Here is a 57,671-nt window from a genome sequence, read left to right on the forward strand (position 1 = left end):
CCGAAAACAGATTTAGTCGAAAAATACTTATTTTTACCCATCGTTATTTGAATTTTGCAACTCTAAATTACGATGTTTTTTAAGAAGCCATTAATTTGGCTTCTTTTTTATCGGACAACAATGAATAAAATTATAAATAGTATCAAATAATTTTAATTTTATCGATTAAGTACTTGTAAATCTTAAATAAATTGGAATGTCTTAACAATTAAAAAAAGAAGCGTAATTATCTAAAATATTCAATATAAATAACTTACACTTCTTTTTTTTATAATAGTTATTTTATAACCTGAACTCGGTGATAAATTAATTGATTTAGAGTTTTTTTTTGTATTTCTCCTGCAATTTTTTTTTTTTTTAACCTGTAGGTGTTTTGGCTAAATAAATTATATTTACAAGGCCGAAAAAGACCTTTCAGGATTAGCGAAGTGTTGTAATTACTTAGAAATCAAAAACTTTAAAACCTAAATATTAATCGAACTCAGGTTTATATTATTCATAAACACGAACATAATCAATATAGAATTTTTGAGGTAAAACGGTATCATCAACAGCCGGTCCTCCAAAATTTCCGCCAATGGCTAAATTAATAATGATATAAAATGGTTTATTGAAAGGCCATGTGTCATCATTTTTTATTTCGGGCTGAAATGTATAAACCAAACTTTCATCGACAAAAAAATCAATTTTATCTTTATTCCACTCAATTGCATAAACATGATAACCTTCTTCTATATTGGGGAACTCTGTTCTTTTAGTATTAATTGTATTTCCATGGCTGTCCTGAGTATGCAAGGTTGTATAAACCATATGCGGATCCCTGCCAACGTATTCCAGAATATCTATTTCGCCTGTTTTGGGCCATTTTACCTCATCAATATTAGCTCCTAACATCCAAAATGCGGGCCATAAACCATGACCAACAGGCAGTTTGGCTCTCGCTTCGACACGCCCGTACAAAAACTCTTTTTTTCCTTTAGTAGTGATTTTTGCAGAAGTATATTTTTCTCCTTCTTTTCGGGCTTCAATAACCAAATTGCCTTTTGCTATTTCATGATTCGTTTGGGTATAAATTTGCCTCTCATTATTCCCCCAGCCACAAAGACTTGGACAACCATCTCCGAGTTCGAAATTCCAAACAGATTCATTTATCTTCTTATTAAAATTTTCTTCCCAGACCAGCTTTCTTTTTACTTGTTGGGCCATGCTAAAACTAGTTATTATGAAAAGCAATATTACTTTTTTCATGTCTATATTTTTAAATTATAAATTAAGAAGGCCAGCAAAACTAAACTGACCTTCCAATTTTATTCTTACTAATTAGTTTATTTATTGATAAACCCTTACGTAATCGATCTCCATTGAAGATTGTGTAAAAGCAGGATCAATGTTTCCTCCCAGATTTCCTCCCATTGCAACATTTAATATCAAAAAGAAATCACTGTTAAATGGTAATGAAGCTGAATTAGCAACTGAATGTATGAGTGTCTCATCTGTATATATTTTTATGGATGCAGGACTCCAAACTGCTTTATATACATGAAATTCAGTTGAAACATTTGCTATTGTTTTACTGCCTGAGTCAGCATTTCCTCCAGAACGCCCAGGGTAATGTAACGTACCAAGCACAACATTCTGATTGTTTCCTACATGTTCCATGATATCAATTTCTCCACAGGCCGGCCATGGTTTTGTAGAGTAGTTTTGTCCTAACATCCAGATAGCTGGCCAGGTTCCTGCTCCTGTTGGGAGCTTAGCCCTAACTTCTACTTTTCCGTAAGTAAACTTGAATTTACTGTCGCTTACTAATCTTGCTGATGAGTAAGCTGCACCTCCTGAAGCTTCTTTTTTTGCCGTAATTTTAAGGCTTCCTCCCTGAACAATAACATTTGTTGCAGAATTGGTATAATTTTGTTTTTCATTATTACCCCAGCCATTATCTCCTGTCCCTAAATTATAACCCCATTTTGTAGTATCAGGAGCCCCATCCGTATTAAATTCATCCGACCAGACTAAATTGGTATAATCTACATTTGTATCCGTAACCTGCGTAGGTTTTGTGGTGGTAAAAATGTGATACCATGCCAAGCCAGTGTTTCCTCCCATAACAGCCCTAACAACCATTCTGTTTGCTGTAATAGACAAAATCTCGTATGAGCTCTGACCAATATAATACCCCATAAAACCTCCATCAGAAAAGTTTAACATAGTACCTCTTGTTTGTGTAGCATGGTTAGGATTCTTAGTTACCACAGACTCTGAAGGACTTAAGGATACCGTTTTTACTCCGCCTGTATTGTAGGCCAGACAAGCATCATCAGGTGAACTTCCTCCTGCAACACTTGCAAAGGAAGCATTAAAGAAGGTTGAACCTCCATTATCCAACTCGTATTTCAATTGTTCTCCATCCAGAGAAAAAGTTAATACATTCTCATATAAGCAACTACTGGCTGGTGAACCAGCTTTTTCAAATGCCCCTGCCTGATAATAATTGGAATAATAATTTTTAGTTGCATCCCCATCATTTTGCCCCACTCCTAAATGTCCTGGCTCAGAAGCTGACCAATACCATTTTTTAGATGTTCCTCCGGTCAGAAAATTAACTGCATCCGGGTCACTAAAGTTACTTAAAACCTCTACTTCAATTGTCGTATTGGTAGCAACACCGCCTTTTCCGTAAGCAACAGCGATAACAGTATATTTATTTATGCCTGTTTTGGTAAATCGTTTATCAAAATGCCCTCCTGGAGAATTTTCGGAAGTCCCATCACTAAATACATATTTATATGAAATAACATTCTCTCCGATTGCTACAAGTTTAACCATTCCTGATCCGTCCCCATAAGGTTCTGCAGCTGTTTTTCCAACAATTTCAGCTTTTATCTGGATATTTGTTGGAGCGGTTATATCTCCAAATGCGTAATCATCTTTCTGACAACCCGTCATCAGGAGAATCGCAAATAAGGATACTATTTTTATGATTATTTTTTTACTCATGATTTCTTTATTTAATTGGATTGTTTTATGTCATCAAAGTAGTAGACAGAACCTGTTCCGATTTGTCCAAAGTCCGGAAACAAAATTACTCTGTCGTATTTATTTGCTGTGCTGAAATTTGGTGCCGTAGTAAGATCAAACGTTAATACCTGCCATGCATTTGCCGTTGTGGTTGTTGCATGCGCCTCGAAAAATACTGTTGGATTTCCGTTTCCGTCTTTTGGCGATGTCGAAACTTCCATTTTGTATAAAATATCAGCACCTACTTTCGGCGACCATACATTTACTTTTACTGTCGTACCCTTAGTAAAATCAATTGTGTTTTCTAAATTTAAACTCGCACCAGCCCAAACCTGAGCTCCGGATGTTTTTTCAATTTTTACTACTTTGTTGGATATGTTTGCTCCGGTTTTATCAGGATTTGTTACGATTGAAGCAGGAATGGGGCCGAAACCTGCATCACCAAAACCGCCCCAGGCATAAGTTAATGTCGCTGATTCAAAATCAAGAGGTAATTGTATCGATTGAGCGGCTGTTTTATAAAAATAAATATTATCAATAAATACTGTTCCTCCAGCCCAAGGTGTCCCAACCAATTTTAACTGGAAAATTTTATCAACTGACAATCCCTGACTTGTAAATGCCGAAACCGGAATATCGATACTTGTCCACTGATTTGCCGTCAGTTCTTTTGTTACTGGTTTTTCAGAAGGTCCAATATTAATCAATGAAGTTTCGATTTTCTGCAGATCTGCTGTCCAGACATCCATATGTAGATACTCCATACCGGAAACGTCTATTGATGTCCCATCTGCCAATGCAATTCCCTGATAACTTAATTTAATATAATTCAGCATTTTATCTCCATTTAAATCAAACTCAGTCCAACTGCTGCCTTGTCCTGCCTGACCCCAATCCGGGAAATAATTAATTCCCGCAACATTGGTATATTTAGCACCATAAATAGCAATAACATCTCCCGCCTGTCTGTTTGGTGGAACCGGAGCAGCTGTTGTTGGATTAAGAACCAATTTGGCAGTAACTTCTGTGGAATATTCAGTAGTTTTAATAGCAGCGCTTTTTGAAACCACACGAATTGTATAGACTCCGGCTTCTTTATATGTATACGATACAGATTCTCCATTGTTTGCCGAAATTGGATCCGGCATTCCTGTTTCTCCAAAATATACATCATAAAACAAAGCATAATCAGCAGAGGCTGTAACTGTTATTTTTTTAGAAACTGATAAATCATTCGTTACAACAACAACTAAATTCTCCGGAGCTTTAAAAGAAACTACTACCTGTTGATCAACCTGAGTGGTTTCTCCATTTAATCCCATCGCTATAATTTTAGCGGTATAAACACCCTCTTTATAAACATGCGATACAGTACCTCCGGAAGAGAAATAATCTGACTGGGTACTTCCGTCACCAAAATCAACTTTATATTGCGTCACTCCTTCGCCTTTTGGCAAAAAAGTAACCTTACCTGAATTATCCTGTGTTACTGTGGTCAAAGCGGATATATTTTCCGGTGTAGGTAAACCATCCAAATCAATATCTCCGTTATCGTTTGCACATCCCATCAAGGTTGTCAAAACGAAAAAACTTATAATAAAATGTATTTTTTTCATAATTGATGTTATTTAATATATCCTGGATTTTGTTGCCAGTTTCCGTTTGAAAACTGAATCTCTTCAATTGGAATAGGAAATAATTCGTTTTTGTTTGCCTGAAAGCCTGGTATTGTTCCCACTGCCTTTCCGGTTCTTACTAAATCAAAGAAACGATGTCCTTCACCAAACAACTCGAGTCTTCTTTCTGCCAGAATAAAATCGGTCAATGCAGCTCCAGATGCCGAAATATTGTGATTGTTATCTCCAAAAGCACGTTTTCTAACTTCATTTAAATAAGTTCTGGCTTTACCATCGTCTATGCCTCCACGGTTGTAAGCTTCAGCAGCCATTAAAAGAACATCTGCATAACGGATTGCCCTGTAATTATTTGGATTGGTTAAATTCAAATCTCCGGCGGCGTTGGCACTTCTCTTTCTTGGCAAATATTTTCTGTTAAAAAATCCTGTATCTTCATTTCCTTTACCGTATTTAACACCTGTATTAGCTGCTGCCCAGGCTGCTATATCTAATATGGCAACATCTTTACGTTTATCACCCACTTCAAAAGCGTCGGCACTTTCCTGAGTTGGAATATTAAAACTAAAACCAGGCGAAAACAAAGGACCTTCATAACCACGTATTCCACTGAAACCAACAGCTACATTCCCTTCACTACATTGGAGGCATCCAAATCCAGCTCCTTCAACATCTGTATATTGGACTTCAAAAACAGATTCGGCTCCATTTTCTCCTTCCATTTCGAATATTGCATTGTAATCTGTTATCAGAGAATATGGAGAAGTACTGATTAAACTTTCTAGAGTTGTTGCTGCCTGAGCAAATTTATTTTGGTATAAATAAGCTTTACCTAGTAATGCCTGAGCGGCTCCTTTTGTCACTCTTCCCTTTTGAGCTGTGGTTGAAGACAAATTAGCTATTGCGTATGTTAAATCGGCCTCTATTGAAGCATAAACTTCTGCTACTGATGAACGCGGTATTTTAGTTTCATCCCCCAGTTTAAACCTTGCATCCCCCTTCATTGGTATACCACCAAACCATTTTACTAATTCAAATTGGTAATATGCTCTAAGAAAACGGGTTTCTGCAAGGAGTTGTGCCTTTCCTTCAAAGTCAATTTTATCTTTAAATTCAAGAATATAATTAGTTCTTTGTACTCCGGCGAACATCCAATTCCATATGTCATGTAAATTACTATTTACCGATGTATGAATCATATCATCTACCTGTTGAAAACCAACTACATCAGTAGGGCTCTCACCTCCTGCTAAAGTATTATCAGATGCAATTTCTCCTAATAAGACATTTACATACGTAGATTGCAGTATATCATAAGCCGCTACTAATGCCTGATCGTAATCTCCTTTTGAGTTAAAATAGTTTTCTGAATCTATAGAATACTGTGGTGTAGTTTCTACAAAATCATCTGAACACGAAATAAAAACGGTTGAAAACAGTATTCCTGCGAAAAGAAATAAGTGTGTATATTTTTTCATTTTGATAACAATTAAAAGTTAAGATTTAATCCCAGAAGATACGTTCTTGGTATTGGATAAAACCCGTAATCAATTCCTCCGGCAATAGGGTCTCCGGTAGAAGCTCCAGGATCAAAACCTTTATATTTGGTAAAAGTGTAAAGGTTATTAGCTCCAACGTAGAGTCTTAGTTTTGTAATTCCTGCCTTTTGAATTACTTTAGGATCTAATGTATAACCAATTTGTACGTTTTGTATTCTCCAATAAGAAGCATCCTCTACGTAATAATCAGAAAATATGCTATTTGCTGTAGCTCCTGTTGTCACTCTAGGTGTTGAATTAGAAGTTCCTTCACCTGTCCATCTGTCTAATATATAATCTAAATGATTCACATCAGAAAGGTTTCTTTCATAATTTCTTATCAAGTCATTACCCAAAGACGCATAAGTATAAACTCCTAAATCTAAATTTTTATAATTCATCTGGAAATTAAATCCCATAGTAGCATTAGGAATCTGATCCCCAATATTCGTTCTGTCTTTACTATCCAAAACACCGTCTCCATTAATATCTACAAATCTCAAATCACCGGGAACCGCTTTTGCACCTAAAGCCAGTTGAGAAGGATGAGCATCAACTTCAGCCTGGTTTTGAAAAATACCATCTGTTTTATATCCGTAAAAATATCCAATTGGTTTTCCTTCTTCCATCCTTGTTGGTGCTTGCTGACCTACAGAAAACGAACCTCTTTCTATATAATGTGTTTCATTTTTCACCTCGAGCACTTCATTTTTAAGGAAAGTAACGTTATAGCCCACGCTCATTGAAAAAGCATCTGTGAATTTTTCTTTGTAATCTACCGCAAATTCAAGACCTGAATTTCTAACTGTACCTGCATTTATTGTTGGAGCACCAGCACCAGGGGCTCCGATACCTCCGATACCTGTAACAGCAATACCCGGAATTAATAAATCTTTTCTGGTATCGATAAAATAATCCGCTACAACCGAAATTTTATTATCCAATAATTTCATATCAACACCGACGTCAAATTTCTTGGCCTCCTCCCATTTTACGTTTGGGTTTGCTAATACGCCCTCAGCCCTGCCGCTAACTAATTCATTATCGAAAACATACGTTGCCTCTCCGGAAAGCTGGCTTAAATAGCGGTAATCCCCAATCTGATCATTTCCTAAAGTACCGTAGCTCGCCCTGAATTTCAGGAAGTTAATTATTTTCGGTTCTCCAAAGAAATTTTCATCTGAAACCACCCAACCTCCTGTAAAAGAAGGAAAATATGCTATTTTGTTATCCGGACCAAATTTTGTAGAAGCATCACGTCTTATCATTGCAGATAATAAATATTTTCCTTTATAATCGTATTGTAACCTTCCAAAGTAAGACAACCTTCTCTGGTCATAATTGTACGAACTGTTAGTTAAAACCTTTGAGATAGTTGTTATCAGGCTAAGATCAGCAAATTCCCAGGAGTTATAGGGTACATCATAGCCTGTTGCAAAAAGTCCGTTACCCCAGGTTTTATAAACTGTAGTACCTACTGTTCCTGACATGTTGTGATTTTCCCCAATTTTTTTTGTGTAAGTACCATAAAGGTCAAATGAATAATCGTTGTCATTTACAGCTCCCTGTGTTACAGAACTTTGCTTTACATCAAATACTTTATCACCGTAACTTACCTGTTTTGCAAAATTTTTCGATTCGCTGTTTGAAGTATTAAAACCAATATTACCGGAAAGTACAAAACCTTTGAAAATTTTATAATCTACCCCAAAATTTCCGTTGATTTTTTTATAATTGTATGTATTATAAGTATTGGCAATTTGGGCTAATGGATTAATAATTTCATTTCCTAAACCTTCACGCGGTATTACAGTAAAGTTTCCGTCTGCATCATATGGGTTAATTGTAGCAGGAATATTTAATGCATTGAACAGAACAGAACCAAGTCCGTTTTCATTCAATGTTTTTCTTGTGAAATAAGTATAAATAACATTACTTTTGAACTTTAATTTATCAGTCACGTCTGCACCAACAGCAACTCTGGCAGTATTTCTTAAAAAACCTGATTTATCACCCCCAACAATTCCTTCCTGATCAAGATGTGATCCGCTAACGGAATAATTAATTTTCTCCGAGCCTCCGGAAATTGATAAATCGTGATTGATAATTGGAACACCATTCCCAAAAATCTCATCCTGCCAGTCAGTACCTTTTCCAAAACCAGTTACATTTGGATATTTTATTCCCTGTCCTGCATTAGCATAACTTTCATTTAACAAAAGAACATATTCTGTAGCATTTAGAGTTGGAAGTTTTCTTGAGGTTTCCTGAAACCCTGCGTAAGTGTTATACGTAAGTTTTGCTTTTGAATTTCTTTTCCCCATTTTAGTGGTAATCAAAATAACTCCATTAGCGCCAATGGTACCATATATTGCAGCCTGAGCATCCTTTAAAACCGTAATAGTTTCGATATCATTAGGATTAAGCAAACTCAAATCCCCAACATAACCATCAATAATCGCAGTTGGTTTGTTTTCTCCATTAGTAGCAATACCCCGTATGCGAATATCTAAACCAGCACCTGGAGCTCCTGACTGACTGGTGACATTAACTCCGGAAACAGTACCCTGTAAAGCTTGTTCTACTTTTACAGGCTTTAAAGCTTCAATAGTTTTGCTATCGACCAAACCTACCGCACCAGTTAATTCTCTTTTTTTCTGGCTTCCATAACCTATTACAACAACTTCATCTAATGACTTTGCATCATCGATCATCTTAACAGTAATCTTGTTATCCGAAACTGAAACTTCCTGAGTTTGAAAACCGATGTAACTTAAAACAATTACAGTTCCTTTCGAGAGACCTGATAGTTTAAAAGATCCGTCAAAATCTGTTGTTGTACTTTGTGACGAATTTTTAACTTTAACATTTACTCCAGGCAGCGACATCGACGAGCCATCGAGCACTGTACCATTTACATCAAATGTCTGCGAAAACGCAAAAGAGGTAAACAGCAGCAATGCCGTTAATAATAATTTTGGTTTCATAATTAGTTAGTTTTTATTTATTATAAAAGTATTTCATCTTTTTAATAATAAAATAAAAACAACCTCAACAAAAAACATACATCGCAAAAAAAACAACACTTAAATAAATATACCTTAAAAAGACCACTATTTTAAAACAAATTAAAAATGTTAATTTCATTAATAAATAAGTGTTAAATCCACAATAAAAGATTCATGTTGTGGTAATGTATAGTTATTTTCATACGTATTTCTGCGTCCTATACAGATAGAATATATTCTGTTAAACCGATTTCGTGCTGTAGCTCCATTTTTTTGCGCAATCGATATCTTTTTATTTCAACACTTCGTACTGAAATATTGAACAAGGGTGCAATTTCTTTTGAAGAAAGATTTAATCGCAGGTACGCACAAAGCCGTAAATCATTTGGAGTTAGTAATGGGTGAATTAGTTTCATCCTTTTTAGGAAGTCTTTATCTGCATTATCAAAAGCTTCTTTAAAAACTTTCCAGGAATCTTCCTCGGTAATATTATCATTTATCGTTCTGATAACTGACTTGATATTTTTATTACCATCCTGTGAAGTCTTTTTCAAATCTTCTTTAATAAAAGCTAAAAGTTCATTTTTACTATTTAATGTCATGGTCGAGACAGCCAATTCCCTATTTTTATTATCGACATCCTGCGACAATTGCTCGTTTCGGAGTTTCATTAATTGCTGTTCGTTTTCAAGTTCTTTAATCTCTAACAAAAGATTGTTCTCTTCAATTAATTTCTCTTTTTGCTTTTGATAAAAATTCCGATACCCTTTATTGATAAAATACCCAATCACAACCAGCATCAATAAATAAATAAGATAAGCGACATTAGTTAAATACCATGGTCTTAAAACATCAAAAGTATAAGTCGCTGTATTTTGCAAAAGTGTATTGGCATATTTTGCACGAACTTTAAATGTATATTTTCCTGCCGGTAAATTTTTAAAATTCACTGAAGATTTTGTACTCCATTCACTCCACTCTTCCTGAAAGCCTTCTAAGAGATACTGATATTCTGAATTGATATACTTATTGTATTCCGGAACAGTATAATATAAGGTAATATTGTTTTCATTGGACTTAAAACTTCCTTCGCCATTTAAAACAACATTTTTTAAAGCCTGGTTCTGCTTATTGATTAAAATTTCAGAAATCGAAACGGTATAGTTTTTAAAACTTACATCATCAATATTAAGTGTATAATAACCATCTGTAGTGCCGATTAAATAAGTCGATTTTGAAATCTGGGTTATATTTTCAAAACCCAGCATCGAATTAGTTAAAGATGAAGGAATTGGGATGACATTTTGCTTTAATTGATTACTTAACTTACTGGCAGAAAAATAATGGATATAATTTTTAGAAAATAACCAGATTTTATTCGACTGGTCAACAATTAATTTACCCGAAGTATATTCATCCTGTTCAAAAATAGAACTTAGCAACTTATCCTTTTCAAATTGTTTTGTAGCAGGATTTAATTTGAAAATACCGTCTTTATGAGCATAATATATAGCATTGTTAAATTTTGTCAGACTTGCATTTTTTCCTTTTTCAGGAAAAGAATAAGCATGAAATTGTTTTGCCTCTGAAAAAGAATTATCAAGTTTAAACCTAAAAATCCCTTTGTATTCATGACTTACATACACTTCTAGATTTGGAGTAATTTCAAAATAACGCGACGAATAATTAAAGCCCTGAATTTTATTTTTAAACTGCCACTGATTATTAATTTTCTCTAAAACCGAAATCCCGTAGTAATTTCCCTGAAGCACAATGTTTTTATTGCTTAGTAAAGACTCAAACTTCCACGTTCCGGAACTCCTGAAGATATTTTTGGCTGATGCATTTTCAATAATAAAAGTTCCCGAGTCGTGACCGCAGAAAAGTGTTTTTTCATATTCAAATAAGGACCAGACCTGACCTTTTGTTCCTTTTATAAACTGAAATTCACCCTTACTGTGATAATTTTTACAAAATAATCCCTGATTTGTTCCCACATACAGCATTCCATTATGTGTAATTGAAGCATAAACAGTTCCTAAAATACCTGTATCATCTGTAAAATTATGCACCGGCGTTTGTAAATTGATGCAATTAATTCCATTATCAAGGCCTACCCAAACATTCTGGTCTTTATCCTCAAATAAAGACAAAGCAGTATTATTGCTTAATCCCTTACTTTGTGAAATATGATAATTTAGTTTTCCTGTATCCGATAAAATAAAAATTCCGTTAGAAACGGTACCTAAAGCATAGCTCCCATCATGAAGTTTCTGGCTGCTATAAACAAAACTTGATTTGATCTGTGAATCCACTTCTGTTGCAACAGGAGTTAAAACACTTCCAACGAGTTTATAGAATCCGTCTAGTTGTGTGTGAATCAGAAGGCTGTCATCAAGTGCAAAGATATTTACAATTATATTTTTTTTAAGAATGGAGCTATTTGAAATCAATTTTCCTTTTCCTGCTTCTAATTCAAATAATCCTTCATTCATGGTTTGGTAATAAATCGAATTTTTCGTACCAAAGGATTTTACGACACCATTTTTAGGTGCAATAATTTTGAAACTTTTTGTTTTGGTATCATAAATATAGATTCGGTTCAAAGACTGAAATAAAATCCAATGGTCATATTTTAAAATGTTCCAAAACTGTTCGTCGTCCAGAATTTTGTTTTTGATTGTATCGCTAAGCGAAAAATATTTCAATTTCCCATTTGCTTGCCTGGTCCAGTAACCAAAATTCATATAGCAACCTGTATAAACTTTATTATCAATTACTTTTACAGATCGCATGATAGTTTCGTTTGGTGTTGGATACAATTTCCAATTGGTTCCGTTATATTCTAAAAGCCCTTCATTATTAGCAAAATAGACTATATTCTGATCATCCTGCGAAATCATCCAGCTCTGATTTCCTGCCCCATAAACAGTTGATGGATATTTTACAATTGGAGGTAATTCCTGAGAGAACAAGGAAAAACCAATCAAAAAATACAGTATAGAAAGTTTAGTTTTCAAATTTATATGATTTAAATTGTTACAATAACAGTTCTAAAATAGCTCATTTTAAATCAAACCAGCAATTTTTTTTATAAAATATATCATTACTAAAAACTTGTACTCTACTAATTTTTCTGTTAGAATTTGGAACAATCTCATTAACAAAACTCAATTCAAAATTGATTACTTTTGTAGAAATTGACTTTTTTTATGCAAATCGATCTTTCTACACTCGACCCAAAACATACTATTATCATTAAAGGAGCACAGGTACATAATTTAAAAAATGTAGATGTTGCTATTCCGCGAAACAAACTTGTAGTCATTACAGGGCTATCAGGATCAGGAAAGTCAAGTTTGGCATTTGACACTTTATATGCCGAAGGGCAGCGTCGTTATGTTGAAAGTTTATCCTCGTACGCACGTCAATTCTTAGGGCGTTTAGACAAACCAAAAGTTGAGTACATTAAAGGAATTGCTCCTGCTATTGCTATTGAGCAAAAAGTAAACACAACAAACGCTCGCTCAACTGTTGGAACTTCAACTGAAATTTACGATTACATCAAACTTTTGTTTGCCAGAATTGGCCGTACTTATTCCCCTATTTCTGGCAAGGAAGTCAAAAAAAATACCGTAACAGATGTAATTTCAGATGTAAAAACATTAGCAACTGACAGCAAGTGGCTTTTATCATCCCCTATACATTTGGAAGAAGGAAGACAGCTTGAAGATAAACTTAAGATTCTTTTGCAGCAGGGATTTGCCCGTATTTTGGCTGATAACGAAATGATTCGTCTGGATGAATTTACCCCTACAGATGTCCATAAATTAGACAATAAAGACATTTTACTGGTCATTGACCGAATTGTCGTTAAAGAGGAAGAGGAATTCTATAATCGCCTTGCAGATGCAGTGCAAACTGCTTTTTTTGAAGGAAAGGGTATTTGTTACCTTCAGGAGTTAGGCAAAGATAAAAGATTCACTTATTCTAATAATTTTGAATTAGACGGAATTACTTTTTTAGAACCCAATGTCCATTTATTTAGTTTCAATAACCCTTACGGTGCCTGTCCGGTATGCGAAGGCTACGGAAACATTATTGGTATTGACGCTGATTTAGTCATCCCAAATACTTCACTATCTGTCTATGAAAGTGCAATCTATCCCTGGAGAGGTGAAAGCATGAGCTGGTATAAAGACGAATTGGTAAAACATGCTTATAAATTTGATTTTCCAATTCACAAACCCTATTTCGAACTCACAGAAGATCAGAAAGATTTAATTTGGAAAGGAAATCAGTATTTTCAGGGATTAAATGATTTCTTTAAAGAACTTGAAGAAAAAAATTACAAAATACAAAATCGGGTAATGTTATCCCGGTACCGTGGAAAAACAAAATGTCACGCTTGTCGCGGAAAACGCCTGCGTGAAGAAGCTTCGTATGTAAAAATAAACGGCAAAACAGTTTCTGATTTAGTTGATTTGCCCATTAAACATTTAGTTACTTTTTTCAAAAATATCGATTTAAATGTTTATGAACAGCAGATTGCCAAACGACTGATGGTTGAAATTAATAACCGTCTCTCGTTTTTGACAGAAGTAGGTTTGGACTACCTAACCTTAAACAGAAACTCAGCCACACTTTCCGGAGGTGAATCCCAAAGAATTAATCTTGCCACTTCACTAGGAAGCAGTTTAGTAGGATCGATGTATATTCTCGATGAGCCAAGTATTGGTCTGCATCCCAAAGATTCTGAACGATTGATAAAAGTTTTACTTTCACTTCGTGATTTAGGCAATACGGTTATTGTAGTCGAACACGATGAAGATATTATGAAAGCCGCTGATATGATTATTGATATTGGCCCTGAAGCAGGAACTTTTGGGGGAAATCTGGTTGCGCAGGGAACTTATGATGAAATTCTAAAATCTGACTCTTTAACTGCTAAATATTTAAATGGTGATTTAGAGATTTCGGTTCCAAAAAAGAGACGAAAATTTAAAAATCACATTGCTATCATAGGTGCACGGGAAAACAATTTAAAAAACATAAATGTTACTTTTCCATTGGATGTTTTAACGGTGATCACCGGTGTTTCAGGAAGTGGAAAAAGTACATTAATAAAAAAGATATTATTTCCGGCTATGCAGAAAAAGCTGGAAAGCGCTGCAGAAAAAGCGGGTCAGTTTAGTGACATAACGGGTTCCTTTTCACAAATAAAACACATTGAATATGTTGACCAGAACCCTATTGGAAGAAGTTCGAGATCCAATCCTGTTACCTACATTAAAGCCTATGATGATATCCGTGATTTGTATGCCAAAGAAAAACTTTCTAAAATAAGAGGTTATCAGGCAAAACATTTCTCTTTTAATGTGGATGGTGGGCGATGTGAAACCTGTAAAGGAGAAGGAGCTATAAATGTCGAAATGGTTTTTATGGCCGATGTTTCTTTACCATGTGAAACCTGTGGAGGAAAACGATTCAAAAAAGAAATTCTGGAAGTTAATTTCGACGAGAAAAACATCAACGATATTCTGACAATGACCATTGATGATGCTATTTCTTTTTTTGAAAAAAACAAACAAACAAAAATTACTCAAAAACTGCAACCGCTTCAGGATGTTGGATTAGGATATGTACAGTTGGGACAATCTTCTTCTACATTATCGGGTGGAGAAGCACAACGTATTAAACTGGCATCTTTTTTAGTAAAAGGTGCTACAAAAGACAAAGCTTTGTTTGTTTTTGACGAACCTACAACAGGATTACATTTTCATGACATCAAGAAATTACTGGCATCATTTGATGCCCTGATCGAAAAAGGACATTCGATCATTGTGATTGAGCATAATCTGGATCTTATAAAATGTGCCGACTGGATTATTGATTTAGGGCCTGAAGGAGGTGAAAATGGCGGTCATTTATTGGCATCAGGAACTCCGGAAGAAATTATCAAAGTAAAAGAATCCGTAACAGGTATTTATTTAAAGGACAAACTAAAATAAACAAATCAGCCACGAATTACTTCTTTTCATATGATAAATAAAGAAATAACTCGTGGCTATTTTTTTTTAAAATTATTTAATTGCTATGCAACTAAACATCTTTCTTCAAAAGGAACACCATCTTCATCTATAGCAACTAAAATCTTTTTTTGTTTAGAAGCTTCTATTGTAAGATACAACCAAGCAACAGACCATAAACCTAATGTTAAACAAAAAATTATAAAATTGAATCCATGATCTACAGCTTTCCCTCCTTTTGAAAGTACAGCAAAAAGCATTTTGTCATTTCGCTCTTCAAGTACAAATCCGTTATGAACTTTTTTTGAAATCATATTAGAAAATACCTGCAAACTTTCTTCCCGGCTGAATTGATTGTTTTTCATAATAATTAGCTAAAAATTTTACTTAAATTCTTTAACATTAATTTTAACAAAAATACATGAACCTAATGCCTTTAACAATACCCACTTTTAGTGATTTATCACAGATTTTTCAATACAAAAGAAGATTTGTTATTAATATGAGAACATAAAGTTAGTTTTTATATTATAAAATACAAAATAAACAAATGTTAATTCCAACACAACAACTACTTAATCAACACATTGCAGTTGTAAATTAACATTACATTCTAAATCTTAACTTACCTAAAAAACCATCAATAACTTTATTTATATCAGGCGAAATATTGAATTTATAATTGAGGTAAAGATATAAAATCGTTACAAGAGTTGATTTTAATGCGATTCCAACTAAGGGATAGACCTGAAATTCCCAAAAATAAAAAACGAAAAACAAGGCCGTTGTAACTCCCAAAGAATATAAATTCTGTTTTGTAAAAGGATACAAATGAAGTTTCTTAACCACAAAAAGCAATTTAGCCAAACTATAAAACGTAATAGATAACAAAGTAGCAAATGCCGATCCCATAATACCATAAAGAGGTATGAAAATAACATTTAAAATAAACGTCAGCCCTACTAGCCCTAAACCCAGAAATAAGACGGTTTTGTAATACTTAGTATTAAAAATTATAGCATTATTATTTCCTAAAATCAAATCAAAATACTTTGACAAACCAATCATAAAAACAACCGGAACTCCTCCCCTATATTCTTTAGGAACGATTTCATATAATTGATTAATATTTACAAAAATGCATAACATCACAAAGCCGCCAACAATTTGCAGGTTAATAGACGTTTTTTTATACAAATCGTTTAGTTCGTCATGTTTGTTTTCATGCATTAATTTGGCCGTAATCGGGTACACAATCTGGTGCATCGCACGGCTGGGAACAGAAATAACCAAGGCAATATAAGTAGCAACTGAATAGTAAGCAATATTCTCAATTTCCATATATTGGTTCAGCATTATTTTATCCCCATCTAAAAGTAAATTAGCAACACTTCCTGAAAGAATGATATAAAAAGTATATTCCATTACACTCTTTACGTTTTCAGGTATTGTGATTTGAAAATTAGGCCTTTTGATATAAAAAGCATAAAACATGGTAACTAAAAACGCAACTAAATAAATCCCTGCGGTTAGATAAACAAACTCAACCAGCGTAATCCAATGAAAATACAAACCGATCAAGGCAACAGAGGAAAACAACCTTAACCCTACTTCTTTTATGAAATTTCCAAAAACCGAATGCATGTGTACTCTTGCCCAGGCATAAAAAATCTCAAAATAAGCCATACATATTCCGGTAAACGGAATTAGAAGCATAAATTCTTTTACAACCGGATTCTTCTTTGACACAAAGACAGTAATATCATCAAAGAAAAAGAGTCCGATTATTCCCAAAGGAAAACACATTAATACAGGAAACAATGCCGTAAATGACAAAAATTGTTCTCTTTCTTCTTCTGTTTTATATTGAGAATAAAATTTGACTAACGTATTCTGCATTCCAATAGCGAACAGAGGCATGATGACATTGGCCGCAGATAAAATATAATTTGTTAATGCATAATAGGTAGCCCCTAAAAAAACGGGATATAAATAAAGTGTATTTATGGCTCCAATACCGAAACCTATGTAAGTAATAATAGTATTTTTAAAAGACTGGTTTAAAACAATACCCATGTTTGGATTTATGAATTTAGATTTCTGTACGTTATGATTGCTTAATCAATTGCACCAATTGTTTGGTAAGACTTTTTCTTGAAAATTGTTGTAAACCAACACCATTAGCTTGTAATTTCCCTTCTAAGAATTGATTATAAAAGCCCAAAATTACACTTTTTAGCTTCGCTTTTTCAGAATAATCAAAAAATACTCCTGTATTGGTTTCTTTTATAATGTCAGCAAAATCAGAACCTTGTGGACCAATAGCGATTATAGGCCTTTCTGATACCATATATTCAAATAATTTGCCTGGAATAATACTTTTGGTTTCTTCAGAATTAATTTCAATTAAAAGTAAAACCTGTGATTTTTTTTGATGAGCAATTGCTTCATGATGCGAAACATATCCAAGAAGATTCAGATAAGCATTCAGATTAAATTCTCTAATAGAATCGAGTACTTCCTGACTTACTGCTCCAATTAATTTAATTTCTAAATGCAGTCTAAAATCAGGAATTTCATTTAGTAATTCTACAAGACACTCCCATAAAAATTTTGGATTTCGGTCAGATAAAAAGGAACCAATATGAGCCAGGGTAAATTTAGCATCCAAAACCTGATTCCCTACACTTTCAATATCATAACCGTTTGTAATAACCGAAATAGGTTTATCAGTTATGGCCTGAAATTCTGTCTTAGTCGTTTTACTGGTTACAATAATCCTATCTGCTGCATTAAGAACTTTATGTTCTAATTTTTTGTGCTTTTTAGATGCATAACCCGACAAACGTAATGCTTTATGATAGCCAATAGTAGTCCAGGGATCACGAAAATCAGCAAACCATTTTACCTTCAATTTATCTTTTAGTTCTAAACCTATTAAATGCAAACTATGCGGTGGTCCAGATGTTACAATAATATCAATGTTATTTTCTTTAATATACTTTTCAAGAAAAGAAACAGAAGGTTTTACCCAAAAAACCCGGGCATCCGGAATAAAAAGATTTCCTCTGATCCAAAGAAAAGTCTTATCCAAAAAAGTTTGTTTTTTTTGATGTGGAACAATTCCAGAACTGATTTTCTTAGTTTTATTTTTTGAAAAAACAGAGGCCAGTTGATAAGGCTCCCAAATTTTATTTTTAAGAACAATTACTTTATCAGAAATATCCCTCACCAAGCCTTCGTCAACAATAGGATAAGTAGGGTTTTCGGGAACGTAAACAATCGGCTGAATATCAAATTCAGGCAAATACTTTACAAATTTCAACCAGCGCTGTACACCGGGACCTCCGGCTGGTGGAAAATAATAGGTAATAATCAAGAGTTTTTTTTGTTCCAAGGAAAAATTGATTTGATTTAAATTTATTGATATAAATCTTTACCGAAAATATACAAATGATTTAGTTTATAAATTTACTTTCAACTGTGGTTCTTCTTTCTTTCAAAATAAATTCCTCCAATCAAAAGCAATAACATTCCAATAGAACTTACTAGTGCAATGGTGCTTCCGGTTTTAACAACCTCAGGTTCGAATTTAAATTCTATAGTATGTTTTCCGCCTGGAACTTCCATTGCTCTTAAAACATAATCAACAGGAAAATGATCTGTCAATTGACCATCAACATAGGCATTCCAGCCATTTTTGTAATACATTTCAGAGAAAACTGCCAAACCATTTTTTCCGTTATCAGACTGGTATTTAATATAATTTGGCTTGTATTGTAAAACTTTAATGGTTCCTGTTGTATCCCATTGTTTTTTTAAACGGGCACTTTTGAATTTTGCTTCGTAATCATGAACATTAAAAACCGCAACTTTTTTAGTATCAATATGACCTAACGCTTTCATTACATCATCCGGCTTATTTACAAGTTTTACAGTGCTTACAAACCATGCATTTCCATTAGCATCAGGATTTGCTACCGGAATCTCATTCCCTTCTTTGTCTGTTTGGATTACATACTTAACATTTAACATATTAAGAACTTCAACATTACCTTTTTGAATCTGATAATCCATTAACTGTTGCATTCTTCTTGGTCTTACGGCACTGTAACCACCAATTGTTTTGTGAAAATATGAAGATCTTCCCTGCAATTGTCCCTGAACATCAAAAACACGATAAATCGATTTATCTTCCAAAATCTTAGTATCAATTGGTGTTTCCTGAAAAGGAGCCGCAATTTGAACAGGACTGACAAAGTCTTTAGATGACACATATCTTTTATCGACAAAAAACAAATCAAAAATCATTAAAAGACCAACGATAAGTAAAGCTGTATTTTGAGCCAACTTATTTTTGATGAACATCCATAAAACTCCAAATATTACTACAATAAAAAAGCCTGACCTTAACAAATCCGCTGAATACAAACTCTTTCTGTCTTCTTTCAAAGCATCAACAAAATCTGGTCCGTAAGCTTGCAGATAACTTTGATCACTCATTCCTGTAAAATGAAAGAAGCTTTTTGCAAATAATAAAATCACTAAAACGCCTATACCAAAAACGACTGTCTGTAATAAAGCCTTTTGCTGTAATTTTGGTTGTTCTTTTGCTTTAAAGAAAGACTGTAATCCCATTACTGCCAAAACAGGAAAACAGAGTTCTAATATTACCTGAATAGAAGAAACAGCCCTGAATTTATCGTACATCGGAATGTATTCGATGAAGAAATCAGTTAAAAAAGAGAAATTTTTACCCCATGATAACATCAAAGTAAATAGTGCACCCGATAGGAATGCATATTTGATTTTTCTTTCGTCAATAAACAAAGCTAAAACAGCCAAAAAGAAAACCACCACCCCAATGTATGCTGGTGCAGAAACGATAGGCTGATCTCCCCAATAGGTAGGCATTCCGGAAACAAATTCCTTTGCCTGATCAGATGGAACTCCCTGTTCGATCATAAAAGAGTACATCCGGGCATCCGTACCTACATTTTCATGGCTTGAACCTCCAAAAAGCCTAGGCGCAATTAAATTGAAACTTTCTGCAATTCCATAACTATATTCTGTAATATAGTCTGTTGCCATAGACGCAGTAGTCTGATTTCTTGAGCCGTCCGGATTAAAAGTAAGCTCACTTTTATTTCGAATACTATATTTAGCATATTCACTGGTTGCGAGTAAATTTGTTGCATTTGCTCCAATGGCAAAAATTCCGGCAACAACGAGAACTCCAACTGCAAATGCAAGTTCTTTATATTGTTTTTCTTTTATAAAATTAAAGGTAAAATAACCTGAAAGAATTAATAAGAAAATCAACAAATAATAAGTCATCTGAAAGTGGTTCGCATTCACTTCAAGCGCAACTGCAAACATTGTGAGCAGACCACCCCAAATATATTTTTTTTGAAAAACCAATATAAAACCGGCAATTACCAATGGCATATATGCAATTGCATGGGCTTTTGCATTATGTCCAACTCCCAGAATAATAATTAAATAGGTTGAAAATCCAAACGCAATTGCTCCAATAAAGGCTTTTAAAGGATCCGTCTTTAAAACTAATAATAATCCGTAAAAACCTAAAAAATATAAAAATAAGTAATCAGCAGGGCGTGGTAAAAAACGCAGAAGATCATCCAGTTTTCCCACAAAATCATTCGGATAATTAGCTCCTAACTGGTAGGTCGGCATTCCCCCAAAAGCAGAGTTTGTCCAATAAGGCTCTGTATTTTCAGCTGCCCGAAAGTCATTTTGCTCTTTTGCCATTCCGGTATATTGGGCAATATCTGACTGAAAAATTTGTTTTCCCTGCAGAACAGGGTAAAAATAAATTAATGAAACAAGAATAAAGCCCAGAATTACAAGGGCATGCGGATAGAACTTATTTACTATTTTCAATTTTGGGTAGTTTGGTTAAATGATGAATCCTGATAATTTCAGGGTACAAACTTAATCTATTTCTTCGTAATCAACATAATCGCCTACTTTTTTGGTTTCGCGAGGCTTTTTTACATTAGTGGTATTGATGATAATCTCATCATTATTATTATTTTGGGTTCTTTGCCATGAATTATCCTGACTATATTGCTGTTGTCTCTGAAAATTCTCACCTGCTTTCTCAACCGCTTTTTTTACCAGTACAGGCAAAAAGATTTTAGCTAAAAATTTAAAAATATAATAAAAAGCTATTACCCACATGATGGTTTTAAGTAACCCTGAAAATGATGCTTCTTGCATAATCGTATAATTTTTTTCAAAATTAATAAAACCATAGTTCAAAATTAAAATTTGAATCTTAAATAAATAATAAAATATAGTACATTTGAAAACGTTATTACTTTTTAAACAAAAAATACATATATGTTAAAAATTAAAAACTTTTTAATAGCTTGCCTATTTTTATTTCCACAATATTTTTTTGCTCAGCATACAGATCTTATAAATTCAAACCGGCCAGGTGAAACTATGTCAGCTTTCTCTGTTGGAAAATCTGTAATACAAGCTGAAGTTGGTTTTTATGGAATAAATGAAAACCACAACACGCAAGATTATGAAGCTACAGGTTTTGGTACTGATTTTACACTTCGTTGGGGTCTTTTTCACGAACAACTTGAATTTATAGCAGATATTGAATATCAAAATGAAAAATTTACAACTCCAGCCACCACTTTTAGAAAAAGCAACTTCAGGCAAACGGTTTTAGGCGCAAAATACTTGATTTATGATCCATTTAAACGTTATAATAAAGACATCAATATTTATAGCTATAATGCCAATAAAAAATTCAGCTGGCGCCAATTAATACCCGCAGTTTCAATCTTTGCCGGCGCAAATTTTGTATTCAAAGACAACCCATACGCTTATAATACCAATACCCTCAATTATTATTCAGATGGTTTCAAGATCGCTCCTAAAATAATGTTGATTACTCAAAACCATTTTGGCGATGGAAGATGGGTACTGGTAACAAATATTCTCGCAGATTATATCTCATCAGACAATCCCGGATATGGATATATCCTAACCCTGACAAGAGGTTTTAATAGCAAATGGTCAGGTTTCCTTGAAAATCAGGGGTATAAAAGCGATTTATACAGTGATGCAATTGTAAGAGGTGGTGCTGCTTATTTATTATCAAGAAATGTTCAAATTGATGCTTCGGTTAGTAAAAATTTAAAAAACTCACCTTCAATACTTTATGGCGGAATTGGTTTTTCAATACGCTACGATGATAATCACAAAAACAAACTGGTAAATTATGGTAAAGCAATAAAGAAAAAAAGCAAAAAAAATAAAAATAAAGACAAAAATAAGATAAAAGAGCCAACAGAAGAAGAAATAATAGATTATCAGGAAAAAGAACGTGAAAGAAAAGCTAAATATGAATAAGCTTTTAAATTTCTTATACCTAAATCACTTCTCTCCCTTTTTTAAATTTTAAATACAAACACGTTAATGATTACAATTAAAGAAGCTAAAACAAAAAAGGAATTAACAGAATATATTAAATTCCCTTTTTCTTTATATAAGGACAATCCGTATTGGGTTCCTCCAATTATTGCGGATGAGTTAGAGTCATTTGATAAAACAAAAAATCCAGCTTTTGAAAATGCTGAGGCTTATTTCTATATGGCTTATAAAAACAATGAAGTTGTTGGAAGAATTACAGCCATCATAAACTGGTCAGAAGTAAACAACCAGCATAAAAGAAAGGTTCGTTTTGGCTGGTTTGATGTTATTGATGATATCGAAGTTACCAAAGCTTTATTAGAAAAGGTATATGAATTAGGAAAAAAAAACAATCTGGAGCATATAGAAGGCCCTATGGGATTCTCAAATTTAGATAAAGTTGGAGTCTTGACTGACGGTTTTGATCAGGTAGGAACTATGATTACATGGTATAATAATGAATACTATGTTACCCATTTTGAGCAATTGGGTTTTCAAGTAGAAAAACAATATATCGAAAGTATTTTTCCGTTTTCAAATGTAAAACCAGAATTCTTCTTAAAAGCACAGGAACTTATCAAAAAAAGATATGGTCTAAGATCCTTAACTTTTACAAAAACAAAAGACATTATGCCGCATGTTGACAAAATGTTTGATTTATTTAATGAATCTTATGAAAAATTAGCTTCATTTGTAGCCATATCCGATGTCCAAAAAGAATATTTCAAGAAGAAATACATCAGTTTTATCAATCCTGAATATATCAAGTTTGTTGTTGACAAAGACGATAATTTAATTGCTTTCAGCATTGTAATGCCTAGTTTTACAGAAGCTTTACAAAAAATCAAAGGAAAGCTTTTCCCTTTCGGATTCCTTCATTTATTAAAAGCAAAAAAACACAGCAAAGATGTCGTTTTTTATCTAATCGGAGTTCACCCGGACTATCAAAACAAAGGTGTTACAGCAATTATATTTGATGAATATTATAAGACTTTCTCAGAAAAAGGTATTCAGAATTGCATCAGAACTCCTGAACTTTTAGAAAACAATGCCATTCATTTGCTATGGAAAAACTTTGATCCAAAAATTCATTGTCAAAGAAAAACATACCGAAAAGATTTATCAGAATGGTTATATAAACAATCTTAAATTACTAAGTATAACATCAAAAAAAGCTCGAAATTAGACAATTTCGAGCTTTTTTAATTCTGGTAAAGAAAATTACTTCTTTTTATTTTGAGCTTTTTTAGCAGCTTCCTGCTGTTCCATTACTTCCTGAAGACGCTGTTGAAATTTACTTTGCTTTTTAGGCTCTTTCAATTTATTCTCCTGAATCTGAGCGTGAATTTTTTCACTATCTACAATATAGTTTTTAATAACAAACATAATCCCGATTGTTATCAGGTTCGAAATAAAGTTATACAAACTCAATCCTGCACCGTAACTATTAAAGAAAATTAACATCATTAATGGTGAAACGTAAATCATGATTTTCATCATTTTTGCCATATCGGGCATACCCTCCTGTTGTGGTGCAGCCATTTGCTGATCTCCTGAAGTCATTTTCATGTAGAAGAAAATCGCAATTGCTGCCAAAATTGGGAACAAACTGATGTGATCTCCATACAATGGAATATTGAACGGTAGTTTTATAACGGAATCAAAAGAGGACAAATCATCTGCCCAAAGGAAACTTTTCTGTCTCAACTCAAATGCCGCTGGAAAAAACTGAAACGAAGCATACATAAACGGAAGCTGAATCAATGCCGGAATACATCCTGCCATTGGGTTTACTCCTGCTTTGTTGTACAATTTCATTGTTTCCTGTTGCTTCTTCATTGGGTCTTTTTTGAATTTTTCTCCCAACTCTGTAATTTCAGGACGTAAAACTTTCATTTTAGCCTGAGACAGGAATGATTTATATGTAATTGGCGACATAGCCAATTTGATGATAATTGTGAAAATAATAATTGCAATCCCTAAAGATAATCCAACTGATGAACTTAAAAATCCGAATAAAGGAATGAAAATCCATTTGTTGATCCATCCAAAAATTCCCCAACCAAGCGGAATAATTTTTTCGAAGTTTTTATCGTAAGATTTTAATGTTTTATAGTCTGCAGGCCCCATATACAAACTCATTTTGTAATCGATCTCTCCATTTGAAAATGCTAAAGGTAAATTGGCTCTAAACTGCTTTGTAAAAATTGTATCGCTTTTTTCGTCTTTAACTAAATCGTCCGACTGTAATTTTGAAGTTTCAAAAGGTTTTTCTGTAGATAAAATAGTAGCGAAGAAGTGTTGTTTAAAAGCTACAAAACTCACTTTATTAGGAGTTTCTTCTTTTCCTTGACCACGTGAAGCTACATTATTATATTTTGAATCTTCGTATTTGTAATCAATTTGCGCATAACGATTCTCATAAGAAACGCTTTTCTCGTTTCTGTATGTTTTTAAATCCCATTGTAAATCTAATGGTTTAGAAGGGTTCAAAACTTTATTCAATCCTTGAGAACGAATATCAAAACCAACTAAATAATCGTTTGGCTTAAGGATGTATTTATATTCTAAAAATTCATTAGCTCCGGCTTTCAAACGCATAGACAAAACCTGATCTGCACCGATTTTTTCTAAAGTCGGCTCAAAATACAAATCTTTAGAATTCAAAGTTCTGTTATCTTTGGTAAGAAGCTGTAAATTTAAACTTGAGTTATTGTTTTTTATCAATTCAACTAATTCACCTGAACCCTTTTTTAATCTTTCGAATTCTTTTAGGGTAGCTTCAACAATATAACCACCTTTATTGGCAATTTTAAGTTTTATCTTTTCGTTCTCGATTGTTGTAAAAACTTCTTTTGCTGAAGGAAGCGTTGCAGAATAAGCAAATCCTCCTAAAGTTTTTTGCAATTTCGCCAATTCTAATGTATCTCCAGGAGTTACCGTTGCAACTGGTAATGATGTTGTTTTGGCTTTATCCGCTTTTGCCTGTGCTTCTTGTTTAGCAACTAACTCTTTCTTGGCTTTTTCAGCAGCAATTTCTTTTTCAGAAGGCTGATTTTGGTACATAATCCAAATCAAAATTCCGAATATTAATACAAAACCAATGATTGAATTAAGGTCTAATTTTTTTTCTTCCATATATTATTTTAAAAAAGTTATTCGTTAAAGGCTATTAGTTATGAGTTAAACTCAAAAGTTACACCCTTTCAGAATATTAATATTATTTTTTATGTGCAATTACAGCTGCTCCGACAAAGTTTACAAAAATTGGATGCGGATTGGCAACAGTACTTTTATATTCGGGATGGTATTGTACACCAATAAAAAACGGATGGTTTTCCAATTCTACAATTTCTACCAATCCTGTATCAGGGTTTACCCCGGAAGCAATCAAACCAGCTTTTTGCAGTTCATCCTTATACTTATTATTGTATTCATAACGATGACGGTGTCGCTCTGAAATTGTTTTTTGACCGTAAATTTTATGTGCTAAAGTATTTGGCTTAATATCGCATTTCCAGGCTCCCAAACGCATAGTTCCGCCTTTATCAGTGATCGTTTTTTGCTCTTCCATCAAATTCACAACAGGATGATTTGTTTTTTCATTCATCTCTGTAGAATTTGCTTCAGCGTAACCTAAAATATTTCTTGAATATTCGATAACTGACATTTGCATTCCCAAACAAATTCCGAAAAACGGAATATTATTTTCACGTGCATAACGAACAGCTTCAATTTTGCCTTCAATACCTCTTTCTCCAAATCCCGGAGCAACCAAAACGCCGTCAAGAACTCCTAATTTTTCGGCAACATTATCAATATTAATGTGTTCTGAGTGAATAGAAATTACGTTCACTTTGGTTTCGTTGGCAGCACCTGCATGAATAAACGCCTCTAAAATAGATTTGTAACAATCCTGCATTTCTACATATTTACCAATCAAACCGATATTTACAGTTTGCTTTGGATTTTTTAATCTGCGTAAAAAAGTATTCCATGTTTTAAGATCCGGAGATGCTTTTTTAGGCAGATCTAATTTTTTTAAGGCTACAACATCTAATCCTTCTTCAAGCATTAAATTTGGAACTTCATATATGGTCGAAGCATCGATAGACTGAATAACTGCCTCTTTTTTTACATTACAAAACAAGGCTAATTTGTTGCGCAATTCCTGAGATAATTCATGCTCAGTTCTGCATACCAAAATATCTGCTTTGATACCGCTTTCCATCAACGTTTTTACGGAGTGCTGTGTCGGTTTTGTTTTTAATTCCCCGGCAGCAGCCAAAAAAGGAACTAGAGTTAAATGAATAACAATTCCGTTGTTTTCTCCTAATTCCCAAACCAACTGACGAACAGATTCAATATAGGGAAGAGATTCAATATCTCCGACAGTTCCTCCAATTTCAGTAATAACGATATCATAATCACCTGATTTACCAAGCAATTGCATTCTGTCTTTGATTTCGTTTGTTATATGAGGAACAACCTGAACTGTTTTTCCTAAAAATTCCCCTCTTCTTTCTTTTTCAATAACAGAAAGGTAAACCCTTCCTGTCGTAACGTTATTTGCCTGAGATGTTGGAACATTAAGAAAACGTTCGTAGTGTCCCAAATCTAAGTCGGTTTCTGCTCCGTCATCTGTAACATAACATTCTCCATGTTCATAAGGGTTTAATGTACCCGGATCCACATTAATATACGGATCAAATTTTTGAATAGTTGTACGATACCCTCTTCCTTGTAACAATTTTGCTAAAGATGCCGCGATAATCCCTTTTCCTAATGAAGAAGTCACACCGCCTGTAACAAAAATATATTTTGTTTGATTCATTCTGTTGTAGTTTGTATTGTAGTTGTGTAAAAAACTTGGCAAAAGTACAAATTTAATTAGACAATTTATCAATTAGAGAATGAGATAATTTGCAAATTTTCAAACAGAATCAATACCTGTTTCAGTAATTGATAATTTTAACTTTTAATCTGCTGTTTTTTTAAATATTTTTGTTAATTGGGTTTTGGATACTGCTTTTTAATATTTCGGATTAACTCTTCCAATCCATTTAATTTTAATTCATAAATAAGCTGTAATTGCTGCCCTAATTCTCCTTTTGGAAAACCCTTATTATGATACCAGACCACATAATATTCTGGTAAATCTATTAAAAACCAACCTTCATACTTCCCGAAGGGCATTTTGGTATGGGCTAATTTTATGAGTTGTTTTTTGTCTTGTTCCATTTTTTAAAAGAAAAAAGAAGCAGGAAAAGAATAATCATTTTCTTTTCCTGCTTCTTTAGATTCTATACTTTTATTTTATTTCCAGTTGAATGTTATTTGTTTTTTGATGTCCGTGTTTAAACTCAGGAACACCGGGCAAGTCATGGCTGCACGTTCTAAGATTGTTTTATTTTTTTCATCAGCATTGCTTTTCATCTCAAAAACAATTTCAATTGCTCCAATTCTTCGCGGCTCAGCGTTCATAATTTTAGTCACCTCAGCTGTCGAATCAACTAAGTCCACATTCAAATCCCGGGCTTTGATTCCCATAATCGTAAACATACAGCTTGCAAGTGCATTTGCGACTGTATCTGTTGGAGAAAATGCTTCCCCTTTTCCGTTATTATCCAATGGTGCATCCGAGATAAGCTCGCTTCCTGACTGCACATGTATTGATTTTGTTCTTAAATCGCCTAAATAGGTTACTTTTGATGTCATTAATTTGCTACTTTTAAAGTTAAGTCTGAATCGTAATATAAAATGTAAACACCTTTATTTGCGTGCCCTCCATCTTCTCTTTTATAATATTGAAATTTATTATCAACGTGTTCAGTTGTCATCAAATCTGCTGTTTCCTGATACGTTTTTCCCTGAACCAGACGCATCATGGTATCAAAAGTAACGTCAAAACCCCGGGTAGCATAAGTATTTGGATTCACTTTATTTTTCAGGTTATACTCTTTTTCAAAAATTAATACAGATGACTCATCACTTTGACGGGTAACCGAAGGATACATCAATTTTAATTTTATCAGGTTTTCAAAATTAATTTCATCTGTATCCAAAGTACTGTTTGGTTCCAAAATCACCAATTGGATCTGACAAGTTTTCTGAGCATCAACTAACGCTTTTATAGTAGCTTTGATCATTGCCGTATTACCTGTTTCCATTACAACGTAATTCATTTTTCCCGGGAACAATAAACTTTTTAAATTCGCAGCATCTATACCTCCTGTTTCGGTGAGAGAAGTAAAAGCTACTCCTTTTTGATTTTGCTTGATATAACTGATTACAGATTCTTTTTTCTTGTCAACAACGGCAACTATATTACCATTTTTAGAACGCATATAATCAAAAACAGTATTCCTTATAATATCGCTGGACGGAACTGACTGATACAAATTATCAATTGGGGTAGCGGAATCTTTTGATAGTGGCGAAATCACCGGAACATTGTACAGTCGTAATAAATTTGCTGCAGCCTCTGCATTATTTTGATAGAATGGACCAATAACCGCATCTGCATTCTGCAACTTATTTTGAGCAATTAAGCCCGAAACATTCGAGGAATTTTTCGTTTCCTGTGAGTCATAAATCGAAACATCTATCGGTAATTTTAAAACTTTTGCTGAATCAATAGCCATCATTGCGCCTGAATAAAAATCCAGTGTCATATTCAAAAATTTGTCGCTTTTAATTCGGCTGGCAGAACTTAGTGTGTCATTTTGCATTTTTACCAAATTGAAAGGCAACAGTAAAACCAGTTTTTTACGCTCGTTCTGATCTCTTTTTTTAGTTAACTCAACCACTTGGGGATCTACAGAAACAGTCTCAGATTTTACCTTTTCAAGAATTTTTATACCAGTTGAAGTTTCAGTTGAAGTTTCAATTGACTTTTCAACCTCTTTTTCAATTGGCTGTGATTGCATTATAATTGGAGCAGGTGCTAAATATCCAGACGGAACTTTTAAAACCATTCCTTCTTTTACACCTTCAGAAAGCGCCGGATTCAATTCTGTTAATTCTTCCTGAGTGATATGAAAAGTTCTTCCTAAACTATAAAAAGTCTCTTTTGGTTTAACCTGATACTCCATATAAGTGGTCACTTTATTTGAAGTTTCAACAGGCTTTTTCGTATCGGCAGACTTCTCATTATTTGTAATTGTCGTTGATGCTTCTGTTTTTGGAGCCGTCCCTTTTATTGTTAATCTGTATCCAACTGGCAAATTCGATACAATTTCAGGATTACGTTTTTCTAAATCTTCAATTGTAGTGTTGTATTTTTTTGCTATTGAAAACTTAGTTTCTTTAGCTACTACATCATGATAAACATATTTTTCGTTCACCAATTTATTAGATAAAGATTTTTTTGCTGAATTTCCTTTTGGAATGATCAATTTTTGCCCAATTTGAACACCGTTTTTTTCCAGAAACGGATTTGCAGCTTTCAGTGCTTCGTCTGAAATACCATATTTTTTTTCAATACTGTAAAAAGTTTCTTTTGGCTGTACTTCGTGTATAACTTCTTTAGTGTTTCCTGTCTTTTTTGCAGATGTTTCGTTTTTTTGGGCAGTCGCTGATTTACTCGGGATCAATAAAACTGTATTTGGCTTTAAAGAGGTTCTAGCATCCGGGTTTAACCCATAAATATCATAAGGAGTAACCTTAAATTTTTGTGCAATCTGATTGATTGTTTCTCCGGCTAAAACAGTATATTTCACCACTTTCCCCTGAGAAAAAGCAGAACACGTCATAAAAAAAGAAATAGAAAACAGGGTGAAAAAATATTTCATAATAGATATTAAAAACAATTATTTTTTTTTAATGCGAACAAGATACTAATTTCTGCTTAAAACAAAGATCAGTCCGAAAGTTAATTCTTTACTAATATTATCGGAGGTCAATCTCTGCTTTAGCAATAATAACATTTTTATATAACTCATCTTCTTCCTTTTTCTTGCATTGATACAAGACTTCTTCCATAGTATCATAACTATCAGAATATACATAATACGAAAGACTGTTTATATTAAAAAAGAAACTAGCATTAAAATCACCAGAATCAATTAGCTTCATAATTAACTGATCTCTCGGGATCGCCTCTGTAAATGTGCCTAAAACCAAATAAAAACCATTTGAAACTTCTTTAAGATTGTCAAAAACTTCAATTTTTATATCTTTTTCATTTTTAAACGGATTCTCCTTCAGTTCCTGCTTCATTTGTTCTAATGATACTGCGGAGGTTTGGAAAGTTTCAGATTTATTTTTGAGGGCTTCATCCTGATACTTTTTTAATTTAATCAAAGCCAGTTTGTCATCAAAATTTCGGGCTTCCATGCTGTAGTAAGCAGCTTTACTAATATGTCTTTTAACTTCAATTTTTTTCTGATTGTCCAAAGAATCAATTTTAGCAATTAATAACTGATTCTGGGTATCTCCTTGCTCCTGTTGGATTCTATAACGTTTGATTTCTTCTAAAGAAAGCCTTTGCTGTATCGAAGTTGCATTGTTCTTTTTCTCGCTATCACGGATTTTTTTCTTGTATTCCTGATTTTCTTCTACGGCAATTTTTTCAACTTTATTCATTAAACCGGCGTACACTTTTCGGTTTTCAGCCAGTTCTTTTTTTAATTGAGAAGATAACTCACTAGTTTTACCGATATTTTCATACGATTGTTTTTCTAATCGCTTCGATTCATTAATATTCAAAACATCCATTCGTTTCAACTCGACCAAATCATTGTTCATCGTGTTGACTAAGGAATCTAATTTTACCATTAAAATATCCTGCACATTTTTATTCGCTTCTAATACCAAACGCAGTTTTTCAACCGAATTTTCTTTAGAACCATTCATGTCATTCAGATTTAGTTTCAGATCATTGATTTTTATAATTTTCTGGTTCATTTCTTTCTGAACAACCAGTCTGTCTTTTAAATCATCGATTTCAATTGTTTTGGCTTTTGTTTTTTCAACTACAACCTGCTTTTCGGCAAGAGCCAGCATTAATTCTTCGCTTTCGTTTGCCGGTTTAATTGCTGTTCTATTGATGGCCAGTTTATTTCCAACAAGCAGTCCGTTTACGATTTCCGGATTTTGAGATTCTAACTGATCGATTGAGATTCCGTATTTTTTTGCAATCGAAAATTTGGTTTCTTTTGGTTCAACTACATGAAAAACAGTTTCCTGATTGATTACACGAACTCTTCCGTCTACCGTTTTTCTTTTGTTCGGAATAGCAATTGTCTGACCAATCTGCAATCCGTTTTGAAGAATCTCTTTGTTTAAATTTTCTAAATCCTGAACGGAAACATTATATTGTCTGGCGATACTAAACAACGATTCTTTGGCAGCCACATGATGTGTTACCTTAACTGAAACCGAAGTTTCCTCCTTAGACAAATTAGCTGAATTTTGAGTGATTATTAATTCCTGTCCGATTTGAAGTCCACCGGAAAGAATTTCAGGATTGGCATTTTGAATAGCCTCAACAGAAACATGATATTGTTTTGATAAACCAAAAAGGGTTTCTTTGGCTGTGACTAAATGCGTTTGCTGTGTTTTTGGATTTGTTTTGGTTTCTTTATGAACGGGAATTTTTATAATTTGATTATCCTTGATCCCATTTTGCGATTCAGGGTTAAGCTCGTAAATCTCATCTACAGAAACCTTATACTTTTGGGCGATGAAATAAGCTGTTTCCCCTTTTTGAATTTTATGCTCAATAACTGAATCTTGCGCAGTTATTTTGTTAAAAGACAAAACAAACACAAGAAAAATCGTTAAAAGTCTTCTCATAAATAGTAGGTTATAAAAATTAAGGCCTCACAAATGTAAGACCTTAATTTTAAATATGGTACTATTCCCACTCAATTGTTGCAGGTGGTTTTGAACTTATGTCGTAAACTACACGGTTCACGCCTTTTACCTTGTTAATAATATCGTTGGATACCTTCATTAAGAAATCATAAGGCAAATGAACCCAGTCAGCCGTCATACCATCGGTAGATTCTACAGCTCTCAGAGCCACTACCTTTTCGTATGTACGCTCATCGCCCATTACCCCAACAGAGTTTACAGGAAGCAAAATTGCTCCGGCCTGCCAAACCTTGTCATATAATCCCCAGGATTTTAATCCTTCAATAAAAACCGAATCAACATCTTGTAAAATCTGAACTTTCTCAGGAGTAATATCCCCTAAAATTCTGATTGACAATCCGGGTCCAGGGAAAGGGTGTCTTCCTAATAATTCCGGATCTATCCCTAAAGTAGCACCTACCCTTCTTACTTCATCTTTGAAAAGCATTCTTAGTGGTTCTACGATTTTTAATTTCATATAATCCGGCAATCCACCCACATTATGGTGCGATTTAATTGTTGCCGATGGTCCTTTTACAGAAACTGATTCGATTACGTCTGGATAAATTGTACCCTGTGCCAGCCATTTTACGTCTTCGATCAAATGTGATTCGTCATCAAAAACCTCAATAAATACACGCCCGATTGTTTTACGTTTGGTTTCAGGATCACTGATTCCGGCCAGTTCAGAAAGAAAACGATCTCCGGCATCAACACCTTTGACGTTTAATCCCATTCCTTTATATTGGTCTAAAACATTTTGAAACTCGTTTTTACGAAGTAAACCATTATTAACGAAAATACAATACAGATTTTTGCCAATTGCTTTATTCAACAAAACAGCTGCTACAGTAGAATCGACTCCACCGGAAAGTCCTAAAACCACTTTATCGTTTCCTAATTTTTCTTTTAATTCTCCCACCATTTCTTCAACGAAAGCATTTGGTGTAAAATTTTGAGGAACTTCGGCAATGTTTACTAAAAAATTTTCCAGCATTTTTGATCCGTCAGTAGAATGAAAAACCTCGGGATGATACTGAATAGCATAAGTTGTTTCTCCTTCAATTTTATAAGCGGCATATTCAACATCATGGGTGCTTGCCAGTTTCACTGCATTTGTTGGCAAAGACTTTATACTGTCGCTATGGCTCATCCAAACCTGACTGTTTTGTGAAACACCATTAAAGAAAACTTCATCCTCCTTAATATAGGATAAATTGGCTCTTCCGTATTCTCTGGTGTTCGAAGCTGCTACTTCGCCTCCGCTAAAGTGAGCTAAATATTGCGCTCCGTAACAAACTGCTAATAATGGAAGTTTGCCCCGAATTTGAGATAAATCAGGATGTGGAGCATCTTCTGCACGAACAGAAAATGGGCTTCCTCCTAAAATTACTGCTTTATAAGGTGATAAATCACTAGGAAAGTGATTGTAAGGAAAAATTTCGCAGAATATATTTAATTCGCGAACTCTACGCGCAATAAGCTGAGTATATTGCGATCCGAAATCTAAAATAAGTACGTTATGTTGCATGCGCAAAAATACTTTTTATATTCGAATTTGAAAAATGGAATTTTGATTTTTTTTCTGTAAAGATTCTAAGACCTTAAGTCACTAAGATTCTGTTTTTTTTGAATCTGAATAGAAATCAGGAATGTTTTAATATATTTATAAACACTATTTAAGGAAATATACTATTACTGATCGATCAATATATTATGACTTTAGCCCAAAAAAGTGGAATACACCTTGTAATCATTTTCATCGTAGTGACTTTGCCCGTTATTGTATTTGAATTTATGTCTGCTCATCAATATCATGATTTTGCATTCATTGGAGGAATAACTTATTTTATCTATGCTTTTTACCTAGTTTTTAAAATTAAAAACGAGTATAAAAAAATTATTCTTTCAGGAATATGGTGTGGATTATTAGCATTCTACATTGGGATAATTTTGATTGACATCAGTGCATGCATACTGATTACACTACTAATAACAAATTTACTGTTTCAGGCTTTTTTATTAATTAAGAATATAAAATCCAAAAAACGTAGAGTATGGATGTCGTATTTAATTAATTTTATAATTACTGTAATCCTGTCAATCTTTTTTTCTTTTGTTTTGTTACTTGCGTTAGCTGCAAGTGGAATGCCTTCCAATCATTATTAATATGAAAAATACGATTAGAATACTACGATTATTATTCTTTCGTAACAATAATTGAAGCCTTAAAACCTGCTGCAAGATTATTCCAATAATCATTTGTTATTAATGTTCCTTTGTCATCATAAACCTGAATTTCGGCCGTATTTCCTCCTAAAGAACCAATGTTTAGCGCTTCAAAATCGAGTTTATTAAAGCCGTTAGACAACGTAATTTTTACTTGTTTGTAATTACTATCTAAAAATAACTGACTTTGAACCACCTGATCATTTGAGGTTATCTTAACCAAATCGCCATCAATAGCACCAAAATCCCTGAACTTTATAATAAAGTAAGCGGACTGGGTTCTAAAATCCCCCAACGAAATATTCTTCTTAACTAATTCTCCCCGTCCTTCTTTTAAACCAGCCTCCCTGAGTGCTTTATCCAGATCTTTTTCCATTTTAGGAACATAACGATCTCCGGGGTTAGCGAAATCTGTTTCTGTTGACATCGAAAACTTGCTTTTTTCTTCACCAATCTGAAATTTAGATTTTGGTGTTATTGTTGCGTTCTCAAAAATATTTGGTGTTTTAATACCCGGAATATCTGTACTTGATGCCTGTGGGGCTTTTATTTCTGGAGCAGGCATTTTTTTAGGTTTAGCATCAAATTTTCGGGCAGGAATGGGCTTAAAACCTGAGTTAAATTCAGCCTGAGCAGCAGCCGTCAGTACAGTGAAAAAAAATATGAATATTAAAATATGCTTCATTGAAAAAGTATTATCGAATCTGCTTTTAGAATTTATAATATCAAAAAGTACATCTACAAAAATAACATAATTATATTATCGACTGCTACTTTATGACTTTTATAACAATAAATTAGGCTAATTTTTAGAATCAAAAAACCTGCCAGATCTATTAACTCTTCAAAAGAATAGTTTCTAATTTTAAAGCTATACTACATAAACCAATGTCATTTTTGAACAAACATCTGATTAAATTTACTTTGGTAAAATCAATTCAAAATATCACAAAAAATTAAAATTAACGAAGTGATTTCAAATAATTTCAGCGCTTATCAGTTACATATTTTATAAATTGCAGCGTAATTTAATTAACCTGAATTTGATTTAAAATTCACAAATCAAATTCAATAAAACAGACGAAATGAAAAGAGAAAACATCTTAACAGGATCACCGTGGGAAGACAAAATGGGATATTGTCGTGCCGTAAGAATTGGCAACATTATTGAAGTTTCCGGTACTGTGGCTATTGTTGATGGCGAAAAAGTAAAGGCCGATGATGCTTATGCCCAAACTTATAATATTCTGGAGCGCATAGAAAAAGTATTAGAAGATTTGAACGTTGGAATGAAAGATGTCATCAGAACCAGAATTTTCACTACCGATATTAGTACTTTCGAAGAAGTGGCAAGAGCTCACGCTGCTTTTTTTAAAGATGTAAAACCCACTACCGGTTTTTATGAAATCAGCAAGCTGGTTGCCCCTGAATATCTGGTTGAAATTGAATTTACAGCTGTAGTGCAGGAATAATTTTTTTGCTACGAAATTATTTTTGCCACGAGTTTCAAAAATTCACACTAACTATTTTCAATTGTATTTTGAGCAAATTTGAAGCCTCACACCGAAAAGAACTTCTGTTCCTTTAAGACCTGACAAAAGACTTAAAACTAATTAAAAGATTAAAGAGTAAAAGATTTTTTGTTCTTCTCAATTAATACAAATCAAATTCATGTAAATTTGTGAAACTCGTGGCAAAAACTTTTCTAAAATAATTCATGACTCAAAAACATTTACTGACCGACATTTTCAAATGGATTTTCATTTGTGTTTTAATTGGTTTTTTTTCAGGATCTGCATCCGCTTTCTTTTTAGTTTCATTAGAATTTGTTACGCAATTTAGAATTCAGCACGACTGGATTATCTGGTTTTTACCGATTGGCGGATTATTAGTTGGATTCAGTTATTATCATTGGGGAGAATCTGTTGTAAAAGGGAATAATTTATTACTGGAGGAATATGAAAATCCTAAGAAAGTCATTCCGTTCAAAATGGCGCCTTTAGTTCTTTCAGGAACTTTACTCACACACTTATTTGGAGGATCTGCCGGACGAGAAGGAACAGCTGTACAAATGGGCGGTGCCATTGCTGATCAATTTACTAAGTATTTCAATTTAGATAATTCCGAAAGAAAAATCCTGATTATTCTGGGAATCAGTGCAGGTTTTGCGTCTGTTTTTGGAACACCTTTGACCGGTGCTATTTTTGCTTTAGAAGTCTTGTATTTCAGTAAAATCAATTTCAAAAGTATTATTTTATCATTTCTTGTTGCCTATGTAGCGTTTTTTACTGTTGAACTTTGGGACGTAAAACATACACATTACAGCATTCCTGTTGTTCCTGCACTAAGTACAGGCAGCTTGTTTTATACGATGATTGTAGGACTATTATCTGGCTTAGCAGCTTTGTTATTTGCCAGAAGTACTCATTTTTGGAGTTCCCTTTTTTCTAAAAATATTAAATACGCTCCGTTGAGACCTTTTGTTGGCGGAATCATTTTAGCCATTGCCTTTGCTGGTTTTGGGTTAACCAAATTTTCAGGCTTAGGTGTTCCGGCAATTGTAGATTCGTTTTCAAATGCTAATCCGTGGTATGATTTTTTACTTAAAATTTTATTTACCGGATTCACTTTGGGGGCCGGTTTTAAAGGAGGCGAAGTCACACCTTTATTTTTTGTTGGCGCAGCTTTAGGAAGCGCTTTATCACTTATTATCCCAATGCCAATTGCTTTTTTATCAGGTCTGGGATTCGTGGCGGTTTTCTCCGGTGCCACCCACACTCCTGTCGCCTGTACTATTATGGGAATGGAATTATTTGGAATTCAGCCTGGAATTTTTATCGCTATCGCCTGTACAATCGCTTATTTTTCATCAGGTTCTGTTGGAATTTATAAATCCCAGATTGTAAAAGGCGTCAAATATAAACTCTATCAGAAATTACAAAGAAAAGAGTTAAAAAACCTTTGATTATAAATCACAATACCTTTTCAGTGCATTAAGCATTCTGCAAAATAAGTCTCTCCTCAAAAACTTATCACTCTTAACTTATAACTTCCAACCCATAAAAGTTTGTTAATCCGTAAAATGTTTTCAGCATTACATTAAAAAAATGTAAATTCGCACACTATGAAAATACAAGATATTCAGGCAATACAGTTATTGCTTGCAGCTCCAAAGAAAATTGCAATAATTCCGCATAGAGGACCGGACGGTGACGCCATGGGTTCTACATTGGCACTCTACCATTTTTTATTAAAAAACAATCATCAGCCAACCGTAATTGCTCCTAATGATTTTCCTGATTTTTTAGCCTGGCTTCCGGGTTCTGAAACGGTAAAAATCTTTGAAAAAGATACTGAAAACTGTACCAGAATATTAGAAGAAGCTGAACTAATTTTTACCCTTGATTTTAATGCTTTGCATCGTACTGGCGAGATGGAACATACTTTAGCCAAAATGATAGTTCCGTATATCATGATTGACCATCATGAAAAACCGCATGATTACGCAGCTTACACCTACTCTGACACTTCTTTTGGTTCTACGTGTGAAATGATTTATAATTTCATTCTGTTTTTAAACAAAAAAGAAGATATAGACAAAACCATTGCAACCTGTATTTATACCGGAATATTAACCGATTCAGGTTCTTTTCGTTTTCCTAAAACTACAGGAAACACGCATCGTATAGTCGCTGAATTAATTGATTTAGGTGTAGAAAATACTGAAATTCCAGTTTTATTATTTGATAATAGTTCGTATAGCCGTTTACAATTATTAGGATGTGCTTTGCAGAATATGAAAATTTTATCAGAACATAAAACTTCTTATACTTCGTTAACGCAGGATGAACTTGATTCTTTTAATTATATAAAAGGTGATACCGAAGGCATTGTTAATTATGGCTTAAGTATAAAAGATATTGTTTTTACAGCTATTTTTATAGAAAACAAGGAAGAAAACATCATTAAGATATCCTTTCGTTCTCAAGGCGGATTTGATGTAAATCAGTTTGCCAGGGATCATTTCGATGGTGGCGGCCATGTAAATGCTGCCGGTGGAAGATCCGAAATTTCAATGGAGGAAACCTTGAAAAAATTTGAAGATTTAGTAATTAAACTAAAAATATAACCCAATGAACTACTTAAAACTAAGCATTTACACCTTGCTTTTTACTGTTTTATTTGTTAGTTGTAAACATCATGAAGAAGCCAGAAGACCTATTTCCCAAGCTTCTGGCACGTTTATGAAAAAATCAGCAGACAGAAACAAAAAACTGGTTGCCAGCGAAGAAGATGTGATTAAAAAAATCATTAAAAGCAACCCTAAAGTAAAATATTACGCAACCAGAAAAGGATATTGGCTGTCTTATGATGAAAAAAATCTAACCGATACTCAAAGTCCTAAAAAAGGAGATATTGCTTATTTTAATTTAGAAATAAAAGATATTGAAGGCAAAATAATCTATTCTGAAGCTGAACTTGGCCCGCAAACGTACTATGTCGATAAAGAAGATATCATGATGGGACTGAGAGACGGAATCAAATTAATGCATAAAAACGAAACCGTAAATTTTCTGTTTCCATCTCATATTGCTTATGGTTATCATGGAGACAATAAAAAAATAGGGACAAATCAATCATTAATCTGTACGGTTACACTTCGAAATTTTGTTCCGGATCCAAATGCTATAACAGCAACAAACACAAGCAATACAGCAAAGCCGGCATTAAAACCTGTAAACTCAAAACCCGCAGCTCCAACCAAAAAAGACACATTAACACCCTAAAAACAACATTTTAAAAATGAAAAAGAGTATTTTATTATTCCTGTTAGCCGTTACCTCATTTTATTCCTGTAAAGATGAACACAGTAATTTGCCAGATGGTTTATATGCCGAAATAGAAACTAGTAAAGGGAGCATCATTGTAGAATTAGATTATAAAAAAGCACCTGTAACTGTTGCTAATTTTGTAACCTTAGCCGAAGGTAAAAATGAATTTGTAGCTGATGAAAAACTTAAAAACAAACCTTTTTTTGACGGATTGAAATTCCACAGAGTTATCGAAAATTTCATGATCCAGACGGGAGATCCGCTTGGAACAGGCTCAGGAGATACAGGTTATAAATTTAAAGATGAATTTACTGATTTAAAATTTGACAAAGCAGGTGTTCTGGCAATGGCCAATAACGGCCCCGGAACAAACAGCAGTCAGTTTTTCATCACACATGTAGAAACTCCATGGTTAGACGGAAAACATACTATTTTTGGGCATGTAGTAGAAAAAGGTCAGGAAGTAGTGAATCAGGTAAAACAAGATGACCAATTAATTGCTGTAAAAATTATCCGAAATGGTGAAGCTGCTAAAAAGTTTGATGCTGTAAAAATATTTCATGATTATTTTGCTGAAATAGCAAAAGAACAGAGTAAATACGCTGATGTACAAAAAGAAAAAGCGGCGTCATTAGTTACCCTAAAAACAAAAGCGACAAAAACAAACTCAGGATTAGAATATGTAATTACTGAAAAAGGAAAAGGTAAAAAACCGGCAGCCGGTACACAGGTATACATTAGTTACTCCGGTTTTTTAGAAAACGGAACTTTATTTGATTCAAGTTCAGCAGAAGTTTCAAAAACATTTGGAAAATTTATTCAGGCAAAAGCTGATGCAAATGGCTATCAGGCAATTCCTTTTACTGCCGGAAACAAACAAGGATTGATCCCGGGATTTATTGAAGGGGTTGAACAACTTTCTTTTGGTGACAAGGCAGTGCTTTTTATTCCATCTCATTTAGCCTATGGAGAAACAGGAGCCGGTGGAGTTATTCCTCCAAACGCTAATATTGTTTTCGAAATTCAGTTACTGGAAAAACCATAATAATTATTGTTAACTAACATTGACTAAAATCAATACAAAATGAAGTTTAAATTTCTATTTTTATTTTGTCTGACAGTACTTAACATTCAGGCACAAACGACAAAAAAACCGGCTGCAAAATCAAAAACCGGCATAGCAAAAACAGCAGTAAAAGCAACTTCAAATGCTAATCCGGCTGAAGGTATTTTTGCTACCATTTCAACAACAAAAGGAGATATCGTCTTGACTTTAGAATACGAAAAAGCTCCGGTAACTGTTGCAAATTTTATTTCTTTGGCTGAAGGCAAAAATCCAAATGTAAAGGTGGAAAAGCTAAAAGGTAAGCCATTTTATGACGGACTAAAATTCCACAGGGTTATCAATGACTTTATGATTCAGGGAGGTGACCCTGACGGAAACGGAACGGGAGGTCCTGGATTTTCTTTTAAGGATGAATTTGTTAAAGAATTAGTTTTTGACAAGGGCGGAATTTTAGCAATGGCCAATTCCGGTCCTGCCACTAATGGAAGTCAGTTTTTCATCACTCATAAAGAAACACCGTGGTTGAACGGAAAACATACTATTTTTGGACATGTTGTATCAGGAATGGATAATGTAAATAAAATTGTTCAGGATGACATCATGACAAAAATCACGATTACCCGAAAAGGTGCCACTGCGAAAAAATTTGATGCTGCAAAAGTTTTAGCCAACGACGCTAAAAAAGATGAAGCAAAAAAACTGGAATCCCAAAAAGTAGTTAAAGAAAAAGCGGCTTATTTTACTGCCACCAAAGCAAATGCTACCACAACTTCCTCTGGATTAAAATATGTGATTACCCAAAAAGGAACTGGTGTAAAAGGTGCTGAGGGCTCTACGATATATTTTCATTATGCTGGATATTTTGAAGACGGAAATCTTTTTGACAGTAGTATGTCTAATGTAGAAAAAGCATACGGAAAATATAACCCAAACAGAGATGCACAAGGCGGCTACAAAGCTTTTCCTTTTACTGTTGGAAAAAAAGACGGCATGATTCCGGGGTTCATTGAAGCTCTTAATATGATGACAGACGGAGATAAAGCAATTTTCTTTCTTCCTTCAAATTTAGCGTATGGTGAAGCTGGTGCAGGAGGTGTGATTCCGCCAAATGCTACTTTGGTTTTTGAAATTGAAACCTATAGCAAACAACCCTAAGTATCTTTAGAATCATTTACAAAAATAAAAGAAGCTGTACGAAAAGTAAAACCCTGAAAAAAATTGATAATTTTCAGGGTTTTTTATTTAAAAATCTCAAAAAATATTGAATTTTATATCATTTCGGGAATGAATGAGCTATTAAGTACTAAAAAATCAATTATCTATAAAAGACATCGTTTAATAAATTCATTAAAAGATAATCCTATTTATAAATATACATTAAACTGTGAGAATTGTTTAGGGGAAATACATTGGATTAAATCTAAATCCTTAAGTACCAAAGCAAAAAATGCATTTAAAAAAGATTTGGAGGACAATAAAATAGATAAAAATAAATATGAAGGACAATACAATGGTGCCATTTTCTTTGAATTAACTGAAGATAAAAGTTTTTCACGCTGGATTTTTCTTAAAAACGGAAAATTGATACTTTGGCAATTACGTGGCAATTATTTAATGAATTTTCCGAAAGATTTTTTTGAAAACCAAGGTTATATATGCAAAGAAATTCAATTATAAAATAATCATACTCAAAACCTATTGATTACCAGAATCGCAACTGGAAAAAGTAAAAAGCAGGGATCCAATCTTCATTAATATTATTTTGTATTAATTCATTAATACATTTTATAAACAGTAACAAGCCCACACCTGATTGGTATGGACTTGTTCTTTAATATATTCAAAAAATTACTTATCGAATTTCATCTATTATTGCATTATCTTCCAGGACCTGTACTCCCTCCTATTTTCGTCACCATGGATGTCAACGTAAAACTTGATGATACTGTAGGATTACTAAATGTTCCTCCCAAATATAGTCCGTTAAAATCCGAAGCTCCAGTGACAGCAGAAACCGAAACCAATTTATAGGTTTTACCCGAACTGAATTTACTGCCGGATAACAGTAATGTTGTAAAACTCGCAGGGGATTTAAATGTCATCACCTCAGCATTATCACTGTCTAATATGCTAAATATAGTTCCCGCATTTCCACTCCCCAAAATGGCAGAAGCCTGGGTGGACACGCTGGCAGTTGGTGAGCTGGTTGCTCCTCCGGCACCAATCAGTAATCCTCCGGTAATCTTGAACGTATTATTATCACAATCAAAACCTTCTTCCGGACTTTTGGCTCCTGTAGAGAAAACTCTTCCTCCGGTTATAGTCATTGTACCATTAGAATCTATACCATCATTTGTCGTACTGTATGCAACAATATTCCCTCCATTGATATAGATAGCATCACCCGCATTGATGGCATCATCAACAGCTTTGATGTAAATAGTCCCGTCGTTGATGGTCAGGGTACTTTTGCTCTCTATTCCTTCGCCGCCTTCTCCTGTTGTCGTAATAGTAATAGTACCTCCATTGATTACAACATAGGGATCAATCGTTTCGTCGGTATCGTATGACGCAACTATCCCGTCATCGGCAACAGTAGCAGTAATGATTCCGCCATTGATGATGACATGGCCTTCTTCAGCTTCGATACCGTCACTCGACGCTGTGATGTTCAGATTACCTCCATCAATATAAACCCCGTCATTTGTGTGAATACCATCTGAAGAAGCTTTGGTTATAGTAATCGTGCCACTTTGTACACGTACATAGTCATCTGCTACAATAGCATGTTTATTATTACCAACAATAGTAAGGATACCGGTACCTGAAAAAATAAGCTGTCCTTCGCTAAAAAAGGTTCCCTTTTGGTCTTCTGCCGATGTAGCATACGTTACTCCGTCCTCTAATGTATTTGTTCCACTCAACACAACAAAAGCCCGCTTACCAGACTGAATGTTAACTGCAGGTCCATCATTGTTTTTGATGGAGACACCGTTCAGAGTCAGCTTATATTTTTTTTCACTGTATATTTTGAGCATTCCATCTGTGGTACTGCCAGTTACTTCATAAGCTACTCCGGCAACAGTAGAGGTAATTGTAACATCTGCTCCAGAAGTGTTAATGGTTACTCCTGTTACTGTATTTTCTATCGTCGCACTTGTACCACTAAATGTTATTTTTACGGTAGAAGCAAAGGTTGAATTGGCAAGTATATCCTCCTCGTTTGCTCCAGTTGCTGATGATCCCTCTGCTGTTCCCTTTGCAGCTGTTGCGCTAATTACAACAGGATCAGTTGTTGTAATATTGGTTGGGTCTTCATTAGTATCATTATCTTTAGAACAGGATAATGTAGAAATACCTAAAAATAAACAGAAATAGAAATATTTTTTTGTTTTCATATTCTTTGGGATTTAAAAGATTCATACTTGCAAAATATGCCATTAAATAGAGGTGAAAAAGGAATAAAATCGATAGTAATTTTATACCGATATTTCAATAATACCTATATCAAAGACTTATTTACAATAATATGTATATTCAAAAACTCTGACAATAAAATGAGGTCAATGTATTTTTTTTTGAGGCAAAAGAAATCATTAGCATAAATTCAATCTAATAACAGTGATTTAAAAAACTGACTTAAAGAGTTCTTTCTCTCCCCGATTGTATAAATACATAATCTAATACTGAAAAAAGAATCACCTATTTACACTTAATCCTAAAAAGATGTACAACTTTGTGTTTAAGACTATACTTTTCATACTAACTAAAAAGACAAATACGGTCCTTATTCAGAATACCGTATTTATCAACTAATTCAATCTTTATAGACTTGCTTTTACTTCACCGCAAGTCAGCATATTTTTCGGATAGTAAGGATTTTTGATTTCTTTACTGTCACTTGTCCAGACAGCTCCTGTCATTGGACAGACCTGAAGATATAATGTTGCATCTGCGGCTTTGAATTTAGCAGCCTGATCCCAATATTTAACAGAAAGCGTTTCGAAAAATTTACGCTGTTTATTGATGTTTTTAGTCGCTGCCATTTGAGTTGCCAACTCCATAATTTCTTTCCTTGATGTAATAGCTTCATTCATTTTTTCAAGGCTTAATTTTTTGAATTTGAATTTTTTTAAGGAATTCTTCAAAGCTTCTGCATTTTTAATAACGGCAAGACTATCTGAAATTATCAGACTGTTTTTTAAAGCCAGGTAATTTTTTGTGATTTCTTTTTTTTCTGCTTCACGCTTTTCTGCCAATTGAGGAGCTACTTCTTCCTTAGAGGTTATTTGCGCCTGCGTAAAATTACTTACGCAAATGAACGCTATAATTAATAAACTTTTCATATATCTGTTTTATTTAGTTTTGAAACTATTTTATCTATTTCTATCAAAGTACTTTCGAAATGATCTTTATTTAGTCCTGTTGAAGCATCCATAAGTTTTTTAACATCAGCTCTTAATTGTATGAGATGCTGCTTGCCATACAATCTGACATCGCTGCGCTGTGCAGTATTCAATGCTTTACCAGGCTCAACTTCTTTTGGCAATAACAGCATTCCTAATTTCTCAATATAGCTGCGCTGTAAACCTCGTCTGTAAAAATCCTGCTTTGTATTTCCACTGAAGTCCTTCCATACGGTTTGCTTCAAATCATTTAAAAACTCTGGTACTGTATAAGCCCCTTGGGATTCCATTGCTTTAAGGCTGATATTGTATAGCATACCAGAACTCAAAAGCATATTTAATACTTGATTTTGTTGATCTGAAATCTGATCCGCTGCTTTTAAAGAGATGAGTTCATCAATTTCCTGAGGGTACATCCAAAGCGGTGCTTCAAACAATTGCCTTCCAATGTACCCGATAGCAGCTTTTACTTTTGCTTTTGGAACTGGCTTGTATACGATTTCTTTTTCGTTAACCGTTCTTTTGGTTACGTAATCATTTCCAATATATTTTAGTACATGATATAAGTACAAACCATATTGTTTTACTACTGCTTTATGCATATCTGATAAATTATCATAAGCATCGTTAGGCTGATAGGTCCATGAAATAAGATTTGGCACTACTCTCTTTAAATTTTTAATACCATAATCACTCGCTAATACTGCATCATCTCCCAGATCTTCTGTCTGGCTGCGGGGATCTTCTTCTTTTCCTTCTCCTCCAAACCATAATTTAGGATTAACAGACAAACTATCAGTAGTCATTTTGCTCAGAATATTTTCTTCTTCAAATTCATCTTTTGCATTTGGAAGATAGCTATACCCCCACTTAATAGCCCATTTGTCGTATATTCCGATACGCGGATAAATGCCCGCAGGACCAATATTATCTTCCGGTTGCGCGACATAGTTGAAACGTGCATAATCCATTATCGAAACAGTATGTCCATTAGCTTCAACCCATTTTTTATCTCTCAATTTTTCTACCGGGGTAGCACTGCTCGCTCCCATATTGTGCCGTAAACCAATAGTATGCCCTATTTCATGTGAAGAAACAAAACGAATTAACTGTCCCATCAATTCATCATCCAGATGCATTTTTCTGGCTTTCGGGTCTAAAGGCCCTGCCTGAATCATGTACCATCTTTGTACCAATTTCATCACGTTATGGTACCAGCCTACATGGCTTTCGATAATTTCACCACTTCTAGGATCGCTAACACGTGGTCCGTAAGCATTAGGTGTTTCAGATGCATAATAGCGTACTACTGAATACCGTGCGTCTTCCAGACTCATCGTCTTGTCATCTTCAGGCCATTCCTTACCCACAATAGCATTTTTAAAACCGGCAGCTTCAAAGGCCCTTTGCCAGTCGTTAATTCCTGCAATTAAGTAAGGTCTCCATTTTTTGGGCGTCGCCGGGTCAATGTAGTATACAATCTGTTTTTTGGGTTCAACCAATTCGCCACGCAGGTATTTCTTAACTTCTTTGTCTTTAGGCTCTAAACGATAACGCTGTACAATAAACTTTGTCTGGGCACGCTGTTCATTATCATCAAACAAAACATATTTATTAGCAAAAAAACCTACTCTCTCATCTTCAAAACGTTTACGCATTGGTATTTTAGGAAGCAGTACAATCGAAGTATTTAATCGCAGCGTTATGATTCCGCTGCTTGCTATCGAACTTAAATATGTTTTGGTTGTTTTGACCTCAATGTTAATTGGATAGACATCCATTGCCTCGACAAAAGATTTGTCATCAGCTAGTGATGTTAGTTTTTTTTCTGTCTTCTCTTTATTCTCTAAAGAAAACATAACATTATCTTTTTTGAAAACATCTGTTACCTCAATCACGACATCTCCATTATCTGGATTAGTTGTTTTTATCGAAAAAGCGGCCACAATTGGATTTTCGTTACTCCCGGCTAATGCTTTTGCCAACATGGAATTTGCGTTTCGGACATCCTGTTTGTATTGCAATGCTCTCAGGTACACGTTATTGTTTGATCCCTTTTCAAAGTAAATGGTCTGTTCGTTTACTTTTTCTCCTCCAAAACTTCCGAAACCTTCAGGAGTTGAAAGATACCGGGTTACTACCAGCATATATCTGTTAAAGAGACTATCCGGAATCTGAAAGTAATATTTCGTATCAACCTGGCTAATCGTAAAAAGACCGGTTTTGTTTTTAGCCTTATCAGTGATTATCTTGTTGTAAGCCTGGATGCCTTTTGGTTGCGTGCTGGTACTGTCTGCCTTTTTTTCAACCGGATTTTGTGAAAAACCATGCTGCTGTATCGCAAGCAGCATGATTAATAAAATAAATAATTTATTCATCAGAATTAAAATGGGACTTTTTCGTCTGTATTTAATGTAAGTTTTGGATTTTTTGTAAGTGCCGCTAAAGGAAACGGAATAATATATAATCTGGAATTAGGTAATAATGTATACGTTTTTTGCGGAACAGTTTTGTTGACAAGCGGAAACAACCTTGTAATTGTTTTTGCATATTCCGTTTCGGTATTTAGCCTTTTCAGGTCAAAAAAGCGGTTAAAACCAAACATCAATTCTTTTCTGCGTTCATTTATTACGAGTTCCATGGTTTCTTTTCTTGTAGTTGGGACATCCAAATTTACAATACCAGATAAAATTCGTTTTGCTCTTAATGTATTCAAAACAGCAACTGCTTCTGTAAGCTTATCTTCACGGGCGTAACATTCTGCCAGCATCAGATAAACCTCTGTAGTTTTCATCCCAACAGTAGAATAAAAATATTTAGTATAAGTAGTAGCCCAGTAAGCCGTGTTGGATCCCTGATCCAGATTTGTCGTGCTGGTTGTATTGAAAAATAAATTAAAACGTGCGTCATTTGTACCAAACAACATTCTTAGCTCGGGACTTATAATATACTGATACGCAAAGTTCATTTCGTTATACCCTGTCATGTACTGGTAGCTAAGTACTTCAATATTATTTGCAGCAGGTACACTTACTACATTTGGTCCTCCCTGTGCATTATAAGCTACCATATCAAATATCTGATTATTAAAGCTTAAGGATTTTTCTGCAGCTTCTTTTGCTTTCGCTATTTCACGTTTGAACAAATGAACCTTGGCTTTAAATGCATAAGCAAACGCTAGTGAAGGGTGATAAACATCAAGTGGTTTTTCCTGAAGATACGGCAACGCATCCTCTATATCTTTTTGAATAAAATCGTAAACCTGTGCGACAGTAGATTTTTCTGGCTGAGCCTCTAAATCAAATTTATCCATGATACAAATACCTCCGTCTGTAGCAGCTGTTTTGGGATCATAGCCCTTTGCATAGTGGTTTACCAATAAAAAATGATCGTATGCCCTAAAGATTTTAGCCTCTGCTTTTGCCAGCTCTTTGATGCTCCCATCTCCTTTACTGTCATCAACTAACGAAATAATGGTGTTCCATCTATTAATGTAGGTATAAGCCTGATTGTAAAAACTAGAATTGTTAATCATAGAAACTCTGTCTACAGTTTCATCAAAAGTAAAATTGATCGTATTGATATTTGGTGTTACCCCTATTACATTGGACTCTTTCATCCATTGATCATCAGACAAATACTGAAAGTTGTTGATTGGGTATCCTCTGTTTGGCAACGAGACCATTTCATGAAACTGTTCAGCAGTTTCTACTACTAAAGCACCTTTAGGGGTCAGATCTGTATATTCTTCGCAGGATGTCACAGAAAGCATGATGAGTGACAAGATTGTAATATATATGTATTTCATTTTTTTAAAGGGTTAAATTAAAACCAAATAAGTACGTTTTAGGCAATGGCAAATTACGTATACCAGAGTTTGCAGAATAAACTTCCGGGTCAATACGATTGCCTGCCGCACTCCAATACCAAATATTATTTACCTGAAAAGTAAATTTTGCTGATTCCATTTTTATTTTATTTGCAAAAGTTTTAGGAAGGTTATAACCTAATGAAATGTTTCTGAGTTTGATATAATCTCCATCCACCACGTTTACATCAGAGTTCCTCCACTGACTGCTGATCGTTCCTGCATAACTTCTGATATTTTCTGCAAGATCAACATATAAACGTGTATTGCCATTTTGTTGTGTATCTGTATAACGATCTGTGATGCCTGAAAGGTTTACATCATCAGTACTCATATCAATTGTTTCCCTGCGCATAACATTCCCGCCTGAGAAAACAAACAACATATTCAAATCGAATTCTCTATACGAAAATCGCTGTGATAAGGAACCTGTATAAGTTGGTGTTAAACTTCCCATATTTACCAAAGCTTTAGGATTAGTAACTGTTTTTATGCTGGTTGAGATTGGATTTCCATTATCGTCAAACGTAATTGACGGATTTCCGTTTTCATCCAAGACATAAGGATAACCATTAATTGTGCCACCATATTTGTAAGCATACAAACTATTATATACTTCTCCTTCAAAAAAGTAATTTGATGGTGCGCTTACATAGACTGATGCACTCGATTCAGCTCTGGTAACTTTATCAATCGTAGTTTTATTAAAACCAAATACTACATTAGAATTAATTCGGAAGTTACCGCTGTTATACCATTGAGAACCTACACTGAATTCGATTCCTTTGTTTAGCAAAGCCCCGGCATTAATTCTTCTGCTCGTTGCACCAACAGTAGGATCTAAGTCAGTAGTAGCTAATAAATCACTACTATATTTACGATACACATCAATGCTACCGGTTAGTTGATTCTGAAATAAGGTATAATCCAAACCTAAATTGGTAGTTTGTGTTTTTTCCCATCTTAACAATGGATTAGGTTGTGCTGTGATGTTGATGTATTGTAATGACTGGTATAAATTATCGTTTCTTCTTGTAGCAGTTACGTACGGTGTCGTACTTTGATCAATATTTCCGCCTATTCCGTAAGTTGCCCTGAATTTAAGCATGTTGACCCATTTTACATCTTGCATGAACTCCTCGTTGCTTACATTCCAACCTAATCCTGTAGACCATAATGGACGGTTTTTATACTTAGAATCTACTCCAAATAAATCTGCCCTGTCAACACGGTAACTTCCTGTAACATTATATTTTGACAGATAGGTGTAACCTGCGGTACTAAAAACTGAAAAATAATGGTGCAGGACTTCTGTCTGTGTTCTGGATACTGCCGCTAGTGTAGTGTTATTTCCATACATATAACTCGGAACACCTGTTTGACTGAGTGCCAGACTATTCAATACAGCAGACGTAAGTGTAACAGGATCATATCCATATCGTATCTGTTCCATACCTCTTGGAACGAAAGTTTCGCGCATTTCAAAACCCGCTATAGCATTGACAGCATGTCTGCCTTCACTAAAATCCCGATTAAAATCTAACTGATTTCTAAAAGAATAGTTGCTTGCCTGACTGCTCCATTGTTTGTAACGGCCACCTGCAGAAAAGCCATCTATGTAAGTGTAGGCATTTGTGGCAGGATTATAGCCCGTTAAAGCATTAATTGCATAGCGCATTTTATAGGAGTCTACAGCATAATACTGATCGTTGTCATTTTTTCGCAGTTCATATTGAAATTGGGTGCTAAAACTTAAACCTTTCCATATTTTGGCATTCAGGTTTGTGAAAGCTCTCAGATTTAGCGAATTTTGATGTGTAACACCTTCCTGAAGCGCATCTAAAACATTAAAGCTCATAGATTTAAAACCACTTAAACTATTTATTTTTGCTGCCATTGCCGGATTAATGACACGGCTGCCCGTAAATCCGTCCTTGATACCTACAAATGGAGCAATTACAAGTTCTCCATTATCATCGGTGATACGCTCATATCGTTTTTGAATATTATAATTACCAAAATCAGAGTCCGTAACATCGTCATTACTATAAGTAGCATTTAATCCAAAAGTCGCATTTAACCAGTTGTTGACCTGAAAATTGCTTTTGGCATACATATTAAACGCACGGCTTGTATTGTTTTTGATTCTGTTTTTTGAATCGTCATAATTTAGCGACACATACGTATTTTGCTTTGAAGTACTTCCTGAAAAAGCAATATTGTAACGCTGTCTCCATTCATTTTGCCATACATTATCACGATAATCTTTTATATAGTCATTATTTCTCCATTGTGCAATAGTGCTGTTGTAATCAGAATTGCTAATTATGCCGTTCTCTAAATCTCTGTTGAGCTGGTACAGTGGACTATAATATTTTGAGCTGCTGCTTCCGATATCGCCATAAGCATTGAACATTGTCGCTATATTGGCAAATCTCGCTCTCTCCCTGTTATATACTGCCTGTTCAAAATCAAGTATATCGCTGGTAGAAGCATAATTCATATCCTTAATATCTGGCTTAGTAGAAATAAAGAAATCAGAGTTGATGCTTACTTTTAATTTACCATTTCCTTTTTTGGTAGTTAAAACGATAATTCCGTTTGCGGCTCTGGCGCCATAAATAGAACCGGCGGCGGCATCTTTCAGAACATTTATACTTTCAATATCATACGGATTAATTTCGTCCAGAGTCAATTCGGTTGGCAAACCGTCTATTACGACCAGAGGACTATACCCTACTTCCAGCGAAGAAAAGGTACCTATACCTCTTAATATCGGCGTATCTGCTGAAGCTCCGTTTGGATTTTTCTGAAACATCAAACCTGCCACACGCCCTTCTAATGCACTTGCTAAATTAGTATTGATGTTTTCATTTAAAGTTTTCTCATCCACTTTAGCAATTGCTCCGGTAGAATGTGTTCTGTTAAGCGTCTGAAAACCAGTAACGACTACTTCTTTCATTGCAGAAACTTTGTCTTCGACAATTAGTGTTAATGGATTACGCCCGCTGACAGCAAAAGTTTTTTTCTCAATAGTCAAACCGGAACATTCGATGATACAATGCGCAGACACATTATCAAAAGAAAAACTTCCGTCAAAATCGGTTATGGCATGCCTGTTTGTGCCTGTTATATAAACATTTACCCCTGGAAACGGCTCGTTTTTACTGTTTAGTACTTTTCCTTTCAGGGTAGTTAATTCGTTTCCCATGCCGTCCCTCTTTGACGCTGTTACCACTATAGTTTGATTGGTAATAGAGTACTTTAAACTTTGTGCATTAAAAATTTGGTCAAGGGTTTCTTTCAACGTTGCATTTTTAATGTTGATGGTTACAGGTTTTGAATCTTTCAACAGCTTCTGTGTATAAAAAACTTCAAAATTGGCCTGTTTGGCAACTTCTTTCAAAACGGTTTCCAGTGGCGCTTCTTTAAAATTAACAGTAACATTTTGCGCATGGCCCGTAAAACTACATAGCAGTAGAATAACGGTACTCAGGAACAATTTGTAGTGGGAGAAATGGAGTCCCGGAATTTTTTTTCTGAGTTTTTTGTAAGGTTTTTTTGGTTGTAAATTAAATTTCATACATTTACATTTAGTTATAGTTAAACAATGGTGGAAAACTTATATTGGCTATAAACCTTTTAACAACCAGAAGCATCGAAACTGCTTCTGGTTTTTTAGTTTATAGTCCAGCATAATTGGTTAAATTTAAAATCAGGGATATACAATAATCGTTTTTCCTTCGACCTTAAATTTTATATTGCTAAGCTCAAGCACTTTTAGTACTTCAGACAAATTTTTATTCATAAACGTACCTCCGCTAAACCTCACATCTGATACATCTCCACGGTATTCTACCTTAATTCCGTACCAGCGTTCCAATTGTTTCATGACAGACTTCAGGTCGGCATTATCAAATTTAAACCGGCCGTTTTTCCAGGCAACAGCAGCCTCTGTATCTACTTTTCGAATGACAATTGTATTAGAATTATAAGCTGCGTTAGATTGCTCTCCCGGTTTTAAAAAAGTTTTTTGATTTTTATACGTTACCGAAACACTTCCTTCTAATAAAGTGGTTTTTATTACTGGTTCATTATTATAAGCATGTATGTTAAAATGTGTTCCAAGAACTTCAACAGACTGATTTCCGGATTTTACCATAAAAGGTTTCTCTTTATTTTTAGCCACTTCAAAATACGCCTCCCCCTCTAATTCGACCAATCTCTGGTTTCCATTAAAACGGGTTGGATATTTAAGCGATGAAACAGTATTAAGATATACTTTTGTGCCGTCTGCCAGCACAATATTATATTGTCCTCCTGTGGGGGTCGAAAGAGTATTGAACGCATTAGCATTTTCTTTAGAAATCTCTGCATTCGGATTCACAGTATAAGTAATAACGCCGTTTGCATCCATCTTAATGGTTACTTCGTCATTTTCACCTTCTTTTGCAATAGTATCTTTTGCAGAAATATCAGACAATACAATTTGTTTTCCATTTGAAAGGGTCAGGATTCCTCTTGTTCCTCCCGGGACAATTTCTTCCGTTTTTTCGACAATATGAACCATTTTCTCTTTTGGTTTTGTCCAATATAATATTCCTGTTCCCAGTAACAAAGCAATTGATGCTGCCGCAACAATACGGGGCCAGATCTTAATAACTTTCGTTTCCGCATGTAAAGGCAGTTTTGATTTGAGGTATCCGTAACTGTCTTCTAGCTCATACTCATTAAGGTCTCTGTTACTGTTAGATGCTGCATACAAATACCACGCATCGAGTTTATCCTTATCTTCATCTGACAGGGTACCCTCCTGGTATTTTTGAAGCAACGCTAAGATTTCAGTTTCTTTCATAATTACAATGCGATATTTTTCCTTTTTTTAGTAAGACAGCAACAAACGACTTTTGTCATAGGCACTGACTAAAAAAAACAAAAAAATATTATTATATCGTTAAGAAATCAGCGTGAATGCTATGTTTTTATTTACCAATCAGGGGGTTGCCGGCAAATTTTATCGTAAAAATTAACAAAAACGTTCCTATTACTTTACCAAATAAAAATACCAAAAAAGGGTTTGAGTTTTTGGCGTAGTATTTTCATGGAATTGTAGACCTGCTGTTTTGCGGTTTTATCTGTAATATTTAACTGAAGTGCAATTTCATCATACGATAATTCTTCTACCTTTCGTAAAAGAAAAACTTCACGCATTTTTTCCGGAAGTAAACCAATTTCTTTTTCAATTATGGCTTCTAATTCTTTTTCCCTTATATTAGAATCGGCTAAAACGTAGTCGTTTTCTATAAAACTTGAAATAGAATCAGCATATCGGGAAACTACTTTTTCGTGAGCGATATGATTTAGCACTCTGTTTTTTACCGCTTTATACAAGTAAGACGAAAGAGAGCCGGTGAGCGTTATTTCGTTGCGTTTATTCCAAAGAGTCAGGAACACTTCCTGGACAACATCATTGGCTTCATCCTGACCAAGCATTTTATAAGCATGATTGATAAGAACTCTCGAATATCTTTCGAAAATTTCTGTATACGCTAACTGATCGTCTTCTTTAAGAAGATTCAATAAAATATGATCAGCATATTTACTATAAACAGGCATGAATTAAGGGGGTGAAATCTAAAAAGCAATATTAAACATTTTTTATATCAAAAACTATATAAAGAAGGTTCCATTATAAAAGCAGATTTTACGAGCAGTAAGTACAATTAAAAAATAAACATAAAAAATCACTAATCTTCAATACTAATGATCGCAACAGTTGCAATAGTTTGAGAGCCGAAATCCTGCGAATTACCAGTTCTCTAAATTTTTTCTTATTTTAAAAAAAAGCTGTCTCAATACTGATACAGCTTTTTTTGGTTATCTGATTATTTTAACATACGCACTATAAATAGTGTCAAGGATAGACGTTCGCATATACATTACATTTTCGTCTTTTCCTTCTAATTCATATTGAATTAAACCGGCATCACAATAATAATACAAGGAATCACCCACAGGAAATTCAAGATTTGAAATAGGCATCGTTGTCAATTTTGTTTCGAATAACATTTCACCATTTAAGTCTAATTGAAAAAGTTTTCCTTTACGGGTGTACCCCCAAATATTATCATCCAGTTCAGTCATATATTCGATACTGTCTTCTTTAAAATCAGTTTTCCAAATCTGGGCACCGGTTTTTGAATCAACAGCGTATATCGAAGAACCCGTAGTGCCTTGTGTCCCAAAATATACTTTGTTGTCCTTGCAGAATATACGTTCCCTGATATTATTTTGGTTTTCTTCTATTTTAAATTGCCATAAAACATCCAGTTTATCAAGGCTTAAAGCAAAAAGCATATCTTTATCACTTGCTACGAATACATTTTCTCCATCCGTTACAGGTTTTCCGGACATATTCTGATCCAAGCTTTTTTGGTTCAGGACTTTTCCTGTAGCAGCATCAAAACTATAAAAGTTAGGGCCACTTGGCGTAAAAACTTTGTTACCAAATGATAGTACTGGAATATCATTATTTACAACATCCAGTTTGTATTTCCATGCTAAACTGCCATCCTTTAAATTAAGGGCATAAATAGTCTGATTTTGGGCAGTTACGTATAGTTTTCCGTTACTTATAACCGGTATTTGATCTTTTAATATAATCTGATCTTTACTGTCCCCTATTCTTGCTTTCCAAAAAACACTTCCGTCCTGATTGTCAACTGCGAAAATTTCACCATTTATAAACGGAACGTACACAACTCCATCATGAAGTGTTATTTTATTACCACACATTGGAGTATGTGCATCGGCAGCCTTTACAGTCCATACAATCGTTTCGGAATCCAGATCGTATGAAAAAAGGTTACCATCATAATCATAAATTAGGATGCCATTTTCATAAAGCGGAATTTTCGCAACAGGCTTTATGCTTTTATAGGCAAGCGCATCACTAAGCGGCAAAACTTCAGCCGCAGCAGGATTGTTTTTTTCTGGTTCCGCAATAATCGAAATCTGAGCAAAGACATTTATAACAGTAAATACAAATAAAAGAGTTATGAGTTTCTTTTTCATTTTAAATTGGGGTTTTATAATTTCATTCGGGCAATTATTGAAGTTAAAAGACCGTTTTAAATAGATCCAAAAACACTTCAATAAAAGATTTAACTCCCGAAGCAACAATCTTTATGCCAAATATAGTAAAAAAATTATTGCCCATTTTTTGAAGTTATCGGCTCTAAATTGCAAGTTTCAATACCTGTAAATAATTAAAGTTTAAAAAACCTTACTTTCTTAAGGAGTTTCCTGCTGATCTTTAGAACCTGTTTACCAACCATTTTTTTGCTGGATTTGAAGAAACTCTATTTAATTTAAATAAAGAAAAAAAACAGGTTAACGTCAGGATTTCGCTATTCCCATGAAAGCTTTACACAATCTGGACTTTTTTGATATTTTCTTGTAGACAGGGATGGCAAGAACTCTTTTGATAGCCTATATTTTTCATGCACTATCTTTATCTGTGTTTTATTATCCTCAATTTTTAGTACCCCGTATTTAGACCTTAAGCGTGAACAGTAACTAAAACCATTGGTTATTTACATCATGTCTAAACAATAAATTTCTTATCGGATTATACAATTTTTGCTTAAATTTGATGTGTGAAAAAATATCTCTCCATATTATTTTTATCTGTTTACCTGCTGTCAATTACCCAGTCAGGTGAACTAATAAAATTACCGTTAATGGTAGAACATTATTTGGAACACAGGCAACAAAGCAATAATTTGACTTTTTGGGAATTTTTACGTCTTCATTACCAAGTACAGGAAGTTTTTGACGCAGATCACGAAAAAGACATGAAACTCCCTTTTAAATCTTATACAAGTATCTGCACGGTTGTGTTTTGTCCGCTCACACAAGAATATCAAGCACTTCAAAAAATACGTTATAAGTATAAAAATGAAAATTTAAAGAATTATTCTTTTTCGTATTGTTCAACTTTTCTTTGCTCAATTTGGCAACCTCCCAGAAATTGTTAATCGTTTTTTTTAGCTAATACACTTTCGCATCTAATTGCGTGTGTCTTGCTATTACTTATTTTTTATAACTACGATTAACAAAATAAACTTATGCTTAGTAAAATAATTGAGTTTTCCGTAAGGAATAAACTCATTGTAGGGCTTTTTATAATTGCCCTGATTGGCTATGGCTCTTATCAAGTCACCCGCCTTCCTATTGACGCTGTTCCGGATATTACCAATAATCAGGTACAAATTATCACAATGGCACCTTCATTTGGTGCAACTGATATTGAGAGACTAGTCACTTTTCCGATAGAACAGGCCAATAGCAACTTATCCGGACTCAAAGAGATCCGCAGCTTTTCCAGATTTGGATTGTCCTTAGTAACCATTGTATTTGAAGATGATATTGATATTTACTGGGCAAGACAGCAAGTTGCCGAACGATTACAACAGGTGCAAAATGAGATACCGCAGGGTATTGGAACACCTACTTTAGGACCAATATCTACAGGCCTTGGCGAAATTTACCAATATGTTGTAAAACCGAAAATAGGATATGAACAAAAATTTAATGTAACTGAATTAAGAACCATTCAGGACTGGATCGTGAGACGACAACTGCTGGGAGTTAAAGGAGTAGCCGAAGTGAGCAGTTTTGGCGGCAAACTAAAACAATATGAAATTAGTATAAGCCCCGATAAACTCA

At 34.2% G+C, this 57,671-nt stretch carries 39 protein-coding genes (1 of these 39 running past the window's edge); 12 read left to right on the forward strand and 27 right to left on the reverse strand.

Features of this window, described 5'->3' with window-relative positions:
- Window positions 1-492: 492 nt before the first annotated feature.
- From DMB65_RS19215 to DMB65_RS19240, 6 genes are all read right to left on the reverse strand, one after another.
- Window positions 493-1,248: a glycoside hydrolase family 16 protein gene (locus tag DMB65_RS19215; RefSeq protein WP_110308256.1), complete on the reverse strand. Its 756-nt coding sequence runs from the start codon at window positions 1,246-1,248 to the stop codon at window positions 493-495.
- Between the two features lie 81 nt (window positions 1,249-1,329).
- The gene (locus tag DMB65_RS19220) at window positions 1,330-2,997 is read right to left on the reverse strand and encodes a glycoside hydrolase family 16 protein (protein WP_110308257.1); all 1,668 of its coding nucleotides are present in this window, start codon (window positions 2,995-2,997) and stop codon (window positions 1,330-1,332) included.
- Between the two features lie 11 nt (window positions 2,998-3,008).
- Window positions 3,009-4,634: a PKD domain-containing protein gene (locus DMB65_RS19225; protein ID WP_110308258.1), complete on the reverse strand. Its 1,626-nt coding sequence runs from the start codon at window positions 4,632-4,634 to the stop codon at window positions 3,009-3,011.
- 8 nt (window positions 4,635-4,642) lie between these two features.
- Window positions 4,643-6,130, reverse strand: a complete 1,488-nt coding sequence (locus tag DMB65_RS19230) for a RagB/SusD family nutrient uptake outer membrane protein (RefSeq protein WP_110308259.1) — start codon at window positions 6,128-6,130, stop codon at window positions 4,643-4,645.
- An 11-nt stretch (window positions 6,131-6,141) separates the two neighbouring features.
- The gene (locus tag DMB65_RS19235; protein ID WP_110308260.1) at window positions 6,142-9,177 is read right to left on the reverse strand and encodes a SusC/RagA family TonB-linked outer membrane protein; all 3,036 of its coding nucleotides are present in this window, start codon (window positions 9,175-9,177) and stop codon (window positions 6,142-6,144) included.
- A gap of 239 nt (window positions 9,178-9,416) precedes the next feature.
- The gene (locus DMB65_RS19240; RefSeq protein WP_230470729.1) at window positions 9,417-12,218 is read right to left on the reverse strand and encodes a triple tyrosine motif-containing protein; all 2,802 of its coding nucleotides are present in this window, start codon (window positions 12,216-12,218) and stop codon (window positions 9,417-9,419) included.
- Window positions 12,219-12,410: 192 nt separating this feature from the next.
- On the opposite strand from DMB65_RS19240, the gene uvrA reads away from it, so the two are divergent.
- Window positions 12,411-15,209 carry an excinuclease ABC subunit UvrA gene (uvrA, locus tag DMB65_RS19245; protein ID WP_110308261.1) on the forward strand — a complete coding sequence of 933 codons (2,799 nt, stop codon included), beginning with the start codon at window positions 12,411-12,413 and terminating at the stop codon, window positions 15,207-15,209.
- Between the two features lie 83 nt (window positions 15,210-15,292).
- Here uvrA and DMB65_RS19250 read toward each other — a convergent pair whose 3' ends face one another.
- The 5 genes from DMB65_RS19250 to DMB65_RS19270 all read right to left on the reverse strand — a co-directional run bounded on the left by DMB65_RS19250 (window position 15,293) and on the right by DMB65_RS19270 (window position 21,470).
- Window positions 15,293-15,592 carry a hypothetical protein gene (locus DMB65_RS19250; protein WP_110308262.1) on the reverse strand — a complete coding sequence of 100 codons (300 nt, stop codon included), beginning with the start codon at window positions 15,590-15,592 and terminating at the stop codon, window positions 15,293-15,295.
- A 241-nt stretch (window positions 15,593-15,833) separates the two neighbouring features.
- A complete protein-coding gene (locus tag DMB65_RS19255; protein ID WP_110308263.1) occupies window positions 15,834-17,303 on the reverse strand; it encodes an oligosaccharide flippase family protein in 1,470 nt (489 codons plus the stop codon).
- Between the two features lie 31 nt (window positions 17,304-17,334).
- Complete coding sequence (locus tag DMB65_RS19260; protein ID WP_110308264.1) at window positions 17,335-18,624, reverse strand: glycosyltransferase family 4 protein; 1,290 nt, start codon at window positions 18,622-18,624, stop codon at window positions 17,335-17,337.
- Window positions 18,625-18,704: 80 nt separating this feature from the next.
- Complete coding sequence (locus DMB65_RS19265; protein WP_110308265.1) at window positions 18,705-21,131, reverse strand: YfhO family protein; 2,427 nt, start codon at window positions 21,129-21,131, stop codon at window positions 18,705-18,707.
- Between the two features lie 51 nt (window positions 21,132-21,182).
- Window positions 21,183-21,470, reverse strand: coding sequence for a DUF4834 family protein (locus DMB65_RS19270; RefSeq protein WP_110308266.1), 288 nt, complete (start codon window positions 21,468-21,470; stop codon window positions 21,183-21,185).
- 123 nt (window positions 21,471-21,593) lie between these two features.
- Between DMB65_RS19270 and DMB65_RS19275 the strand changes: the two genes are divergently transcribed.
- A complete protein-coding gene (locus tag DMB65_RS19275; RefSeq protein WP_110308267.1) occupies window positions 21,594-22,622 on the forward strand; it encodes a transporter in 1,029 nt (342 codons plus the stop codon).
- Between the two features lie 66 nt (window positions 22,623-22,688).
- The gene (locus tag DMB65_RS19280; protein WP_110308268.1) at window positions 22,689-23,831 is read left to right on the forward strand and encodes a GTP cyclohydrolase; all 1,143 of its coding nucleotides are present in this window, start codon (window positions 22,689-22,691) and stop codon (window positions 23,829-23,831) included.
- A 72-nt stretch (window positions 23,832-23,903) separates the two neighbouring features.
- On the opposite strand, the gene yidC is transcribed toward DMB65_RS19280, so the two are convergent.
- The 8 genes from yidC to DMB65_RS19325 all read right to left on the reverse strand — a co-directional run bounded on the left by yidC (window position 23,904) and on the right by DMB65_RS19325 (window position 35,454).
- A complete protein-coding gene (yidC, locus tag DMB65_RS19285) occupies window positions 23,904-25,820 on the reverse strand; it encodes a membrane protein insertase YidC (protein ID WP_110308269.1) in 1,917 nt (638 codons plus the stop codon).
- A gap of 82 nt (window positions 25,821-25,902) precedes the next feature.
- Entirely contained in the window at window positions 25,903-27,516 is a 1,614-nt protein-coding gene (locus DMB65_RS19290; protein ID WP_110308270.1) for a CTP synthase, read from the reverse strand.
- Between the two features lie 173 nt (window positions 27,517-27,689).
- Window positions 27,690-27,923, reverse strand: coding sequence for a DUF3820 family protein (locus DMB65_RS19295; protein ID WP_110308271.1), 234 nt, complete (start codon window positions 27,921-27,923; stop codon window positions 27,690-27,692).
- A gap of 75 nt (window positions 27,924-27,998) precedes the next feature.
- The gene (locus DMB65_RS19300) at window positions 27,999-28,400 is read right to left on the reverse strand and encodes an OsmC family protein (RefSeq protein WP_110308272.1); all 402 of its coding nucleotides are present in this window, start codon (window positions 28,398-28,400) and stop codon (window positions 27,999-28,001) included.
- Window positions 28,400-30,475 carry a PBP1 and LysM peptidoglycan-binding domain-containing protein gene (locus tag DMB65_RS19305; RefSeq protein ID WP_110308273.1) on the reverse strand — a complete coding sequence of 692 codons (2,076 nt, stop codon included), beginning with the start codon at window positions 30,473-30,475 and terminating at the stop codon, window positions 28,400-28,402. The genes DMB65_RS19300 and DMB65_RS19305 overlap by 1 nt, the downstream gene beginning before the upstream one ends.
- Window positions 30,476-30,572: 97 nt before the next feature.
- Entirely contained in the window at window positions 30,573-32,480 is a 1,908-nt protein-coding gene (locus tag DMB65_RS19310; RefSeq protein WP_110308274.1) for a LysM peptidoglycan-binding domain-containing protein, read from the reverse strand.
- Window positions 32,481-32,541: 61 nt separating this feature from the next.
- Window positions 32,542-34,071, reverse strand: coding sequence for a glutamine-hydrolyzing GMP synthase (guaA, locus tag DMB65_RS19315; RefSeq protein WP_110308275.1), 1,530 nt, complete (start codon window positions 34,069-34,071; stop codon window positions 32,542-32,544).
- 669 nt (window positions 34,072-34,740) lie between these two features.
- On the reverse strand, window positions 34,741-35,454 hold the full coding sequence (locus DMB65_RS19325) for a hypothetical protein (RefSeq protein ID WP_110308277.1): 714 nt from the start codon (window positions 35,452-35,454) through the stop codon (window positions 34,741-34,743).
- A gap of 400 nt (window positions 35,455-35,854) precedes the next feature.
- Here DMB65_RS19325 and DMB65_RS19330 point away from each other — a divergent pair, with 400 nt between their 5' ends.
- From DMB65_RS19330 to DMB65_RS19360, 7 genes are all read left to right on the forward strand, one after another.
- Window positions 35,855-36,241, forward strand: coding sequence for a RidA family protein (locus tag DMB65_RS19330; RefSeq protein WP_110308278.1), 387 nt, complete (start codon window positions 35,855-35,857; stop codon window positions 36,239-36,241).
- Between the two features lie 245 nt (window positions 36,242-36,486).
- Window positions 36,487-37,734 carry a voltage-gated chloride channel family protein gene (locus DMB65_RS19335; protein WP_110308279.1) on the forward strand — a complete coding sequence of 416 codons (1,248 nt, stop codon included), beginning with the start codon at window positions 36,487-36,489 and terminating at the stop codon, window positions 37,732-37,734.
- A gap of 159 nt (window positions 37,735-37,893) precedes the next feature.
- A complete protein-coding gene (locus tag DMB65_RS19340; RefSeq protein ID WP_110308280.1) occupies window positions 37,894-38,898 on the forward strand; it encodes a DHH family phosphoesterase in 1,005 nt (334 codons plus the stop codon).
- Window positions 38,899-38,902: 4 nt separating this feature from the next.
- Window positions 38,903-39,556, forward strand: coding sequence for a gliding motility-associated peptidyl-prolyl isomerase GldI (gene gldI, locus DMB65_RS19345; protein ID WP_110308281.1), 654 nt, complete (start codon window positions 38,903-38,905; stop codon window positions 39,554-39,556).
- A 16-nt stretch (window positions 39,557-39,572) separates the two neighbouring features.
- Window positions 39,573-40,646 carry a peptidylprolyl isomerase gene (locus DMB65_RS19350; RefSeq protein ID WP_110308282.1) on the forward strand — a complete coding sequence of 358 codons (1,074 nt, stop codon included), beginning with the start codon at window positions 39,573-39,575 and terminating at the stop codon, window positions 40,644-40,646.
- A 39-nt stretch (window positions 40,647-40,685) separates the two neighbouring features.
- Window positions 40,686-41,822, forward strand: a complete 1,137-nt coding sequence (locus DMB65_RS19355; RefSeq protein ID WP_110308283.1) for a peptidylprolyl isomerase — start codon at window positions 40,686-40,688, stop codon at window positions 41,820-41,822.
- 129 nt (window positions 41,823-41,951) lie between these two features.
- Window positions 41,952-42,344, forward strand: a complete 393-nt coding sequence (locus tag DMB65_RS19360) for a hypothetical protein (protein WP_123955364.1) — start codon at window positions 41,952-41,954, stop codon at window positions 42,342-42,344.
- Window positions 42,345-42,544: 200 nt separating this feature from the next.
- Here DMB65_RS19360 and DMB65_RS19365 read toward each other — a convergent pair whose 3' ends face one another.
- From DMB65_RS19365 to DMB65_RS19400, 8 genes are all read right to left on the reverse strand, one after another.
- Window positions 42,545-44,065: a carbohydrate-binding domain-containing protein gene (locus tag DMB65_RS19365; RefSeq protein WP_110308285.1), complete on the reverse strand. Its 1,521-nt coding sequence runs from the start codon at window positions 44,063-44,065 to the stop codon at window positions 42,545-42,547.
- A 426-nt stretch (window positions 44,066-44,491) separates the two neighbouring features.
- Window positions 44,492-45,013 carry a DUF3347 domain-containing protein gene (locus DMB65_RS19370; protein ID WP_110308286.1) on the reverse strand — a complete coding sequence of 174 codons (522 nt, stop codon included), beginning with the start codon at window positions 45,011-45,013 and terminating at the stop codon, window positions 44,492-44,494.
- Window positions 45,010-47,451 (reverse strand): zinc-dependent metalloprotease, encoded by a 2,442-nt coding sequence (locus tag DMB65_RS19375; RefSeq protein WP_110308287.1) that lies wholly within the window; start codon window positions 47,449-47,451, stop codon window positions 45,010-45,012. The genes DMB65_RS19370 and DMB65_RS19375 overlap by 4 nt, the downstream gene beginning before the upstream one ends.
- 5 nt (window positions 47,452-47,456) lie before the next feature.
- Complete coding sequence (locus tag DMB65_RS19380) at window positions 47,457-48,881, reverse strand: RagB/SusD family nutrient uptake outer membrane protein (RefSeq protein WP_110308288.1); 1,425 nt, start codon at window positions 48,879-48,881, stop codon at window positions 47,457-47,459.
- A 4-nt stretch (window positions 48,882-48,885) separates the two neighbouring features.
- Window positions 48,886-52,524 (reverse strand): SusC/RagA family TonB-linked outer membrane protein, encoded by a 3,639-nt coding sequence (locus DMB65_RS19385; protein WP_110308289.1) that lies wholly within the window; start codon window positions 52,522-52,524, stop codon window positions 48,886-48,888.
- A gap of 132 nt (window positions 52,525-52,656) precedes the next feature.
- On the reverse strand, window positions 52,657-53,796 hold the full coding sequence (locus DMB65_RS19390; RefSeq protein WP_110308290.1) for a FecR family protein: 1,140 nt from the start codon (window positions 53,794-53,796) through the stop codon (window positions 52,657-52,659).
- A gap of 194 nt (window positions 53,797-53,990) precedes the next feature.
- Window positions 53,991-54,557 (reverse strand): RNA polymerase sigma factor, encoded by a 567-nt coding sequence (locus DMB65_RS19395; RefSeq protein WP_110308291.1) that lies wholly within the window; start codon window positions 54,555-54,557, stop codon window positions 53,991-53,993.
- A gap of 261 nt (window positions 54,558-54,818) precedes the next feature.
- Window positions 54,819-56,015, reverse strand: a complete 1,197-nt coding sequence (locus tag DMB65_RS19400) for an outer membrane protein assembly factor BamB family protein (RefSeq protein ID WP_110308292.1) — start codon at window positions 56,013-56,015, stop codon at window positions 54,819-54,821.
- A gap of 584 nt (window positions 56,016-56,599) precedes the next feature.
- On the opposite strand from DMB65_RS19400, the gene DMB65_RS22030 reads away from it, so the two are divergent.
- Window positions 56,600-56,980, forward strand: coding sequence for a hypothetical protein (locus tag DMB65_RS22030; RefSeq protein WP_123955365.1), 381 nt, complete (start codon window positions 56,600-56,602; stop codon window positions 56,978-56,980).
- Between the two features lie 90 nt (window positions 56,981-57,070).
- A protein-coding gene (locus DMB65_RS19405) for a CusA/CzcA family heavy metal efflux RND transporter (RefSeq protein WP_110308293.1) crosses the window boundary here: on the forward strand, window positions 57,071-57,671 show its beginning. The gene runs 3,740 nt beyond the window's last position; only the first 601 of its 4,341 coding nucleotides appear in the window; its start codon is at window positions 57,071-57,073; the stop codon falls past the right edge of the window.

Source organism: Flavobacterium cheongpyeongense (genome assembly GCF_003202435.1).
Classification (GTDB): Bacteria; Bacteroidota; Bacteroidia; order Flavobacteriales; family Flavobacteriaceae; genus Flavobacterium; species Flavobacterium cheongpyeongense.

Excerpts from the sequence above, each read along its gene's own strand:
- DMB65_RS19215 (WP_110308256.1), bottom strand. The coding sequence starts at position 1,248 with ATGAAAAAAGTAATATTGCTTTTCATAATAACTAGTTTTAGCATGGCC.
- DMB65_RS19220 (WP_110308257.1), bottom strand. The coding sequence starts at position 2,997 with ATGAGTAAAAAAATAATCATAAAAATAGTATCCTTATTTGCGATTCTC.
- DMB65_RS19225 (WP_110308258.1), bottom strand. The coding sequence starts at position 4,634 with ATGAAAAAAATACATTTTATTATAAGTTTTTTCGTTTTGACAACCTTG.
- DMB65_RS19230 (WP_110308259.1), bottom strand. The coding sequence starts at position 6,130 with ATGAAAAAATATACACACTTATTTCTTTTCGCAGGAATACTGTTTTCA.
- DMB65_RS19235 (WP_110308260.1), bottom strand. The coding sequence starts at position 9,177 with ATGAAACCAAAATTATTATTAACGGCATTGCTGCTGTTTACCTCTTTT.
- uvrA (WP_110308261.1), top strand. The coding sequence starts at position 12,411 with ATGCAAATCGATCTTTCTACACTCGACCCAAAACATACTATTATCATT.
- DMB65_RS19250 (WP_110308262.1), bottom strand. The coding sequence starts at position 15,592 with ATGAAAAACAATCAATTCAGCCGGGAAGAAAGTTTGCAGGTATTTTCT.
- DMB65_RS19255 (WP_110308263.1), bottom strand. The coding sequence starts at position 17,303 with ATGGGTATTGTTTTAAACCAGTCTTTTAAAAATACTATTATTACTTAC.
- DMB65_RS19270 (WP_110308266.1), bottom strand. The coding sequence starts at position 21,470 with ATGCAAGAAGCATCATTTTCAGGGTTACTTAAAACCATCATGTGGGTA.
- DMB65_RS19275 (WP_110308267.1), top strand. The coding sequence starts at position 21,594 with ATGTTAAAAATTAAAAACTTTTTAATAGCTTGCCTATTTTTATTTCCA.
- DMB65_RS19280 (WP_110308268.1), top strand. The coding sequence starts at position 22,689 with ATGATTACAATTAAAGAAGCTAAAACAAAAAAGGAATTAACAGAATAT.
- yidC (WP_110308269.1), bottom strand. The coding sequence starts at position 25,820 with ATGGAAGAAAAAAAATTAGACCTTAATTCAATCATTGGTTTTGTATTA.
- DMB65_RS19290 (WP_110308270.1), bottom strand. The coding sequence starts at position 27,516 with ATGAATCAAACAAAATATATTTTTGTTACAGGCGGTGTGACTTCTTCA.
- DMB65_RS19295 (WP_110308271.1), bottom strand. The coding sequence starts at position 27,923 with ATGGAACAAGACAAAAAACAACTCATAAAATTAGCCCATACCAAAATG.
- DMB65_RS19300 (WP_110308272.1), bottom strand. The coding sequence starts at position 28,400 with ATGACATCAAAAGTAACCTATTTAGGCGATTTAAGAACAAAATCAATA.
- DMB65_RS19305 (WP_110308273.1), bottom strand. The coding sequence starts at position 30,475 with ATGAAATATTTTTTCACCCTGTTTTCTATTTCTTTTTTTATGACGTGT.
- DMB65_RS19310 (WP_110308274.1), bottom strand. The coding sequence starts at position 32,480 with ATGAGAAGACTTTTAACGATTTTTCTTGTGTTTGTTTTGTCTTTTAAC.
- guaA (WP_110308275.1), bottom strand. The coding sequence starts at position 34,071 with ATGCAACATAACGTACTTATTTTAGATTTCGGATCGCAATATACTCAG.
- DMB65_RS19325 (WP_110308277.1), bottom strand. The coding sequence starts at position 35,454 with ATGAAGCATATTTTAATATTCATATTTTTTTTCACTGTACTGACGGCT.
- DMB65_RS19330 (WP_110308278.1), top strand. The coding sequence starts at position 35,855 with ATGAAAAGAGAAAACATCTTAACAGGATCACCGTGGGAAGACAAAATG.
- DMB65_RS19335 (WP_110308279.1), top strand. The coding sequence starts at position 36,487 with ATGACTCAAAAACATTTACTGACCGACATTTTCAAATGGATTTTCATT.
- DMB65_RS19340 (WP_110308280.1), top strand. The coding sequence starts at position 37,894 with ATGAAAATACAAGATATTCAGGCAATACAGTTATTGCTTGCAGCTCCA.
- gldI (WP_110308281.1), top strand. The coding sequence starts at position 38,903 with ATGAACTACTTAAAACTAAGCATTTACACCTTGCTTTTTACTGTTTTA.
- DMB65_RS19350 (WP_110308282.1), top strand. The coding sequence starts at position 39,573 with ATGAAAAAGAGTATTTTATTATTCCTGTTAGCCGTTACCTCATTTTAT.
- DMB65_RS19355 (WP_110308283.1), top strand. The coding sequence starts at position 40,686 with ATGAAGTTTAAATTTCTATTTTTATTTTGTCTGACAGTACTTAACATT.
- DMB65_RS19360 (WP_123955364.1), top strand. The coding sequence starts at position 41,952 with ATGAATGAGCTATTAAGTACTAAAAAATCAATTATCTATAAAAGACAT.
- DMB65_RS19365 (WP_110308285.1), bottom strand. The coding sequence starts at position 44,065 with ATGAAAACAAAAAAATATTTCTATTTCTGTTTATTTTTAGGTATTTCT.
- DMB65_RS19370 (WP_110308286.1), bottom strand. The coding sequence starts at position 45,013 with ATGAAAAGTTTATTAATTATAGCGTTCATTTGCGTAAGTAATTTTACG.
- DMB65_RS19375 (WP_110308287.1), bottom strand. The coding sequence starts at position 47,451 with ATGAATAAATTATTTATTTTATTAATCATGCTGCTTGCGATACAGCAG.
- DMB65_RS19380 (WP_110308288.1), bottom strand. The coding sequence starts at position 48,881 with ATGAAATACATATATATTACAATCTTGTCACTCATCATGCTTTCTGTG.
- DMB65_RS19385 (WP_110308289.1), bottom strand. The coding sequence starts at position 52,524 with ATGAAATTTAATTTACAACCAAAAAAACCTTACAAAAAACTCAGAAAA.
- DMB65_RS19390 (WP_110308290.1), bottom strand. The coding sequence starts at position 53,796 with ATGAAAGAAACTGAAATCTTAGCGTTGCTTCAAAAATACCAGGAGGGT.
- DMB65_RS19395 (WP_110308291.1), bottom strand. The coding sequence starts at position 54,557 with ATGCCTGTTTATAGTAAATATGCTGATCATATTTTATTGAATCTTCTT.
- DMB65_RS19400 (WP_110308292.1), bottom strand. The coding sequence starts at position 56,015 with ATGAAAAAGAAACTCATAACTCTTTTATTTGTATTTACTGTTATAAAT.